Consider the following 55642-nt stretch of genomic DNA (forward strand, 5'->3'; position numbering starts at 1 on the left):
TAGTAGAAAATTTTAATTGATGGCACGACTCAGGGCGTGTCATCAATTGACCGCGACAACCCCGCACCGTCATTTCCGCGCAGGCGGGAATCCAAGTCAAAGCACAACAAACCCTGATACAACATCGCTTGCCAAACATCCGGCGGTGGATTCCCGCCTGCGCGGGAATAACGGCATTTTTGTATCATGCTGATTTTCAGCATAAAAGTTTAAATAATGACACGCCCGATTAGAGCGTGGCGGCAGATTGCCCAAACGGCTCAAAACGGACAGCCACCGCCGCGCCCGTAAGCAATCAGGAAAACCATCATGCTTCCGACCGAGATTTAATAAGGTGTTCGCGAAGGAAGGGAACATTTAATTTCCCCATGAATATAACAATTTTTTGCTCCAGCATTTGTACATGTTTGCAATGCCTGAGACTTTGCCCGCCACTTTGACTGTCCGTGGAAACCCGGAAAAACTTTTGGCACACCTGAAGACATCTGTCCTGCTGATAACGCCAAACAGCCATTATGGTAATCGAAAAGAATTCTGCATTGCAAACCCGCGCTTTGGCAACCAGTCATGGCGACATTTGCTGCTATGTCGTTTGAAGAGTAGCCGTCAGCACGAAAAATCTTGCTACTGTCATTTCTGCTATCAAAACCATCTACAACAACGCCATAACGGGTATAGTAACTTGGAGTAGAGTAGCCTCGGTTATATTGCCCCTGAATCCGTTGGGTTTCCTGCAGGTGCATCTGATAATTCATGTCGCGCTGTTGTTGGCGCTGCATTCTTTGGCACACCGCATCGCATGCCGATGCCAGTACGGGCATCATCAGCAGGGCGGCAATCAGATATGACGGTTTGTTTGTCATGATTTGTCCTTTGGAAAGTGGGTTGGAAAAGGCGTGCTTCATGCGCCATTATAGCCGATGGCTGGTGTTGGTGGGGTGATTATTTAAATTTTCCTACTGAAAATCAGTGCAATAAAAAAACACCGTCATGCCCGCACTGGCGGGAATCCATCTCCCGATGCTTGGCAAGCGATGTTTTATCAAGGTTTGCTGTACTTCGATGTGGATTCCCGCATTCGCGGGCATGACGGTGCAGGGTTTTCAGGGTTTTTCGGCTAATTGATGACACGCTTTAGGCACGGCGCAGCAAAACAAAGCGGCTTTGTCCCGCCCTGCTTTCGCGGTGGGGCAGCAGCCATTCGGGAAAGTCGGGCAGTTGCGCGGCTTCGGCATACACCCGTGCGCCGTCTGCCAGATGCGGGCGCAGTGCGTCAAACAGGGCTTGCCAGCCCCGCCACGCAAACGGCGGGTCGAGCAAAACCAAGTCGAAGCGTTGGCGGTTGGTGTGCAGGAAGGCAAGGGCTTCGCTGTGGACGGCGTGCGCTTGCGCCAGTCCGAGCCGGCGGATGTTGTCGTGGAGTGCGGCAACGGTGCGGCGGTTGTGGTCGCACAGGCACACGCGGGCAGCGTGGCGCGATGCGGCTTCCAAGCCCAATGCGCCGCTTCCGGCAAACAAATCCAGTACGTTTTGTCCGTGCAGCTCCTGCCCCAGCCAGTTAAACAGTTTTTGGCGCACCATGTCGGGGGTGGGGCGCAAGCCGTCCGCGTCGTCAAAGGTGAGTATGCTGCCGCGATGGCTGCCGCCACTGATGCGGACGCGGTTGCGGTGTCGGGCGTGGTGTTTCATCGGTGTTCCTTGCTGCGGTGCGGGTGGTGTGCCAAGCAGGTTTGCAGGGCGGTAAATACGCTGCGGGCATCGGGCATTTGCCCCACGCCGCCGAGATTGACGGCATCGGGCGCGGTTTGTACGCCGGTTTTGGCGGGGTCGCTGTCGGTGAAGATGCCCACAGTCGGCACGGCAAGGGCGTTGGCAAGGTGCAGCAAGCCCGTGTCCACGCCGATGACGGCTTCTGCACCCGCCAGCAGCCGTGCCGCTTCACGCAAACCCATTTTGCCGCACACGCGCACAAAGGGCAAATCCGATGCCATCTGTTCGGCACGGGCGCGTTCGTTGGCGTTGCCCCAAGGCAGCAGCACCGTCCAGCCGTGTGTGTCGTGCAGGGCTTGGAACAGGTTTGCCCAGTGTTGCGGCAGCCATAATTTGCTGTCGCGGCTGCTGGCGTGCAGGGCAAGGGCGTAGGGTGCGGGGGCATCGGGCAGGGGGGTGATGGCGGCGCGGATGCCGAAATCGGGTGCGCCTGTGGCTTGGTAGCCGAATATTTGTGCCAACAGGCAACGGTTGCGCCACACGGCATCGCGGTGGCGCGGTACGGGAAAGCGTGCTTGGTACAGGCGCGATGCCAACGGTTCGCGCGCGCTGTTGCCGTCCAAGCCGTACACGGGGGCGTTTGCCCAGCGTGCGGGCAGGGCGCTTTTGATTAAGCCCTGTGCTTCCGCCACTTTGCTGAAGCCTTGCGCCCGCAAGCTGTGTTTGAGTGCCGCGATTTCGCGCCACGTTTGCGGGCTGGCAAGCCGTTTGCGCCAGTGCCGCCAGCGCATTTCGTGTACCTGCGCCACAAAGGGGTGCAGGCGGGCGATGTCGGCAAACGCGGCTTCGCACAGCCAGTGCAGGGACAAGTCGGGACGGTGGCGTGCCAAGTCGCTGACGGCGGGCAGGGTGTGAATCAGGTCGCCCATGCTCGACAGGCGCACCAGTAAAACGTTTTCCATCGGGTGTTCTCTGTTGTGTTCGGCGCTGCCGTCCGAACAAAACCCCGCACGGGGCGGGGTTTGGGTGTGGCGGCGCACGGGGCGCGCCCTGCATCGGATGTTATTCGTCCGCGCCGGTGTGGGGGCGTACGCTGACGGTTTTGCGGTTCAAACGGCCTTTGACGGCGAATTCCACATAGCCGTCCACTTTGGCAAACAGGGTGTGGTCTTTGCCCATGCCCACGTTGTCGCCGGCGTGGAATTTGGTGCCGCGCTGGCGCACGATGATGGAGCCGGCGGGAATGAGTTCGTTGCCGAAGGCTTTTACGCCCAAGCGTTTGGCTTCGGAATCGCGGCCGTTTTTGGAACTGCCGCCTGCTTTTTTGGTTGCCATGTCGGATACTCCTTAAATGGTTGAAAAATCAGGCGATTGCCAAGATTTCGATTTGGGTGAAGTTTTGGCGGTGGCCTTGACGTTTCTGATAGTGCTTGCGGCGGCGCATTTTGAAAATGCGGATTTTTTCGCCGCGACCGTGTGCCACCACTTTGGCGGTAACTTTGGCGCCTTCGATAAAGGGCGCACCCACTTTTACCGCGTCGCCGTCAGCAATCATCAGAACTTCGTTCAGTTCGATTTGGCTGTCGAGTTCGGCAGGTATCTGTTCTACTTTCAATTTTTCGCCGACGCGCACTTTGTACTGCTTGCCGCCGGTTTTTATGACCGCATACATACTCAACTCCGTAAAATTTACGATGGAAATGGAAAACGCCGCGCACAACATGCGGGCGCGACAACAAAACGGCGCATTATAATCCGTGCCGGCAGGGCTGTCAAAATGTGTTTCCGCCGCAAGCGCGGTATAATGGCGCTTTTGACGTGCAAGGATATGCGGGTGATTGGCAGGATAGACGGTATTTTGGCGGAAAAACACGCGCCTCAGGTATTGGTGGACGTGGGCGGCATCGGCTACGAATTGGACGTGTCGATGCAGACTTTCTGTCTGCTGCCGCCGCTTGGCGAAGCGGTGCGGCTGTACACGCAATTGGTGGTGCGCGAAGACGCGCATCTGCTCTACGGCTTTGCGGCGCGGGAAGAACGTGCCGCGTTCCGCCAATTGGTCAAAATCGGCGGCATCGGCGCGAAAACCGCTTTGGGCATTTTGTCGGCGATGAGTGCCGACGAGCTGGCACAGACCATCGCGCAGGAAGACGTCAAACGCCTGTCGTCCGTGCCCGGCATCGGCAAAAAAACCGCCGAACGCATGGTATTGGAATTGCGCGGCAAGCTTGCGCCCGTTGCTTCCGTTGCTGCCGCAGCAGGCGGCAACGAAGACGTTTTCCACACCCTGATTGCGCTCGGCTACAGCGAACGCGAAGCACAAAATGCCGTCAAGCACCTTCCGCCCACAGGCGATGTCGGCGAAGGCGTGCGTTTGGCATTGAAAACCTTACTGAAATAACCATGCCCCGAAAAAAAGACCCAACTTTTGAAGCCGCTTTGGCGCGGCTGGACACGCTGACCCACATTCTGCAAAGCCCCGACACCCCTTTGGCGGACGCGCTTGCCGCGTATGAAGAAAGCTGCCGTCTGCTGGATTTTTGCGAAACGGCTTTGCACGATGCCGAACAAAAACTGTCGGTATGGGAAAACGGCAGACTGAACGCGCTCGTGTTGGACGAAACGGGCGCACACACCAACGATTGAGGAATCCCGATGAATACCGACACCGCTTTCCAACAATGGCAAACGCAAACCCGCGCCCGCACCGAAGAATTGCTCGAACGGCTGCTGCCCGCCGGTAACGTCTGCCCCGAAATCCTGCATCAGGCAATGCGCTACAGCGTATTGGGCGGGGGCAAACGGCTGCGTCCGCTCTTGGTTGCCGCCGCCGCCGAATTGGGCAACCGCGACCGCCAAGCCTGCGAACACGCGATGGCGGCGGTGGAGTGCGTGCACGTTTATTCGCTGGTGCATGACGACATGCCCGCCATGGACAACGACGATTTGCGGCGCGGCAAACCCACCTGCCACATCCGTTTTGGCGAGGCCTTTGCGCTGCTGGCGGGCGATGCCCTGCAAACTTTGGCGTTTGAACTGCTGTCGCTGCCCAACGGCTTGCCCGCGCCGCGCCATCTGCGCATGTTGCAAACGCTCGCCCGCGCAACGGGCAGCACGGGCATGGCGGGCGGGCAGGCGATTGATTCGGCAAATGTCGGCAACACGCTCGACCAACACGCGCTTGCCCGCATGCACGAACGCAAAACGGGCGCCTTGATTGGCGCATCGGTGGCGTTGGGCGCACTGTGTTGCCCCGAGCTGGACGATGCCGATTTGTCGCGCCTGAACGTTTTTGCCGCCAAAACCGGACTGGCGTTCCAAGTCATCGATGACGTGTTGGACTGCGAAGCCGACACCGCCACGCTGGGCAAAACCGCCGGCAAGGATTCGCAGCAGAACAAACCCACTTATGTTGCCCTGCTCGGTTTGGCACCTGCCCGCCGCTATGCCGAGCAACTGCTTGCCGAAGCGTTGTCGGCGCTTGCGCCCTACGGCGGCAGGGCCGATTATTTGCGCGGTTTGGCGGAATTCAGCGTCAAGCGCGGCTATTGATGCCGTTTGCCCGCAAATAATCGCCGATGGCGGCGGCGTGGTCAAACAGCAATGCTCCCGCTTGTGCCATTTCGCGCAGGGCGGCGGCTTCGGTGTCGGCGGCGATGGCGCGGCAGGCGGCGCGGTTGAGTAGCACCTGCCAAGCCTTTCCGGCGTTGAGCAATTGCAGCACCGTTGTTTTCACGCAATAATCGGTTGCCAAGCCGCCCACAATCACCACCCGCACCCCTTTGCTGTCCAGCCACTCAATCAAACCGGTGCTGCGCCGTTCGCGCAAATCGTGAAAACACGCGCCGTAGGGGTGCAGTTCGGGCGATGTGCCTTTCCACACGCAAAAATCGTATTCGTGTTCGGCGGGCAAACCGTCCAACAGCTCGAAGCCGTAGCTGCCGACCATCGCGTGTGCCACCCAAGTGCGGTCGGCATCGGGCAAACCGGTGGGCTGTCCCATTTCGGCACGGGAGGCGCACAGCCATTTGGCGGCGGGGGTGTGTGCGTCTTTGGTCATCACCCGCAATCCGGCAAACGCCGCTTGCGCATTCAGCTCGTCCGCAATTTCGTCGCCGCCGGCAACGGGCAGCTCATCGGGGCAGAGCGGGGTGAAGGTTTTTTGGGCATCAACATCAATGGCGGCAATCATGTTTGGTTTCCTGTATTTGCTCGGTTCGGAAGGTGCATAAGAACACGCGCCTTGTTTCCGATAAGTGGGACAAGGCGCGTATTCGCTTGGGGGAAAGCTTATTTTTTAACCAATTTCCAATTGTTCTTGCCCAAGTCCACCAAACGGATTTTGCCGTCTGACGAAATGTATCCGCCTTTGGCAGCCGTTAAAATAATGCCTTTGGGCAAAGTGGCGGAGAAAATTTCCGCCTGTTTTCGGTCTTTGGTGAAAATGGCATACGCCGCCAAAGCGGGATTGTCGGGGTCGACCATGCGGATGTTGGCGACATTGAATAACTGCACGCACTGCTGCAGCAGCACCGACCAAGTCGCGCCTGTGGCGGTTTGACAACCGTACAGGTCGGTTACCGTGGTGGCAACGGCGGTGGTGGCGGGCGGCGGCGTTTGCACCTGTACCTGCACGGGCGGCTGCGGCTGTACCGGTGCCGGCGGCGGCGTGATGACGGTGGTTTGCGGCACCATAGACGGCACCTGCACCAAGCCCGGATACACCGGATAGGGCTGGTAGGACTGATAGGGCTGGTTGGCGCATGCAGCCAGCAAAACCGATGCGGCGGCAGCCGTCAGAAGATAATGTTTCATGGTTGAATGCCTTTCAAATGAGTGAATCATGCTTGTTGGAAACGATACGGTGCGATTGTATGCCAATCGGCGGCGGCGCACATCTGCCTCAGGCGTACCGTGCGGGGCAGAATGTGTACTTTTGTAAAGAAAACCGATGGGCGCAAACATTTCTTTACACGGCGGCGGCAAGCACACTTGCGGCGGAATGCGCCTTTGCCGCTTGGCAAGTGTAAATCGGCTTAAAATTATGTCAAAAAACCCCCACCGACCGCAAAATCCGCTTTTTGGGATTATTTTGACACAATATCCGCAGCTTGCCGCACGCGGCGGGGCTAAATCGCCATCAAATCTTCTTCTTTGGTGGCGAGCATCTTGTCGGCTTCGGCGATGTATTTGTCGGTGAGTTTTTGCACCGCTTCTTCGCCGCGCCGTGCATCGTCTTCGGTGATTTCTTTGTCTTTGAGCAGCTTTTTGATGTGGTCGTTGGCATCGCGGCGCACATTGCGTACCGCCACGCGTCCGTCTTCCACTTCGCCGCGCACCACTTTAATCAGGTCTTTGCGGCGCTCTTCGGTGAGCATGGGCATCGGTACGCGAATCACGTCGCCCATGGCGGCGGGGTTCAAGCCCAAATTGGAGTCGCGAATGGCTTTTTCCACCGCCGATGCCATATTGCTTTCGTACACTTTCACCCCGATGGTGCGCGCGTCCAGCAGGGTAACGTTGGCAACTTGGCTGACCGGCACGGGGCTGCCGTAATATTCCACTTCCACTTGGTCGAGCAGCCCCGTGTGGGCGCGTCCGGTGCGTACTTTGGCAAGGTTCTCGCGCAGCACTTCCAGCGAACGCTGCATTTTGGTTTCGGCGGTTTTTTGAATGTCGTTAATCATATTGATGTTTTCCAAGAACAAAAAGACTGGTGGCGAATATTAGCGCGTTTTGTCGGCAGCAACAAGTTTGGACGCGGGGTGCGGGTCAGTTGTGTACCAATGTGCCTTCGTCTGCGCCCAAAATCACGTTTTTCAATGCGCCTGTTTTGTGAATGTCGAACACGACGATGTTCAGGCGGCGTTCGCGGCACAGGGCAAAGGCGGTGGCGTCCATTACTTTCAGGTTTTTAATCAGGGCTTCGTCAAACGTGAGGCTTTGGTAGCGGGTGGCGGACGGGTCTGTTTTCGGGTCGGCGCTGTACACGCCGTCCACGTTGGTGGCCTTCATCATGATGTCGCAGTTCATTTCCGCGCCGCGCAGGGCGGCGGCGGTGTCGGTGGTGAAGAAGGGGTTGCCCGTGCCGGCGGCGAAAATCACCACTTTGCCTTCTTCCAAATACTGAATGGCTTTGGGGCGGGCGTAGGTTTCGGCAATCTGCTGCATGCTCAATGCCGACTGCACCCGCGCTTTCGTGCCCAAGCTTTCAAATGCGTCTTTGAGTGCCAGCGCGTTCATCACGGTGGCCATCATGCCCATGTAGTCGGCGGTGGCGCGGTCCATGCTTTGCGCCTGACCCGACACGCCGCGAAAAATATTGCCGCCGCCGACCACGATGCCGACCTGTACGCCCAAATCGGCGATTTCTTTTACTTGCGAGACAATCCGCATAATCGTTTCGCGGTTGATGCCGAAAGGGTCGTTGCCCATCAGCGATTCGCCGGAAAGTTTGAGCAGAATGCGTTGGTATTTTACAGCCATGTGAAGCACCTTATTGTGTGATGAAAAATTACGCAAATGCGGCACATTATACGCGTTTTTTACCGATTTTTACTTTTCTTGCGGCAAAAAACCCACACGGCGGCGGCGCAAAAAACGCGCTTTGGCGGATTTTTTACTAAAAACTTTAAATTAAAATTTTGATATTGATGGAAATCATCGGCTTTGGCGCGGCAGGGTACACCGTTTGCGCTTTTTTTGGTGTACACTTGACCCATTGGTTCCGGCACGCCGCCGCCAAAGGCAGACGGCAAACAGAAAAAGGAATTTTGATGAATCTACTGGGCGTTTTGTTCAAAGTCAGCAGCATGACCATGCTGTCGCGGATTTTGGGCTTCGTGCGCGATGCGGTACTGGCGCGGATTTTTGGTGCGGGCGCGGCGATGGACGCGTTTGTGGTGGCGTTCCGTCTGCCCAACCTGCTGCGGCGGGTGTTTGCCGAAGGGGCGTTTTCGCAGGCGTTTATTCCCGTGCTGGCAGAATACCGCCAAAACCGCGATGAACGCACCACGCGGCTTTTCGTGCAGTATGTGGCGGGCATGTTGCTGTTTGCCCTGTGCATCGTTACCGCCATCGGCATTGTGGCGGCACCTTTGATTATCCGGATAACGGCGGGCGGGTTTTCCACAGACGGCACGCGGTTTGAATTGGCGGTATCGCTGCTGCAAATCGTGTTTCCCTATATTTTGTTTATTTCGCTGTCGTCTTTTGTCGGCAGTATTTTGAACACCTACGGCAAATTTGTGATTCCCGCGTTTACGCCCGTGCTGTTGAACGTGTCGTTTATTGTGTTTGCGGTGTTTTTCGTGCCGTATTTCGACCCGCCGGTTACCGCTTTGGCGTGGGCGGTGTTTGTCGGCGGGATTTTGCAGTTGGCGTTCCAACTGCCGTGGCTGTGGCGTTTGGGGTTTTTGAAGCGTCCGAAATTGAGCTTCCGCAGCCCTGCGGTCAATTATGTGATGCGGCAGATGGTGCCTTCGGTGTTCGCATCGTCTGCGGCGCAGGTGTCGCTGCTGATTAATACGGCGTTCGCATCGTTTCTGGTGGCGGGCAGCGTGTCGTGGATGTACTACGCCGACCGTTTGATGGAGTTGCCCGCAGGGGTCATCGGGGCGGCGTTGGGAACGGTGCTGCTGCCGAATTTGTCGCGCCACGCCGCCGCCGGCAGCACCGAAGAATTTTCGGCACTGCTCGATTGGGGTTTGCGCCTGTGCCTGCTGCTGGTGTTGCCCGCCGCTTTGGGCTTGGCGGTATTGGGCTTTCCTTTGGTGGCGACGCTGTTCATGTACCGCCAATTCAGTCTGCACGACGCGCAAATGACCCATTGGGCATTGATGGCGTATTCGGTGGGCTTGCCGGCGATGATTATGGTGAAGATTTTGGCGGCGGGTTTTTATGCCCGCAAAAATGTGAAAACGCCGACCCGTGTCGCCATTGTGTCGATTGTCGCCACGCAGGTGTTTAATGTGCTGCTGGTGTGGAAGTTCAAGCATGTGGGCTTGTCGCTCGCCATCGGCTTGGGGGCGTTGGTGAATGCGTCTTTGCTGCTGATGCTGCTGAAAATGCGGAAAATTTATGTGCCCAAACCGGGCTGGAAGGGCTTTTTGCTGCGGATTGCGGCGGCGGTGGCGGTGATGGGGGCGGGTTTGGCGGCGGCGCAGCACTGGCTGCCTTTGCAGTGGGCGGAGGTGGGCGGTTGGCACCGTGCCGTGCAATTGATGTGTTTGCTGCTGCTGGGGGTGATTTTGTATTTCGGTACGCTGATTGTGTTGGGTGCGCGTCCGCGCCGTGCAGGGCAGGCGTTGTGATGTGGAAGCCTTTGGCGGGTTTGGCGGCGGGCTTGCTGGTGGCGGGCATGGTGTTTTGGCGTTGGCAGGCGGTGGATTACCCCGCTTATCCGCACAGCCGCCAATACCGCAACGGCGCGTTTGCCAACGACCCGCCCACCCGCCCCGTTGCGTTTGGCGGTGCGGTGTATTCCTTGTGGCGGCTGCTGACAGCATCGCGGCAGTTCGCCCCGCCGCAGCCCCTGCCTGCGGTGCGCCCCGATTGGCAGGCGTTTTTGGCAGACGGCGGCAAAATCAAAATGCTGTGGTTCGGGCATTCCAGCACCCTGATGCGGGTGGGCGGGCAAACCGTGTTTTTCGACCCCGTGTTTGCCGCTTCGGTGTCGCCTGTGCCGTTGATGATGCGCCGTTTCCAGCCGCCGCCCGCCACCTTGCACGACCTGCCGCCGGTGGACGTGGTGGTGTACACCCACAACCACTACGACCATCTCGACAAAACCGCGCTCCGGCATTTTGCGGCGGGCGACACCCGCTTCATCGTGCCTTTGGGCATGGGCGCATTATTGCAGTCGTGGGGCGTGGCGGCAGAACGCATACGCGAAGCCGATTGGTGGGACAAGCTGGATTTGGGCGCATGGCAACTGCATGCCGTACCCGCACGCCACAATAGCGGGCGCGGCGGCGGCGACCGCAACCGCAGCCTGTGGTGCGGTTGGGTGGTGCAAACGGCACACGAGCAAATCTATTACTCGGGCGATTCCGCCTACGGCGCACACTTTGCCGAAATCGGACGGCGCTTCGGCGGATTCGATTTGGCGCTGCTGGAAAACGGGCAATACAACCCCGCTTGGGCAGACAACCACATGTTTCCTGAACAAACCGCCCAAGCCGCGCAAGACGTCCGCGCCAAACGGGTGATGCCCGTGCATTGGGGCGCGTATGCCTTGAGCATACACGCGTGGGACGAACCCGTGCGCCGTCTGCTGCCTTTGCTGCAACAGTCCGACACCGCCGCCCTGACACCCGTGCAGGGGCAGGTGTTCGACCGCGAAACACCAACGGAAAAATGGTGGGAACAGGAAAAATAATCAGGCCGTTTCAGCCGTGTTGTGTGGGACGGACGAAGCGTATTTCGCGTTCGTTGTCTGCCAACACGGCTTTTTTGACGGCATGCCCGAACACGGTTTCCAAATTCAGGCGGCGCAGTGCGCCCGTGTCCCATGCTTGGTCGAGCAGGGCGCGGGCGCGTTCTTGTTCGGATTCGGGGCATTGCAGTGCCTGCCACAGCCCCAAAGTTTGCCAGTCTTGCCACAGGGCTGTGCGGCTTTGGTAGGTGAGTACCAGCTTTTCGGTGTCGGTTACGGGGTCGCAAAAGCCGTGATGGAACATCATGTCGCCCAAGTCGTGCATGTCGCGCAGGGTGGGGGCAGGGCAGGGGCAGCCGTTTTCGGTGAGCAGGGCGCGGACGTCTTGCAGGCTGTCGATGCCCAAGTGGCTGAAAAACAATAATCCGCCCGTTTGCAGGGCGTTTGCCCAGTTGTCGAATACGGCAACGGGGTCGGCGGCGGTGTGCAGGCTCAGGTTGGCCCAAAGCATGTCGGCGGGCAAGCCCAAGGTTTGGTGGACGGCTTGGCAGGTTTGGGCAACGGTTTTGCCGGTGAGTTTGGCAAGCAGTCCGTGGTTGCGGGCTTGGGCGGCGTCGTGCAAAAATTCGGGGCGCGGGTCGTATTCGCGAAAACGCGCGTGCGGAAAACGGGCGGCAAGCAGGCTGCGTCCGCAGTCGCCGTCCGCACCGGCGAGAATAATCTGTTTGGGCGGGTGTTTGAGCAGTGCCAGCCGTTCGTTCATGGTGTGTGCCAAATGGCGGTGGACGGCGTAGGTGTCGGGATTCATGGTTTGGGGCTTTCGTGGGGGCGGACGGTGGAAACGGTGCGGTGTTTGCGCCGCAACAGTTTGGCAATGATGCCGCTTTGCACGCCGAACAACACCGAAAACAAATAAAACCCGCCGCAAAACAAAATAATCGCCGGGCCCGAAGGAATGTTCACATAATAGGAAAACAGCAGCCCCGCCGCCCCGCAGCACAGCGCAATCGCCGCCGCCGCCGCCATCATCGCGCCGATGCCGCGCACCCACAGCCGCGCCGTTACCGCCGGCAGCATCATCAGTCCCACCGACATCAGCGTGCCCAAAGCCTGAAAACCCGCCACCAAATTCATCACCACCAACACCAAAAACGCCACATGCCACACGCCGCCGCGTCCGCCGACCGCGCGTAAAAACAAAGGGTCGATGCTTTCCAGCAGCAGGGGACGGAACATCACCGCCAATGCCAGCAGCGTAACGCTCGCCACACATGCCATCAGCAGCAGCGATGCGCCGTCCACCGCCAGCACCGAGCCGAACAGCAGATGCAGCAGTTCCACGCTGTTGCCGCCCAAACTCACCAGCGTAACGCCCACCGCCAAGCTGCTCAAATAAAAAGCGGCGAAGTTGGCGTCTTCCTTGACATCGGTGAAACGGCTTGCCAAGCCTGCCAGCAATGCCATTAGCATACCTGCGGCAAAGCCGCCGATGCTCATCGCGGGCAGGCTCAAACCCGCCAACATATAGCCCGCCGCCGCGCCGGGCAGCACCGCATGGCTGAGCGCGTCCCCAATCAGGCTCATGCGCCGCATCACCAAAAACACGCCCACCGGCGCGGCAGACAAGGCGAGCATCACCACCGATGCCAATGCGCCGCGCATAAATCCGAATTCAACAAAGGGTTGGATAAGCAGTTCGTGCATGGTTATTCTTGCAATTCGTAATAGCGCAGCAGTCCGGCGGCACGTTGGCGGTAGGCGGTACAAAAGCTCGGCGACCGTGCTTGCGATTGTGCGGCGGCGATGGCGCGTTCAATCTCGGCATCGCTGTTTGGTTTCAGGCAGCTTTGCCGTTTGAACAGGGTTTCGCCGACAAAATAAGTGGCGCTGTCGTAACGTCCGATATCGTCATGGTTTTTGTCCACACAGGCATCGCGGTACGCACCCAAAAAGGCGGAATGTTCCAGCAGGGTGGTGCAGCTTGCGGCGGTGGGCACGTTGGGAACGGCGCAGGCGTTGAGCAGGCAAACGGTGGTTAAGATGCTTAATTTTTTCATCAAAATTCCTTTTCGGTTTGAAACTCCGCCGTTCACGGCGGTAAAATGGCTTTTTTATTCGGGCGGGGCGTAAGCCCGTCCGAATCAGGGCAAGGCATAGGGCTGCGCTTTGCTTTAATGTCCAGCCCTGTGCGTTGAAACATGATATTAAAAATTTGTTTGCAAATCAGTTGTCGGGACACCAAGCGCCGTCTTCGCCCGCTTGCGCCAGCGCGTTGGCGCGTTGCAGCAGGGCATCGCACAACACGTCCCGCGTGTTGCCTTCGCCGACTTTTTCCCGTGCAATCAGCAGGGTGTGCGGAAAATGGGCGCGGACTTGTTCGTAATCGTGCAAAACGGCAATCACGGCGCGGCCGTTGCGGTGTTCTTCCTGCAACACGTTCAGCAGGGCGCGGGTGGTTTTGGCGTCCACAGCGTTAAACGGTTCGTCCAGCAGCAGAAATTTAGCGTTTTGTACCAGCATCCGCGCCAGCAGCACGCGCTGGAATTGTCCGTTGGACAAATCGCCAATCATATTGGCGGCAAAATCCGCCATGTTCACCCGCGTCAGGGCTGCCTGCACGCGCTCACGTTGCGCTGCCGACACGCCGCCGAAAAAGCCGGTTTCGTACCACAAACCCAATGCCGCCAGCTCAAACACGCTCATCGGCTGGCTGCGGTCGATGTCGGACTGCTGCGGCAGATAAGCGATGTCGGCGCGGCACAGCCCGTGCCAGCGCACTTCGCCGGTTTGACAGCGCTGCAGCCGCATCACCGCTTTGAGCAGGGTGGATTTGCCCGCACCGTTGGGGCCGCACAGGGCATACATGCCGCCGCCGTCAAAACGGGTGTTGAGGTGGTGGACGGCGGTGCGTTGGCGGTAGGCAACGGTGAGGTTGCACACTTCAATCGCGGGCGTACTCATGCCGCCGCCCAAAAATACACGCCCCAAATCAGGGCAAGGGCGCACGCCGCCAGCAACAGGCGTTGCCACACGCCCGACAACAACAGGGAATAGCGCATTTCAGCCGTCCTGCAAGGAAAAAGCGTTATTGTATAACATTCGGGCGGGGCGGGGAAATGTGCCTTGACGTATGTCTGGGGCGTGTCATCAATTGACCGAAAAATCTCTGCACCGTCATTCCCGCGCAGGTGTCGGTTGGGTTGGAGCGAAGCGCAAACCCAACAAAATCCATAAATTTTCGGAAAAATGTTGGGTTTTCACTTCAACCCAAGCTACGCTTGCTTCACAAACATCAGGCAGTGGATTCCCGCCTGCGCGGGAATGACGGCAGTTTTTTATTGTGCTGATTTCCGGTAAAAATTTAAATGATGGCACGCCTTAGTGTGTTTTCAAATCGTCGTATGCGCCCAAATTGCGGACGTTGCGGTAGCCCATGTTGTGCAGGGTTTGCTGTGCCAAGCCCGAACGCCGTCCGCTACGGCAGTAGAGCAGGATTTCGGTGTCGCGGTTGTCGGTGAGGGCGGCGATGTGTCGGGCGATTTGGTCGTGGGGAATGTTTACCGCATGGTTCAAATGCCCTGCGGCAAATTCTTCGGCAGAGCGCACGTCAATCAAAATACCCGTGCGGGCGGGGACGGCTGCGGCAGATGCGGGCACGGCGGACGGTTCGGCGGCACCGCAAGCGGCGGCAAGCAGGGTCAGTAAAACGCATAGACAATGTTTCATCGGAAATACCTTTCTGTGTGGGGATAACGGGCGGGGATTTTTGGGTTTATGGTGCGCCGTCCTGCGGCTTGGCAAATTCCGTGTACCAATTGAAAAAGCCGTCCGACCAATTGATTCTGCCGATTTCGCACTTGTCAATGTAAAAGCCGTCAGGATAATCCCGAAAGCCCGGTTTGTCGGATAATTGCGCTTGGGCGTGTCGGGCGTCTGCCAACGTGGCAAAAACGCCGATGTGCTTGATGTCGTCGTGGTAGGGACTTCGTTGGCGGACGTGTCCCAACAGGAAAACGTATTTCATTACAATGCCTTTTCGGTTGGAAACCCCGCCGTTTGCGGCGGGAAAATCCGCTTTTGTGCGGGTGGGGCATGGGGTGGTGCCTGATGTGCCGCCCCTGCGCCTTGAACATCATGGGCGGGAAAAGTCTGCCGGTTTGGGTTACAATGCGCCCGTTTTCCCACCACCCCCCAGTATAAGGACAAAATATGTTTTCCAAAAGTGTTACCATCGCCCAATACGACCCCGAACTGGCCGCCGCCATCGCCGCCGAAACCGCGCGCCAGCAAGACCACATTGAACTGATTGCCTCCGAAAACTACGTAAGCTGCGCCGTGATGGAAGCGCAGGGCAGCCAACTGACCAACAAATACGCCGAAGGCTATCCCGCCAAACGCTATTACGGCGGCTGCGAACACGTTGATGTGGCGGAACAACTGGCGATTGACCGCGTGAAACAACTGTTCGGCGCGGCGTATGCCAACGTGCAGCCGCACTCCGGTTCGCAAGCCAATCAAGCCGTTTACGCCGCCGTTTTGAAACCGGGCGACACCATTTTGGGCATGAGCTTGGCGCACGGCGGTCATCTCACGCACGGCGCGTCCGTCAATATTTCCGGCAAACTCTACAACGCCGTTACCTACGGCTTGGACGAAAACGAAGTGTTGGACTATGCCGAAGTGGAACGCCTTGCGCTGGAACACAAACCGAAAATGATTGTGGCGGGCGCGTCCGCCTACGCCTTGCAGATTGACTGGGCGCGTTTCCGCGAAATCGCCGACAAAGTGGGCGCGTATTTGTTTGTGGACATGGCGCACTATGCCGGTTTGGTGGCGGGCGGCGAGTATCCCAATCCCGTCCCCCACGCCGATTTCGTAACCACCACCACGCATAAAACCTTGCGCGGGCCGCGCGGCGGCGTGATTTTGTGCCGCGACACCACCCACGAAAAAGCCTTGAATTCCAGCATTTTCCCCAGCTTGCAGGGCGGGCCTCTGATGCACGTTATCGCCGCCAAAGCGGTGGCGTTCAAAGAAGCCCTTGAACCGGAATTCAAAACCTACGCCAAACAAGTGAAAACCAATGCGGCGGCCATGGCGGAAGAATTGGTGAAACGCGGTTTGCGGATTATTTCCGGCCGCACCGAAAGCCATGTTTTCCTGGTGGATTTGCGTGCCAAAAACATTACCGGCAAAGCCGCCGAAGAAGCACTCGGCAAGGCGCACATCACCATCAACAAAAACGCCATTCCCAACGACCCGGAAAAACCGTTTGTAACAAGCGGTATCCGTGTCGGCACGGCGGCGATTACCACACGCGGTTTTGACGAAGCCGATTCACGCGTGTTGGCGAACTTGGTGGCGGACGTGCTGGAAGCGCCCGAAGACGAAGCGGCTTTGGCGCAAGTGGCAGACAAAGTGAAAGCCCTGTGCGACAAATACCCCGTTTACGGCGCGTAAACCCGCCCGTTTGCCGCAAAGCCGCCAAAGACTTGGCGGCTTTGTTCTGATGAATTTCAAACGCTTGCGAAAAAACAGCCCAATCGGGTTTGACAGCGCCGCCAAAGCCCGTATAATGCACAGCTTCAACACCAGCCCAGGTGGCGAAATTGGTAGACGCAGGGGACTCAAAATCCCCCGCCGAAAGGTGTGTCGGTTCGAGTCCGACCCTGGGCACCAAATAGAATTGATGTTTAAAATGCCCAGATGGCGGAATTGGTAGACGCGCCAGCTTCAGGTGCTGGTATCCGCAAGGGTGTGGAAGTTCGAGTCTTCTTCTGGGCACCAAACAAACAAAAAACAGCCTTTTTACAGGCTGTTTTTTGTTTTTGCATCATCAATTTCCTCAACCTGAAAAACACGCCCGCCGCCAAAGCACAAAAGTGCTACGATGGCGGCGGATGCTGGGGCGTGTCGTCATTTAGATGTTCCTACTGAAAATCAGTGAAATATAAAAAATTCCGTCATTCCCGCGCAAAGTTTTTTCGGTTAATTGATGATACTAGGGGCAAATTCCTTTGGTGTTTGCCCTGATGTTAATAATCAATCTTTGAAGACAAAACCTTGCCGGTTTTCGCATCAATTTTCACATCGTATTCGCGTCCGTCTTTGCCGCGCACTTCCACTTCAAAATAAGTTCCTTTGCGCACGCTGTGTTCAAAATCCACATCGGTGGCAACGCCGCCGCCGACATGGGCAACCGCCGTTTGTGCCGCTTTTTCATAAGTGATGAATTGGGCGCGGTTTTGTTCGTAATAACGCTCATCGTCACCCGCAAAAGAAGGCGCGGCCGCGCCAAAGGCAAACGCAGCGAACAAAGCGGCAAGAACGGTTTTGGATTTCAGCATGATGTGTAACTCTCTTCAATATGTGTGAATGGAAAATATTTATTATAAAGGATTTTTTATGTTTTTATTTTAAGCGGGCGACAAAAAAGGTAAACCGCCGTTTACACAAAAACCGCCCGTATGCACACGGCACACAGGCGGTTGTTTTTTTACATCAAATCAGATGATTATTTACCGGCAGGTTTCAACAAACCGGGGTTGCCCATCGCCGGGTCGCTGTCGTAAGCGGCAATCGCATCTGCCACAGTCATGCCCAGAGCTTTGGCAACGCCTTCGCCGTAAGCGGGGTCGCAAGCGTAGCAGTTGCGGATATGGCGGTATTTGATGAAGTCCAAAGCATCGCCCATACCGGCGGCGGTGTTGTTGAACAGGGTTTGCTTCTGTTCGTCGCTCATATTGTTGAACAACACGCGCGGCTGGCTGAAGTAGTCGGCATCATCGTTGCGGAAATCCCAATGCGCGGCATAACCGTCAATTTTCAACGGCGGCTCGGCGAAATCGGGCTGTTGCTGCCACTGCTGGAAGCTGTTGGGTTCGTAGTGGATATTGCTGCCGTAGTTGCCGTCCACCCGACCGTAACCGTCCCGTGCATTGCTGTGAACGGGGCAACGCGGCGCGTTTACCGGAATTTGCTTGTGGTTCACGCCCAAACGGTAGCGTTGCGCATCGGCATAGTTGAACAAACGCGCTTGCAGCATACGGTCGGGAGAAGCGCCGATACCGGGAACCAAGTTGCTCGGTGCGAAAGCGGATTGCTCCACATCGGCAAAGAAGTTTTCGGGGTTTTTGTTCAGTTCAAACTCGCCCACTTCAATCAGGGGATAATCGCCTTTCGGCCAAACTTTGGTCAGGTCAAACGGGTGGTAGGGCACTTTTTCCGCATCGGCTTCGGGCATCACTTGAACGTACATCGTCCATTTCGGGAAGTCGCCTTTTTCAATGCTTTCATACAGGTCGCGCTGATGGCTTTCGCGGTCGTTGGCGATGATGGCGGCGGCTTCTTCGTTGGACAGGTTTTTGATGCCTTGTTGGGTGCGGAAGTGGAATTTCACCCAGAAACGCTCGCCGTCTTTGTTCCAGAAGCTGTAGGTGTGGCTGCCGAAACCGTGCATGTGGCGGTAGCTGGCGGGAATGCCGCGCTCGGACATCACGATGGTAACTTGGTGGAAGGCTTCAGGCAGCAGCGTCCAGAAATCCCAGTTGTTGGTGGCGGAACGCATATTGGTGCGCGGGTCGCGTTTTACCGCTTTGTTCAAATCGGGGAATTTGCGCGGGTCACGCAGGAAGAACACGGGGGTGTTGTTGCCCACCATGTCCCAGTTGCCTTCTTCGGTGTAGAACTTCAAGGCGAAACCGCGAATGTCGCGCTCGGCATCGGCGGCGCCGCGCTCACCGGCAACGGTGGTAAAACGCGCAAACATTTCGGTTTTTTTGCCCACTTCGCTGAAAATGGCGGCGCGGGTGTATTTGGTGATGTCGTTGGTAACGGTAAACGTGCCGAACGCGCCCGAACCTTTGGCGTGCATGCGGCGCTCCGGAATCACTTCGCGGGCAAAGTCGGCGAGCTTCTCATTCAGCCACAAATCCTGCGCCAGCAAAGGGCCGCGCGGGCCGGCGGTGAGGCTGTTTTGGTTGTCGGCAACGGGTGCGCCGTTGCTGCGGGTCAGATGGGTAACAGGGCATTTGGACATGGTTGGTGTTCCTTTAAATATAAGCTATCGAAATACACATTTTAATTGCTTGATGCAATGTGCCGAACTATACGCGCAAACGCCCGCCATTAAAACTATGGCAGCGATAGCGCAACGTGCGGCACCGCGACATTATAGCCGATAACGCGCCCAAACTGCCCATTTGCGCCCATATCGGGCGGATAAGCCGGATTTTGGCAGGCGCACAAACATATTTTTCCGTTTTCTCTTGACAAAAACTGACAAATTACGTTAATCTTAGCTGGTTAATTACATTTGTGATGAGAAGCAAAACGGTAGTGTGCACAGCCTTTTGTTTTCAAAACAGCAACTTGGAAGAGATTTTGATTGTTGTTGGGCAAAACGGGCATGTATGCTGCTTTCTTTTCCACAAGACCAACGGCAAGCCCGTGTAATGCGAAACCCGATACTACTCGGCGAACCGTTGTTTTACAACTTTTCATTTTGACAAAACAGGAGTCTGTTATGAAAGCTCTGCAAAAAGGTTTCACCCTGATTGAATTGATGATTGTAATCGCAATTATCGGTATCTTGGCTGCCATCGCTCTGCCGATGTACCAAGATTACATTTCCAAGTCCCAAACCACCCGCGTGGTAGGTGAGCTGGCTGCTGCAAAAACTGCTGTTGATGCTGCAATTTTTGATGGCAAAACGCCTGTTGCAGGTACTGATGTTGCGGCAGGCAGTACTTCTGCCAAAGCACCTGTTGGGTTGAAAACAGGTATGGGTAGTGGTAGTAAGGTGCGTTCCAATCTGTTGTCGGCAGCTAGTGTAGCTGTAGCAGATAACGTTACTACTATTAAGGGTGTATTGGGTGGTAATGCAAACAAGGACATTCACGGCGCGGAAATTTCACAAGTACGCGATGCACAAGGCGTGTGGAAGTGTCTTGTGGATAAGAAAAACGCTCCAGGTTGGAAAGATAAATTTATTCCTTCTGGCTGTTCAGCTCCTGAAACTGCTCCTAAGACTTAAGTAGACATTTAACATTTTAAGGTTTTAACAAGCCGTACCTGATAAGCTCCCTATTGGTTTTAATAGGGAGCTTTTTGCTTGAACAATTTTGGCTTGACTTGGTGTGTAGGTCTGCTAGAATAAAGCTGTCTTTCCCCGATAGCTCAGTCGGTAGAGCGACGGACTGTTAATCCGCAGGTCGCTGGTTCGAGCCCAGCTCGGGGAGCCAGTTGCAAAAGCCCAAACTTTGGTTTGGGCTTTTTCTTATGCCGTCCGCACGGACATGCCACAATCGGTGTGGCAGGTGAAATTTTTTAGGGTGGGATTTTCGGCTATAATCCGCCTACCCGCAATGTCCCCGATTTTGATGATGCAGATTTTTTATGAAGAGGGCGGTCAGTTTAAAACCGCCGCAGTCGTACAGAAAAACGACAGCACCTATCAGGCAGATACGCCGCACGGCAAGCGTGTGAAAATCAAAGCCGCCAATGTGTTTTTGGAGTTTGAGGGCTCGGGTGAGGCGTTTTTGGCATCTGCCCGTGCCGAAGCGGAAGGCATTGATGCCGCTTTGTTGTGGGAAGTGTCGGGCAGCGATGAATTTACCGCCGCCGATGCGGCCGCCGAATATTTCGGTGCCAATCCGGGCAAAATCCAAACCGCCGCCACCTTGATGGCACTCTACGCTGCGCCGCTTTATTTCCACAAAAAAGCCAAAGGCGTGTTCAAAGCCGCGCCCGCCGATATTTTGCAACAGGCATTGGCGGCGGCGGAACGCAAAAAACAGCTCGAAGCGCAAATCAACGCATGGTGTGCCGATTTGACGGCAGGCAAACTGCCCGAAGCCGTTGCCGCCGAAATCCGCACCATTCTGCATCAGCCCGACAAGCAAAGCCCCGCTTACAAAGCCTTTGCCAAAGCCGCAGACGAATTGAAAACCGGTTTGTACGAGCTGGCGAAACACACGGGCGCGGTATCGGGTTTGCCTGAATATTTGCAACAACGCTTCGAATACCGCTATTTTCCGCACGGCACGGGCTTTGCCGCGGACATCGCCGCGCCGTCCGTTCCCGACCTGCCCGATGCGCCCGATGCGGTACGCGCCTTTTCCATCGATGATGCTTCCACCACCGAAATCGACGATGCCTTCAGCCTGCGCGACTTGGGCAACGGCATCATGCGCGTGGGCGTACACATTGCCGCGCCCGCTTTGGCAGTGGCGGCAGACAGCCCCATCGAGCAGGTGATTATGAACCGCTTGAGTACCGTATATTTTCCGGCGGGCAAAATCACCATGTTGCCGGAAAGCTGGATTGGCGCGTTCAGCTTGGACGAGGGCGCGGCACGTCCCGCCTTCAGTGCGTATTTTGATTTTGATGCGGATTTCAAGCTGTTGGCTGCCGAACACCGCATCGAGCGCGTGTTTGTCGAGCGCAATCTGCGTATTCACGCCATCGAGCCGCATTTCAACAGCGACACGGGCACCGGCACGCCCGATGCGCCGCAGTTTCCGTTTCATGCGGAAATGATTTGGCTGCACCGTTTGGCAACCGCCCTGCAAAAACAGCGCGACCGCTACGAAGAAAACACCGTCAAAAAATACGATTACGGCATCGAATTTGACGAAGCGGGCAAGGTACGCATCAGCCGCCGCGAACGCGGTTCGCCGATTGACACGCTGGTGAGCGAAATGATGATTCTCGCCAACAGCACATGGGCGAAAATGCTGGACGAGCATCAATTGGGCGGATTGTTCCGCGTCCAGCCTGCGGGCAGGGTGCGCATGGCGACACGCTGCGAAGCGCACATCGGCATGAACTTGAGCCACTACGGTTGGTTTACCTCGCCCCTGCGCCGCGCTGCCGACTACATCAACCAAAAACAACTGCAAAGCCTGCTGATGCCCGATTGCCCGCCGCGCTTCGGCGCGAACGACAGCATGCTGTTTGCCGCCGTCAGCAATTTCGACAGTACCTACACCGCCTACCGCGATTTTCAAAACCAAATGGAAGGCTATTGGGCGATGGTGTATTTGCAGCAGGAACACATCGGCGAAATCCGCGCACAGATTTTGAAAGAAGATTTGGTGCGGCTCGAAGGCGTGCCTTTGGTGGCGCGGGCAACGGGCATTCCCGCCGAAATCCCCCCGAAAAGCACGGTGCGGCTGAGCATTACCGAAGTTGCGCCCGAACAACAATTTGTCGGCTTGCGCTATCTTGCGCCCGTTGCGGCTGCCGATACGGATTCACCCACTTAAACACATAAGGATTGGATATTATGGAACTGGTACTCATCAGACACGGACAAAGCGAATGGAATGCCAAAAACCTGTTTACCGGTTGGCGTGATGTGCCTTTGAGCGGGCAGGGCATTGCCGAAGCCCAAGCGGCAGGACGCAAATTGGCACAGCACGGTTACCAATTTGACGTGGCGTTTACCTCCGTGCTCACCCGCGCCATCAAAACCTGCAACATCGTTTTGGAAGAAAGCGGGCAACTGTGGGTGCCGCAAATCAAATCGTGGCGTTTGAACGAACGCCATTACGGCAAGCTGCAAGGCTTGGACAAAAAACAAACCGCCGAACAATACGGCGACGAACAGGTGCGCATTTGGCGCAGAAGCTACGACACCCTGCCGCCCCTGCTCGACCCCGCCGATGAATTTTCCGCGCACAACGACCGCCGCTACGCCGCTTTGCCCGCCGATGTGGTGCCGGACGGCGAAAACTTGAAAGTTACCTTGGCGCGGGTGCTGCCGTTTTGGCACGATTGCATCGCCCCCGAAATTTTGGCGGGCAAACGCGTGCTGGTGGCGGCGCACGGCAATTCGCTGCGGGCGTTGGCAAAACACATCGAAAACATTTCCGACGACGACATCATGGGCTTGGAAATCCCCACCGGACAGCCCTTGGTGTACCGCTTGGACGACCGTCTCAACGCTGTGGAAAAATTTTACCTGTGATGATGCGCGAAGAAACCCGTTCACCCAATGTTGATGCTGCCGAAATCGACAAATTCGCCCGTTTGGCACAAAACTGGTGGGACACACAGGGCGAGCTCAAATCCTTGCACGACATCAACCCTTTGCGCTTGGACTACATTGTCCGCACCGCAGGGGTGCAGGGCAAAACGGTGTTGGATGTGGGCTGCGGCGGCGGGATTTTGTCGGAAAGCTTGGCTCGGGCGGGGGCGGCGCGGGTGGTGGGCATCGACATGGCGGAGCAGTCGCTTGCCGTTGCCCGCAGCCATGCCGCGCAGCAGGGCGTTGCCAATGCGGAATACCGTTGCATCAGCGTGGAAGACTTGGCAGCCGCCGAGCCGCAGCAATACGATGTGGTTACTTGCATGGAAATGTTGGAACACGTTCCCGACCCGTCTTCGGTGATTCGCGCCTGTGCCAAGCTCGCCAAGCCGGAAGGTTATGTGTTTTTTTCCACGCTCAACCGCAACCGCAAGTCTTATGCTTATGCGATTGTGGCGGCGGAGTATGTGCTGAACATCGTGCCCAAAGGCACGCACGATTGGCAAAAGTTCATCACGCCGGCAGAGTTGGCGCGGATGGCGCGGGGGGCGGGCTTGTCGCCCGAATCGATGTGCGGCTTGACTTATCACCCCGTGTTCGGGCGTTATGCTTTGAATGATGATGTGTCGGTCAATTATATGGCGGCGTATCGGGCGTGAAAAACAATGCGCCGTCATGCCTGAAGGTGCGGGCATGACGGCGCGTTTCAAATGAGGTCGTATTGTTAATTGGCTGAAAAATCTTTGCATCGTCATTCCCGCGAATGCGGGAATCCAAGTCGAAGCACGACAAACCTTGATAAGACATGGCTTGCCAAGCATCGGGAGGTGGATTCCCGACTGCGCGGGAATGACGGCGCTGTGTTTTTTCGGCTAATTGATGACGCATCCTAGAGAACCTGAAGCAGCAGACAGGCGGTGTAGGCAAGATAGGCGGCAAACAGGATTGCGCCTTTGATGCGCCCGATGCTGCCGTTCAAGCACAGCAGGGGCAGCAGCAGGGTTAGGGCGCCCATCACGGGCAGGTCGCGATGTAGGATTTCCGCCGCTACGGGCATGGGGTGAATCGTTGCCGCCAAGCCGACCACTGCCAGTGTGTTGAACAGGTTTGAGCCGATGACGTTGCCGACGGCGATGTCGTGTTCGCCTTTTTTCGCTGCCATCACCGATGATGCCAGTTCGGGCAGGGAGGTGCCGATGGCAACCACCGTCAAGCCAATCAGCAGGTCGCTTACGCCCAAGTTTTGGGCAATGCCGGTTGCGCCCCACACCAGCAGCCGCGAGCTGGCAACCAGTAATGCCAAGCCCGCCAGCAGCCATGCGATGCCTTGTTTTAAGGGGAGCAGTTCGCCGTGGTCGTTTGCTTCGGCGGGGGCGGTGTTGCCGCGCCATGCCTGCCACACGCTGTGGGTCATGTAGCCTGCCAGTACGGCGAGCATCAGCCAGCCGTCTGTGCGGGAGAGGTCTTTGTCCCACAGCAATATCGCGGTCAGCAGGGTAACTGCCAGCAAAACGGGCATTTCGCCGCGCAATATCTGTTTTTGGACGGCAATGGGGCTGATGAGGGCGGTGATGCCCAAAATCAGGGCGATGTTGGTGATGTTGGAGCCGTAGGCGTTGCCCAGCGCGATGCCCGGGCTGCCGTCTGTTGCCGACAATACGGACACCACCATTTCGGGGGCGGACGTGCCGAATCCGACAATGACCATGCCGACCAGAAGCGGCGGCATGCCGAAGTGTCGTGTGGTGGCGGCGGCGCCGTCGATGAAGCGGTCGGCGCTCCACACCAGCACCGCCAGTCCGAACAATACGGCAAGTGCGGCATACAGCATGTTTTGTTCCCCCAAACGGCAAAGGGCGCGATTATAGGGGAAAGCGGGGCGGCTTGCACAATTATCATTCGGAAAAACTTTCTGCGGCTGCCGCCTTATGGTATTGTTGGGTATTTTCACGCAAGCGAAAGGAAAGCCGGTGAACAAACCTTTGATGTGCTTGGGCATGGTGCTGCTGGCGGCGGGCTGCACGCCCAAAACGGTGGAACAGTTGCCGTATTACAAACTGCCTGTGGTTCAGGGCATGCCTTTGGACGCGGAAGCGGTGGCGGCGGTGCGCCCCGGCATGACCCGCGAACAAGTGCAGCTTTATATCGGCACGCCCCTGCTGCGCCCCCTGTTCCGCAACGACCGTTGGGATTATGTTTATGAGCGCACGCGCGGCGGCAAAGTGAAAGAAACCCGCACGCTGACCGTGTATTTTCAAGGCAATATGGTTTCGCGCGTTGAAGACGGCACACCGAAGCCCGCAAACGAAGGAGTACAACAACCATGACCCCACCTTTAAAAATCGCCATCGCCGGAGCGGGCGGACGCATGGGCAAAACCTTGATTGAAGCGGTGGTGCAGCGTGCGGACGTGTTGCTGTCGGGCGCATTGGAGCATGCCGCTTCGCTGGTATTGGGCAACAGCGTTGCCGCCAACGTCCGCATCAGTGCCGATGCCGGTGCGGTATTAAAAGGCTGCGACGTGCTGATTGACTTTACCCGTCCCGATGCGTCTTTGCCCCTGATTGGTGCCTGTGCCGAACACGGCGTAAAAATGGTCATCGGTACAACGGGCTACGATGAAGCGGGCAAAGCCGCGATTCGCGCTGCCGCCGAGCGCACCGCCATCGTGTTTGCCGCCAACTACAGCGTGGGCGTAAATCTGACTTTCCACATTTTGGACACCGTTGCCCGCGTGCTGAACGAAGGCTACGATGTGGAAATCATCGAAGCGCACCACCGCCACAAAATTGATGCCCCGAGCGGCACGGCATTGCGCATGGGTGAAGTGGTTGCCAACGCCTTGGGGCGCGATTTGCGCGAATGCGCCGTGTACGGGCGCGAAGGGCAGACGGGGGCGCGTAACGGGCAGACCATCGGCTTTGCCACCGTGCGCGGCGGCGACATTGTCGGCGACCACACCGTATTGTTTGCGGGCGAAGGCGAGCGCGTGGAAATCACCCACAAAGCCTCCGGACGCATGACCTTTGCGGCGGGCGCGGTGCGGGCGGCGGTGTGGCTGGCACAGCGCGACAAAGGCCTGTTCGACATGCAGGACGTATTGGGGTTGCGCCATGACACCGTTTGACACCGAAACCTGCCGCCGCTATGCCTTGCAGCACTTTCCCGACATCTGCCGCGCCCGTCCCGCCGACAGCCACAAAGGCACATTCGGCACGGCGGCGGTGCTGGGCGGCAGCAAAGGCATGAGCGGCGCGGCACTGCTGGCGGGCGAAGCCGCCATGTACGGCGGTTGCGGCAAAGTTTTGGTCGGCTTGGAACACTACCCCCCGCCGGCACACCGCGCCCGCTTGGAGCTGATGATTGACGATGCCGCCGCCGTTGCCGCCGCCGATGCCGATGTATGGATTGTCGGCTGCGGACTGGCGCAAACCGACAGCGCCGCCGCCCTGCTGCAACACGTCTGCCAACGGGCGCGCGTGCTGGTGTTGGACGCGGGCGCACTGCACCTGCTGCCCAAACACCCCCTGCCCGCCCCGTCTGCCGACACCGTGCGCGTACTCACCCCCCACCCCGGCGAAGCCGCCAAACTGCTCAAAAGCACCCCCGATGCCATCGTGCAAAACCGCGTTTGGGCGGCGCGCGAGCTGGCGACCCGCCATCAGGCTTGGGTGGTGTTGAAAGGACACGAAAGCGTGATTGCATCGGCATCGGGCTTTTTACGCATCAACCGCAACGGCAATGCCGGCTTGGCAACCGCCGGCAGTGGCGATGTATTGGCGGGACTGCTCGGCAGCCTGCTGGCACAAGGCATTGCCGTAGAACAAGCCGTTGCCGCCGCCGTCTGGCTGCACGGCGCGGCTGCCGAATGGCTGGCTGCCCGCCAAACCGGCCCCATCGGCTTGCTGGCGGGCGAACTGCCCGTTGCCGTCCGTTGGCTGCGCAACCGGCTCGTTACCGTGGCGGGCAACAATTGAATCGTGTCATCAATTGACCGGTAAAACACCGCGCCGTCATTCCCGCGCCTGCGGGAATCCAAGTCGAAGCACGACAAACCTTGATAAAACATGGCTTGCCAAGCATCGGGCAATGGATTCCCGCAATGTGCGGGCATGACGGCATTTGTATATAACTGATTTAATGTAAAAAATTCAAATGATGACACACCCTGAAAAACAGCCGAACCGCAGCACCCCTTACCAACGCCACGCTCCCCGCACAGGAATATCCCCATGACCCGCCTTGCCATCTTCGACCTTGACCACACCATGATTGCCACCGACAGCGACCATGCCTTTACCGAATTTCTCATCGAACAAGGGCTGCTGGACGCCGCCGAAGCCGCCGCACGCAACCAACAGTTTTACCAAGACTACTGCAACGGCTGCCTGAACATACACGAATACCTTGCCTTCCAACTCCGCGCCCTGCGCGACGTTTTGCCCGCAGAGCGCGACCGTCTGCACCGCCAATTCATGCGCGAAAAAATCACCCCGCACCTGCGCGACAAAGCACGGGCAACGGTCGAGCGCCACCGCCGCAACGGCGACGAACTGCTGGTGATTTCGTCCACCAACGAATTCATCATCACCCCCATTTGCGCGGCGTTCGGCATCGGCGAAGTCATCGGCACGGCTCTGGTTTGCGATGAACGCGGCTGCTTTAGCGGCGAAATCGACGGCGTGCCGAGCTTGGGCGAAGGCAAAATCGTGCGTCTGCAACAATGGCTGCACGCACGCGGCAAATCCCGCGCCGACTACGAAACCGTGTATTTCTACAGCGATTCCAAAAACGACCTGCCCCTGCTGCGCCATGCCGATGTGGCGGTTGCCGTCAATCCGGACGACACCCTGCGCCAAACGGCGCAAGCCGAAGGCTGGCAGATTGAAGACTGGCGCTGAATCCCGCCGTGCTGCGGAAACATTTGAACCGTTTTTCAAACAACTATACAATCCCCGTTTTTGATTTTGGGAAGCATCATCATGTTTTGCAATACGCTGTGCCGCGTTTACCGCCGTGTCGGATTGGTGTATCAGATTATTGCCGGATTGCTGGTTGGCGCGTTTATCGGCGAAATGCTGCCTGCTGCCGTGCCGGCGGTGGCGATTTTGGGCAAGCTGTTTGTCGGCGCGTTGAAAAGTGTCGCGCCGTTTTTGGTGTTTGTATTGGTTACGGCGGCGATTGCCCAACACAATACCGAAACCAAAACCCACATTCGTCCGATTTTGCTCATGTACCTGATTGGCACGTTCAGCGCGGCGGTGGCGGCGGTGGCGGCGAGCTTCGCCTTTCCCAGCACCATGACGCTGGTGCAAAGCGGCGACCACGCGCTCAATCCGCCTTCGGGCATTGCCCAAGTGATGTCCAATTTGCTGATGAATCTGGTTGCCAATCCGATTGGCGCCTTGAGCAGTGCCAACTACATCGGCATTTTGGCGTGGGCGTTGCTGCTCGGTTTCGCCCTGCGCCGCACCGCCGCCGCCAGCACCCTGACCGCCGTTGCCGATTTGTCCAAAGCCGTTTCGGCCATTGTCGGCTGGATTATCCGTTTTGCGCCTTTGGGGATTTTGGGGCTGATGGCGGAAACCGCCGCCGCCACCGAATTCAGCAGCATGATTCGGGAATACGGCAAATTGATTTTTGTGCTGGTCGGCTGCATGGCGTTTGTCGCTTTGGTGGTCAATCCCCTGCTGGTGTTTTGGAAAATCCGCAAAAACCCTTATCCTTTGGTATTTTTGTGCTTGCGCGAAAGCGGCATTCCCGCCTTTTTCACCCGCTCTTCCGCCGCCAACATTCCCGTGAATTTTGCTTTGGCAAAACGGCTGAACCTGCACGAAGACACTTATTCGGTGTCGCTGCCTTTGGGGGCGACCATCAATATGGCGGGCGCGGCGATTACCATTACCGTGCTGACTTTGGCGGCTGCCAACACGCAGGGCATTACGGTGGATTTTGCCACTGCTTTGCTGTTGAGCCTGATTGCCACCGTGAGCGCGTGCGGCGCATCGGGGGTGGCGGGCGGCTCGCTGCTGCTGATTCCTTTGGCGTGCAGCCTGTTCAATATTCCCAATGATGTGGCGATGAATGTGGTGGCTGTGGGTCTGATTATCGGCGTGATTCAGGATTCTGCCGAAACCGCGCTCAATTCGTCCACCGATGTGTTGTTTACCGCCGCCGCCGACATGGGCGCGGCTGCCCAAGCGGGCAAAACGCAATAAGCGGTGCCGCACCGTCATTCCCGCGCCGGCAGAAAGCCGGCAAGCATCGGGTGCGCGGGAAGGGCTGGATTTTTAACAGATTGATTGGAAAGGTGGCGCAATGACCCCGCAAACCGTATTGGATTTTTGGTTTTCCGAAGCCAACCGCCCGTTTTGGTTTCAAAAAAGCGATGAATTTGATGCACAAATCCGCACGCGTTTCGCCGCCGTGTGGCAACAGGCAGCGCAGGGAGAACTTTATGGCTGGCGCGACAGCCTGCACGGACGTTTGGCGGAAATCATCGTGCTGGACCAGTTTTCCCGCAATCTGCACCGCGACAGCCCGCTCGCTTTCGCGCAGGACGGCATGGCGGTGGTGCTGGCGCAGGAAGCGGTGCGGCAAGCGGGTTTCGCCGAGATGGACGTGTCCGAACGCCACATGATGCTGATGCCCCTGATGCACAGCGAAAGCCGCGCCGTGCATGTGCTGGCGGAAAAGCTGTTTGCCGAACACACCACGCCCCACGCGCTGGATTTTGAAATCAAACACAAGGTGATTATCGACCGTTTCGGGCGTTATCCGCACCGCAACGCGGTGTTGGGGCGCGAAAGCATGGCGGAAGAAACGGCGTTTTTGCAAACGCCGGGTTCGTCTTTTTAATCATGTTTCAGGGGCTGCACATAAAGTGCAGCCCCGTGTGTTGCCCCAATTGGGGCGTGTCATCAACTAACCGAAAAATCTTTGCACCGTCATTCCCGCGTAGGCGGGAATCCAACAATAAATTGCAACAAAACTTGATAAAACATCGTTTTCCAAGCATCGGGCAGTGGATTCCCACCTACGTGGGTATGACGGTATTTTCATATTCCACTGATTTTCAGCAGAAATTTAAATGATGACACGCCTTGGGTCGGGGATTCAAACCGAATCAGCGTTTGCCGTACGCGGCTTCAAAAATGCCGATGATTTCGTCCAAATCCGCTTTGCGCGGATTGGTGAAGCCGCACACGTCTTTGAGCGAGTTTTCCGCCAGCACGGTAAAGTCTTCGCGCTTGACGCCCAATTCTTCCAGCGATTTGGGAATGCCCACGATGTCTGCCAGCTTTTTGATGGCATCAATCACGCCCAAGCCCTGCAAATCGGCGTTGTTGGCGCTTAAAATTTCGCCGACGTGGTTCAAACGCGCTTCGGCGGCGGGCATGTTGAAGGCTTCTACGTGCGGCAGCAGCAGTGCGTTGCACACGCCGTGCGGCAGGTCGTAAAAACCGCCCAATTGGTGCGCCATCGCATGCACATAGCCCAAAGAGGCGTTGTTGAACGCCATGCCCGCCAAAAATTGTGCGTAAGCCATTTTTTCGCGGGCTTCTTTGTTGTCCGGCTCGCGCACGGCGGTGGGCAGATACGCGGCAATCAGCTCGACGGCTTTGACGGCACAGGCATCGGTCAGGGGGTTGGCGATGGTGGAAACATAGGCTTCTACCGCGTGGGTGAGTGCGTCCATGCCGGTGGCGGCGGTGAGCGCGGCGGGCATGCCCGCCATCAGCCCCGAATCGTTGATGGAAAGGGTGGGGGTAACGTGGCTGTCCACAATCGCCATTTTCACGTGGCGCGCTTCATCGGTAATGATGGTAAAACGCGTCATTTCCGAAGCGGTGCCGGCGGTGGTGTTGATGGCAACCAAAGTCAGTTGCGGTTTTTTGGATTTGTTCAAGCCTTCGTAGTCGGCGATGTTGCCGCCGTTTGCCGCCACCAGTGCCACCGCTTTGGCGCAATCGTGGGACGAGCCGCCGCCCAGAGAAATCACAAAATCCGCGCCGCTTTCGCGCAGTTTTGCCAAGCCCGCTTCCACATTGCCCACCGTGGGGTTGGGCTGTACGCCGTCAAACACCGCCGCTTCCACGCCTTTTGCCGCCAATTTGTCGGCAACGGTTTGCGCGATGCCCAGTTTTGCCAATGCGCCGTCGGTAACAATCAGGGCTTTTTTGAAGCCCAAGCCCGCAACTTGCGCCAAACCTTCGTCCAGTGCGCCCGCACCCAAAATATTTTGTGAGGGCATGAAAAATTGTGATGTTGCCATGGTGTGTTTCCTTAAATATCGGATTTGCCCCGTTGTCCGGCGGCTTGGGGCATGAAAAGAATCGGGTGCTGCCGGACCATTTTTATATCGGATTGGCAAACATATTAGATAGAGCACCAACACTTGTCCAGCCTGTGCGCTTGCGTTTTGGTTTTTGTGATGCGTGCCATTTTTTTTCAAGATGCCGCACCGTCCGCGCCAACGCAAAACGCGCCGTTATGCCCCTGCGGACATGACGGCGCGGTGTTGTTCCGGCTGATTGGCGATGCGCCCTAACGCACCATTTCTTGGGCAAGGGCTTTGATGTTCAGTTCGCGGTCTTTGATGATGCCGTTGAGCCTGCTGACTTGTCCGGCATTGCCCTTTTTTTTGGCGGAAACCAATTGGGCTTGTGCGGCGCGCAGTGCGGCGCGTTCGCGGTTGATTTCGCGCTCCAAGATTTGGCGGCGCGTCAATACGGGCTCTTTGGGCGGGGCTTTGACCGTTGCCGTTTTAACGGCGGCGGGCGCGGGGGTTTTGGCGGCGGTTTTGCTTTTGCCGCGTGGTGCGGGCGGCGGGTTACGCAACCGCACTTTCACCTTCGGCTTGACGGTTTTGACCGGCGCGGCGGGGGATTTTTCCGTTTTTTCGGGTTGGTTGCCAGCAACGGGCGGCGGCGGCAAAACGGTGATGTCGTCGTCCTGCCGTACCGTGTCCCAAATGCGGCGCAATTCTTCCGAAGCCTTTAATGTGCTTTTGGGCGCTGCCGTTTCGCCGGTGTCGGCACCGGCAAGCACGACAACGTCCGCAACGGCTTGGTCGGGCGTGTCCGAAGCGGCGGGGGCAGACGCTTCTGCCTGTACGGCGGCAGGTGCGGCAACCGTTTGCGCCGTTTCAAGCGGTGCGGCAGTCATGGGCGCGGCGCACGCGGCGGTGGCGGACAAAACAAACAAAACGGCAAAAAAACGGAACAATTTTTTCATACAACTTCAAATTTAGGTGTTTCGCACGAAACATTGTAAACCATCTCGGGCAAAATTCAACCGTTTTTGCCGTTCGTGCAGGGTGGCGATGTTTGTACCATGATGATGACGCGCCGCACGGATGGTTATTGCTTCATCGCCGCCGCCATCGTGCGGACATTGTGGCGGAACATATCCGCATAGCTGCGCGCGCCCGCGTCTTTGCTCAAGGCATCGGAATAAAGTTTGCCGCCGATTTTCACCCCCGTTTCTTGGGCGATGCGTGCCACCATGCGCCCGTCTTTGATGTTTTCGGTAAACACGGCTTTGAGTCCCTGTTGTTTGATTTGGCGGATAATCGCGGCAACGGTGCGGGCAGACGGCTCGGCTTCGGTGCTGACCCCTTGCGGCGCGAGAAACACCACGCCGTAGCGTTTGCCCAAATAGCCGAAAGAATGGTGTCCGGTCAATACCTTGCGTTGCGCTGCGGGAATAGCGGCGAATTGTTGGCGGGCGAATTGGTCGAGCTGTTGCAACTGTGCGTGGTAGCGCTGCAAACGGGCGGCGTAATGCGCCTTGCCGGCGGGGTCGGCTTTGCCCAGTGCGGCGGCAACATTGGCGGCATATTGGCGCATCAGCACGGGGTCGTGCCAAACGTGCGGGTCAAATTCGCCGTGGTGGTGGTCGTGCCCGTCTCCGTGATGGTGGTGGTGTCCGCCCGCTTCGGCTTTTATCGGCTTGATGCCCGCCGCCGCTTCGGCATAAGCGGTTTTGCTTTGTTTGACGGCACGGACGATGTCGGCTTTTTCCAAGCCCAAGCCGTTGAGCAGCACCAATTTGGCGTTGCCGATGGTTTGAATGTCGCGGGCAGTGAGGCGGTAGGCATGGGCATCGGCATCGGCACCGACCAAGTTGGTTACGCGGACGCGCTCGCCGCCGATTTGTGCGGCAACGTCGCCCAAAATACTGAAGCTGGCAACCACCGGCAGGGGTTCGGCAAACGCGCCCGCCGCCCACAGCAGCGCAAGTACGAAAACAGATTGGATTTTGCGTAACATCATCATGCCCTTAATTATCGTGCGTGAAAAAAGGAACATTGTACACGATTTGATGTTATGGTGTAACATTCGGCGCGGATTTTGGTGCATGGACAAGCCAAAGGGGTGATTATGCCGAGCATGGCAGCCAAAATTGTGATGGAATGTGCCGTGCCGATGAGTAAAGTCATTTTCAATTTCAAACAGGAGCAATAAATATGCACACCCTTCCACAGGAAATCATCAATAATCTGAAAACAAGACGGATGACCGATGATGATTTCGCTTTTTTAAAAAGTTTGCCGGATTTTCATGAAATTGATGAAATCTATTTTTTTGATGACTATTTTATCCAATCGGGTCGTAATATGGTGGAAATATCCGACACGGAAAAATTGTTTGAACTGGGAGACATTCCCGGATTAACCGTTACTTCTAGATACGTTTATGTAAACGGAACCGATATATGCATTATTATTGATGCATTTGTAGATTACTCAATTTATTTTTGCTCGCAGAAATTACGCAACAATCTTGATGATATCAAAAAAATATTCAGTTATTTAATTGTGAAATTTGGGCATGATTTAGATAAAAATTATGAAGTTACGGATGAAAAATTAGAAAATTGCACTTTTATTGAAAGTCGAAATCAATATTTTGATTATTAACCAATAAACCATTTGCATGAGGGCATGATGATGTTTGATTTAAATACCGCATTACAAAAAATTGAAACCGCTCAATTTAATAGGCACAATAAAAAAGGAATTTAATGAGTCATCTAATTTTCAAACAGATGTGGGTAAATTAGCGTAGGAGCAATAAATATGCACACCCTTCCACAGGAAACCATCAATAATCTGAAAGCAAGACGGATAACTGATGATGATTGGGCTTTTTTAAAAAGTTTGCCGGATTATCCCGAAATCAAAGAAATCTATTTTTTTGATGACTATTTTGCAAAATCAGGTCATCACATTGTAGAAATATCTGATACGGAAAAAATATTCTCATTAGGAGATATTTTGGGATTAACGAGCAGTTACAGGTTTGTTTATGTAAAAAATCAAAGTATATGCATACTAATTGATACATTAGAATGTGGTTTTTCAATTTATTTTTGCTCACCTAAGTTGTTGAACAATATTGAATATGTAAAAACAGTTTTTAATTATTCGATTATGAGATTTGGGTGGGATTTTATTGATAATCTTGATGTTAGTGAAATATTTAATTTTGGCTTTATTGAAAGTAAAAACAAATATTTTGACTGATATTTAATTAACTATTTCCTAGAGTAGGATATAATTATGTTTGATTTAAATACTGCGTTGCAAAAAATCGACATCGCTCAAACAATATAAAGCAATCGCAGTTTGGGTTTGCGTTGCGCTTTAGGGGGTGTCGTCAATCAGCCGAAAAGTCTTTGCGCCGTCATTCCCGCGCAGGCGGAAATCCAAAACAAATTTCAAAAAGCATTGATAAAACATCGCTTCACAAACATCAGGTAGTGGATTCCCGCCTGCGCGGGAATGACGGCGTTTTTGTATGGTTGATTAAAATCGCAACGATGCGGCGTTGCCAACGCCCTGATGTACTTACCCGTACGCGGCGGGCGTTGCTGCCTTGTCTCGTTTTGATTTTTATCAACTATATTATGCTGATTTTTTGTATAAAAATTTAAATGATGGCACGCTCTGACCCAAGCGGTGATGGCTGTGTTGCCAGTCTGTTGGTCGTGCGTTTTAACGCCGTTCCACTTGGCTGACATCGCGCACCGCGCCCGTGTCCGCCGAAGTGGTCATCGCGGCGTAGGCACGCAGGGCGGCGGAAACGTGGCGGTCGCGGTTTTCGGGCTGCCACGCTTGGGCACCGCGACTTTCCATCTCGGCGCGGCGTTGCGCCAGTTCGTCATCGCCAATTGCCAAATGAATGCGCCGTTGCGGAATGTCGATTTCCACCGTGTCGCCCTCGCGCACCAAACCGATTGCGCCGCCTTCCGCCGCTTCGGGGGAAACGTGTCCGATGCTCAAGCCCGATGTGCCGCCTGAAAAACGCCCGTCCGTGAGCAGGGCGCAGGCTTTGCCCAAGCCTTTGGATTTCAGGTAGCTGGTGGGATAGAGCATTTCCTGCATACCGGGCCCGCCTTTCGGGCCTTCGTAACGAATGATGACGATGTCGCCCGCTACGATTTGATTATCCAAAATTGCGGACACGGCGGCATCTTGGCTTTCAAACACGCGCGCGCGTCCGGTGAATTGCAAAATGCTGTCGTCCACGCCCGCCGTTTTCACCACGCAGCCGCGCTCGGCGATGTTGCCGAACAGCACCGCCAAGCCGCCGTCTTGCGAATAGGCGTGCTGCTTGCTGCGGATACAGCCGTTTTCGCGGTCAAGGTCAAGCGTGTCCCATTGGCGGTTTTGCGAAAAGGCTTGGGTGGTGCGCACGCCGCCCGGCGCGGCTTTGTAACGGGCGTGTGCGGCGGTGTTGGCGGGGTTGCTTACGTCCCACTTTGCCAGCGCGTCTTTCAAAGTTTTTTCGTGAACGGTGGAAACATCGGTTTTCAGGCAGCCTGCGCGGTCAAGTTCGGCAAGAATGCCCATCACGCCGCCCGCGCGGTGTACGTCTTCCATGTGGTATTTCTGCGTGGCGGGCGCGACTTTGCACAGGCACGGCACTTGGCGGCTGATGCGGTCGATGTCTGCCATTTTGAAATCCACTTGCGCTTCGTTGGCGGCGGCGAGCAGGTGCAACACGGTGTTGGTGCTGCCGCCCATTGCCACGTCCAAACTCATGGCGTTTTCAAACGCGGCTTTGGTGGCGATGCTGCGCGGCAATACGCTGGCATCGTTTTGTTCGTAATAGCGTTTGGTAATCTCCACAATCAAACGCCCTGCCTGCAAAAACAGTTCTTTGCGCTCGGCGTGGGTGGCGAGCAGCGAGCCGTTACCCGGCAGCGACAGGCCGAGTGCTTCGGTGAGGCAGTTCATCGAGTTGGCGGTAAACATGCCCGAACACGAGCCGCAGGTGGGGCAGGCGGAACGTTCCACTTGCGCCACTTCGGCATCGGAAACGGCATCGTTGGCGGCATCGACCATCGCGTCCACCAAATCCAGTTTGCGCGTGTCGGTGATATTTGCCACGCCGATGACTTTGCCCGCTTCCATCGGCCCGCCGGAAACAAAGACGGTGGGAATGTTCAGGCGCATCGCCGCCATCAGCATGCCGGGGGTGATTTTGTCGCAGTTGGAAATGCACACCAGCGCATCGGCGCAGTGGGCATTGACCATGTACTCCACGCTGTCGGCAATCAAATCGCGGCTGGGCAGGGAATACAGCATGCCGCCGTGTCCCATGGCGATGCCGTCATCTACGGCGATGGTATTGAATTCTTTTGCCAATCCGCCTGCTTTTTCAATTTCGCGGGCGACCAGTTGTCCCAAATCGTGCAGGTGGACGTGTCCGGGAACGAATTGGGTAAATGAGTTGGCAATGGCGATAATCGGTTTGCCGAAGTCGGCATCTTGTACGCCGGTGGCGCGCCACAGGGCGCGTGCGCCCGCCATATTGCGGCCGTGCGTGGAGGTTTTGGAACGGTAATCGGGCATGGTTGTGTGTCCTTTGGTTTGGTGTGGTTTGGGGCGGGATTATAGGGGAGATGTGCGTTGTTGCCCACAATGGGGGTGGGGCGTGTCGTCAATTGACCGAAAAACACGGCACCGTCATGCCCGCAAATGCGGGAATCCACTGCCCGATGTTTGGCAAAGGTGTGTCGTGCTTTGATATGGATTCACGCATTTGCGGGCATGACGGTGTTTTTTATTGCACGGATTTCCGGTAGAAAAATTTAAATGGTGATGTGCCTTACGGTGCGGTTTGCGCCATTTCGCGGGAGCGGTGGGCGGCGGCGTGTGCGGCACGGGTTACGGCTTGGGCAACGTCATCGCGGCGCAGGCTTGCCAATGCGGCGTGGGTGGTGCCGCCTTTGGAGGTAACCTGCTGTTGCAACACGGCAAAATCGTCAGACGACTGCGCCGCCAAGTCCACCGCGCCGCGAAAAGTCGCCAGCGACAGCATTTTGGCGTGTTCTGGTGAAAAACCGAGCGTTTGGGCAGCCTGTTGCAGCGCATTGAGCAGGTAAAACACATAAGCGGGGCCGCTTCCGCTCACGGCGGTGATGGCGTGCATCTGTTCTTCCGTGTCCAGCCAAACGCATTCGCCGCAACTGCGCATCACGGCATCGGCGCGTTCGCGGTCGTGTGCGCTTGCGCCTTCGGCGGCATACAAACCCGATACGCCCGATGCCACGGCGGCAGGGGTGTTGGGCATGATGCGGACGATGCGCCGCGTGCCGCCGAGCATTTGCGACAACGCCGATACGGGCAAACCCGCCGCAATCGACAACACCAACGCTCCGCCCGTGTCCACGCCCGCGCACGCTTCTGCCATGTCTTGCGGCTTTACCGCCAACACCAGCACATCGTCGCCGTGCAATTGCGGCGGCAGCGATTCAAGGGTTTGCACGCCGAATTGCGCGTGCAGACGGGCGCGTTTGTCGGCACAGCGTTCCGCCACCGCCACCGCGTGCGGGTAGGCGGCGCGGCGCAGCCCCGCAATGATGGCGGCAGCCATATTGCCGCCGCCGAGAAAATAAAGCGTCATGATTCCACTCCGAAAAAGGGTTTGGCAAAAACAGGGTTTTGCTTATATTATCACGCCCGACCATTTTACAGAATGCAAGCCGTGTTTCAGCGCACAGGGCAAAGCACAATCTCCATGCCTTGCCCCGATTCGGACGGGCTTGCGCCCCGCCCGAACGGAATTTATTTTACCGCCGTAAACGGTGGGGTTTCAAACCAAAGGAATTTTGATGAAAACACTCTCCACCCAATCCCCCGACTTTTCCGCACAACTGGACGCGCTGCTGGCGTTTGAAACCGCGCAAGACCCCGCCACCGACCGCGCCGTTGCCGACATCTGCCAAGACGTGCAAACGCGCGGCGATGCCGCCGTGCTGGAATACACCGCCCGTTTTGACGGGCTGGACGCGCCCGACATGGCGGCTTTGACCCTGCACGCGGGCGACTTGGCGGCGGCGTTTGCGCGGCTGCCCGACCACGTCCGCAGCGCACTGGAAACCGCCGCCGCCCGCATCCGCCGTTACCACGAAAAACAAAAACTGCAATCTTGGCAGTATCTTGACGAAGACGGCACCCTGCTCGGACAGCAAATCACCGCGCTCGACCGCGTGGGGATTTACGTGCCGGGCGGCAAGGCTGCTTATCCCAGCTCGGTGCTGATGAACGCGCTGCCCGCGCAAGTGGCGGGCGTGGGCGAAATCATCATGGTCGTGCCTACGCCAAAAGGCGAGCGCAACGACATCGTGTTGGCGGCGGCGCATCTGGCGGGGGTGAAGCGCGTGTTTACCATCGGCGGAGCGCAAGCCGTTGCCGCGCTCGCCTACGGCACGCAAACCGTGCCGCAAGTGGATAAAATCACCGGGCCGGGCAACGCCTACGTTGCCGCCGCCAAACGGCGCGTGTTCGGCACGGTGGGCATCGACATGGTGGCGGGGCCATCGGAAATCTTGGTGATTGCCGATGGCAGCGTCCCCGCCGACTGGGTGGCGATGGACTTGTTCAGCCAAGCCGAGCATGATGAAATCGCCCAAGCCATTTTGATTGCCCCGTCCCAACGCTATCTGAACGACGTGCAAAACGCCATTGCCCGCCTGATTGAAGACATGCCCCGTCGCGACATCATCCGCGCCGCCCTGAACAATCGCGGCGCCATGATTTTGGTGCGCGACTTGGACGAAGCCTGCGCCGTTGCCAACCGCATCGCCCCCGAGCATTTGGAACTGTGCGTGAACAACCCCGAACAATGGGCGGCGAAAATCCGTCATGCGGGCGCGATTTTCATGGGCGGCCACACCAGCGAAAGCTTGGGCGACTACTGCGCCGGCCCAAACCACGTTTTGCCCACCAGCCGCAGCGCGCGTTTTTCATCGCCTTTAGGCACATACGATTTCCAAAAACGCAGCAGCCTGATTCGCGTGTCGCCCGAAGGCGCACAAAAATTGGGGCAAACCGCTTCCGTATTGGCGCACGGCGAAGGCTTGACCGCACACGCCCGCGCCGCCGAAATGCGTATGGTTCAGCACGTCATCATCTAGGGCGTGCCGTGTGTTTGTGCGCGCGCAAAACTTGCCCGAGCACCGTTATTTTGGCGGACGCGCCCAAGGCAAAGCCTGCCGCAACGCCCGTCCGAACGGCATGGCGGGCATGCTCCGCATCCGCAGCAGCAGCCACACGCAGCCGCCCATCAACAAATGCATGGGCAACAATCCCGCCAAAAACGGAATTTTGCCGTCTTCCACCATGTCGCGCAGCAGGGTCAGCCCGTTTTGGTACACCAGAAAAAACAGCGATGCGATGATGACGTGATAGGATTGTCCACTGCGCGTATCAACATACGACAAGGGCAGTGCCAACCAGCCCAACAGCAGCAGCGATATGGGCAGCGACACGCGCCACATCAGTTCGGCGCGGTATTGCGGGGCGGGATTACGCAGCAGCTCGGCAGTGGGCAAGGTGCGGCGGTGGGCGGTTTCGGCGGGCTTGTGCGGGCTGTTCAGGGCGAGGCGCAGTTGGTCGAAAGAGATTTGTTCGAAATCGCCCCTGCCTGCCGCGCCCGTGTAGCGGTAGCCTTGTTCCAGCACCAGTGTGCGGACGTTGTCGCGCAGGTCGAAATGCCCCGAACGGGCGAAAATCACGCTGTCGCCGCCGTCGGGACGGCTTTCGCGCAAAAACAGCCTTTGCATTTTGCCTGCTTCGGCATCGAAGTGTTCGACAAAATACACGCGCCCGTTTTTTTTGCCCAATTCGCGGAACACGCCCGATTCGACCAGGGAAAGGTTTTGTTTGTGTTTGAGTATGTCGGCGTATTCGCGGCTGTGGCGTTCGGCTTGCGGCAAAACGGCAAGCTGCAGCACCGCCGCCAGCACCGCCAAGGGCAGGGTAAAGGCGCTAATCGGGCGCAGCCATTGGCGCAAGCCCAAACCGCACGCCAGCCACACCGCCATTTCGCTGTCGCGCCAATAGCGGGTCAAGACGGTGAGAATGCTGATGTAGGCGGTCAGCACCAGCAAAAGCGGGGTCATGCCCAGCGTCCAAAAGCCGATGAGGGCGGCGACGGCTTCGGCGGCAACGCGCCCGTCTGCGGCGCGTCCGAGCAGGTTGATGCCCTGTGTGAACACCAACACCGCCAGCAAAACGCAAAAAATGCCCGCAGCCGTTATGGTGGTGTCTTTGAGAAACTGTTTGCGGTAAATCATCGGGCGGATTGTACGGCAAAACCGTGCGGCAAAAAACCCGAAAACCGTGCTGCGGTTTTCGGGTTTGGGCGGTGCTGCCAAATGTTTCAGCGTTTGGCTTTGGGCTTGGCTGCCGTTTTGGGTGCGGCTTTTTTAAGCGGTGCGGGCTTGTCTTTTGCGGCCGCTTTTGCCGGAACGCGGGGACGGGACGGCTTGGCGGCGGGCTTGGACGTTTGGGGCTTGACGGCAGACGGCGCGGGTTTGGCTTTCGCTTTGGCATCGCGCTGCTTCAGGCTGGTGCCGATGACTTTTGCCAGCTTGCCCGCGATGGCGCGGCGTTGGCGTTTGTCGGCGAGCTTTTTCAAATCCGCCTTATTGCTCATGAAATACATTTCCAACTGCACGCTGGGGCAAGTGGTGTTTTGCAGCGTAACAAAACGGGCGCGGCGCACTTCGGGACGCTTGGGGTTGAAGGCTTTTTGCACGTTGCGGGCGATTTGCAGGCTTTTTTTGCCCACTGCGGTGGCATCGTTGCCCTGCAAAACGTAGGTATGCACGCCGTTGGCGCGGGGGTTGTTTTTCGCGGCATTGACGTGTACCGAGGCAAACAGTTTGCGGCAGTGTTTGCGCCCGTATGCCAAGCGTTGCCCAAGCGGGCGGAAGGTGTCGTCCGTGCGGGTCATCGCCACGCTGAAGCCTTGTTGCCGCAAGTGTTTGCGAAGCTGTAACGACATATCGAGGGCAAAATCTTTTTCCATGTATTGGTGTTTGCCCAAAGTGCCGAGTGCGCCGTGGTCTTTGCCGCCGTGTCCGGCGTCGATGACCACGTCGGCGGCGGCGGCGCTGCCCAAATGCAGGGCGCACACGGCGGCAAACGCGGCGCGTTTGAACCATTTTTTCATCGGTTGTTTCCTTTATTTGTCTCTTTCTTTAAAGACCGGCAAGCCTGTTTTGCCTTTGTCGGGCAAATGCGGAGCCGGTCGGGACGGGCAGGACGGCGGCAAAAAACCGTTCTGCAAATTGGCACACCGTTTGGCAAACGGGTGTGGCGGGATTGGCAGAACCCTCCTTTTTGGTGCGGTGGAGAAGGTTAAGGATTATACGTTGTTTTGCCAAAAACGCGGCAAACGGGTGCTTGATGCGCCTTGCGGCGGGGCATGTTTGCCACAGACGTACGCACCGATTGGCGGTATAATCGGCAAATACAAATGATTTCGGGGAACAATCATGCTCAAACAACGGATTTTGACCGCGCTGGTGCTGCTGCCTTTGATGCTGGCGATGCTGTTTGGTGCGGGTGAGGGCTTGTGGGCGGCGTTTGCCGCGCTGATGGTGTTGGCGGCGTTGTGGGAGTTTTCGCGCATATGCGGCTTCAACGGCAAGCAGCAAACCGTTTATACCGCATCGGCAGGCGTTTTTTTATTGCTGGCGTATTGCGGCAATTGGCAGTTGCCCGCTTTGGCATGGGCGGGCGTTTTGCTGTTTTGGCTGGTGTGCGTGCCGTTTTGGCTGTACCGCAAATGGGCATGGCGCGGCGTGCGTGTGCGTACCGCATCGGCGGGGCTGCTGATGCTGCTGCCTTTATGGTTCGCCCTGCGCCAGCTCCGCCAAGACGAAGGCGCGTGGCTGCTGCTGGCGGTGATGGGCGTGGTGTGGGTTGCCGACGTGGCGGCGTATTTTGCCGGCAAACGCTGGGGACGGCGCAAACTCGCCCCTGCCGTCAGTCCGGGCAAAACATGGGAAGGTGCGGCGGGCGGCTTGGCGGCGGTGGCGGCATATGCCCTGTTGGTGCGCGGCGCATGGCAGGAAACCGGCATGGCGGGTATTTGGCTCATGCCGTTGCTGCTTGCCGCCCTGAGCATTGTCGGCGACCTGTTTGAAAGCTGGCTCAAGCGCACCGCAAACATGAAAGACAGCAGCAATCTGCTGCCCGGACACGGCGGCGTACTCGACCGCATCGACGGTTTGACCGCAGTGGTCTGCGTGTACGCCGCATTACGCGCCCTGCTCCAACCGGCAGGCATGTAACCCGCATATTTTTTACCATTGGGAGTACAACACCATGACACAAACACAACAACGCGCCGAATTGCACCGCCGCATTTGGCAAATCGCCAACGACGTACGCGGCAGCGTAGACGGCTGGGATTTCAAACAATATGTTTTAGGCACCCTGTTTTACCGCTTTATCAGCGAAAACTTCGCCCGCTTTGTCGAAGCCGAAGACGACAACTTTACTTACGCCCAAATCGCAGACGAAACCATCAGCGCAGAAATCAAAGACGACTTAACCAAAACCAAAGGCTACTTTATCTACCCCAGCCAACTGTTTGAAAACATCTTAAAAACCGCCCACCAAAACGACAACCTGAATACCGATTTAAAACAGATTTTCGACAGCATCGAACAATCCGCACAAGGCTACCCCTCCGAACACGACATCAAAGGACTGTTTGCCGACTTCGACACCACCTCCAGCCGCTTGGGCAACACCGTAGCCGACAAAAACAAACGCCTTGCCGCCGTACTCAAAGGCGTGGCAGAACTCGACTTCGGCGGCTTTGGCGACAACCAAATCGACCTATTCGGCGATGCCTACGAATTTCTCATTTCCAACTACGCCGCCAACGCAGGCAAATCCGGCGGCGAATTTTTCACCCCGCAAACCGTTTCCAAACTCATTGCCAAACTCGCCCTGCACGGACAAAACAGCGTCAATAAAATCTACGACCCCGCTTGCGGCTCGGGCAGCCTGCTGCTGCAAGCCAAAAAACAATTTGACGAACACATCATCGAAGAAGGCTTTTTCGGGCAGGAAATCAACCACACCACCTACAATCTCGCCCGCATGAACATGTTCTTGCACAACATCAACTACGACAAATTCCACATCGAATTGGGCGACACCCTGATTAACCCCAAACTCAAAGACGAAAAACCCTTTGATGCCATCGTTTCCAATCCCCCTTACTCCGTCAAATGGACAGGCGCGGACGACCCCACATTGATTAACGATGAACGCTTTGCCCCCGCAGGCGTACTCGCGCCCAAATCCAAAGCCGATTTTGCCTTTATCCTGCACGCATTAAGCTACCTTTCGTCCAAAGGGCGTGCCGCGATTGTTACCTTTCCGGGCATTTTCTATCGCGGTGGCGCGGAACGAAAAATCCGCCAATACCTGATTGACCACAACCATATCGAAACCGTCATCGCCCTTGCCCCCAATCTGTTTTACGGCACATCGATTGCCGTAAACATCTTGGTATTGGCAAAAAACAAAACCGACACCAAAGTCCAATTTATCGACGCGGGCAAATTGTTCAAAAAAGAAACCAACAACAACGTACTTACCGAAGAACACATCGACAGCATCGTGCAACTGTTTGCCGACAAAACCGATGTTGCCCATACCGCCAAAATGGTGGAACAGGCACAAATCAAAGCCAACGACTATAATTTATCGGTCAGCAGCTATGTGGAAGCCGAAGACACCCGCGAAATCATCGACATCGCCGCACTCAACAGAGAGATTGCTGAAACCGTTGCCAAAATTGACGGCTTGCGGGCACAGATTGATGGGATTGTGGCAGAAATTGGGGGAACAAAATGAATATTTTACAGATGATTGAAACGGCGGAAGTAGAATGGAAGGCGTTGGGAGAGGTTGTTCAATTACAAAGAGGGAAAATAATCACGGCTAAAAGTGCCAGTGTTGGTAATATTCCTGTGATTAGTGGCGGACAAAAGCCAGCGTATTTTACAGGTGAATACAATAGAGACGGCGAAACCATTACTATTGCAGGTAGTGGAGCATATGCAGGTTTTGTCATGTATTGGAATGAGCCGATTTTTGTTGGCGATGCTTTTTCGGTAAAACCAAACGAGAATTTATTATTAACAAAATATGTTTATTATTTTCTATTAAGTAATCAAACAAAAATTTTCGGCATGAAAAAAGGTTCAGGTGTGCCGCACGTTTATCCCAAAGACGTGGCTAATTTAATTATTCCTATCCCATCATTATCTTTACAAAAAGAAATTGTAAAAATACTTGACAAAATGACCGAGCTGGAAGCTACGCTGGAAGCAGAATTAGCCCTGCGTGCCAAACAATATCAATATTACCGCGATTTATTATTAGACTGTGAAAACCCGCAAAATCCCTTTTCAGGTAGCCTGAAAGTAGAATGGAAGACATTAGATAAAATTGCAAAAAATTTTAATTCAATGCGTAAACCGATTAGAAGTGGATTGCGGGAAAAAGGCAATATACCTTATTATGGTGCTTCTGGTGTTGTTGATTATATAAAAGATTATATTTTTGATGGAGATTTCTTACTGATTTCGGAAGATGGGGCGAATTTATTAGCTAGGAATACACCAATCGCTTTTAGTATTAGTGGCAAAAGTTGGGTAAATAATCATGCTCACGTATTGCAATTTAATTCTTATGCAGAACGTAGATTTATTGAATCTTATTTAAATAACATTGACTTAACTCCTTATATTTCTGGTGCTGCACAGCCAAAACTAAATAAACAAAATCTCAATAGTATAAAAATCCCCGTCCCACCACCAGAAATCCAAGCCAAAATTGTGGAAATTCTGGATAAATTTGACACTTTAACCCATTCCCTTACCGAAGGTTTGCCGCGTGAAATCGCCTTGCGCCGCAAGCAATACGAATATTATCGGGCACAATTATTGAATTTTCAGGTAACCTGAAAAAGCGGGTCAATCAAAAAAGTTTGGTGAGCAATAAAACTTGTTGTTGCTCACCCATGATTGTCAAAGTGGTTTGTTCATCACAATTTATTATTTATGATTGACAAGCTTGCTTGTGCATCGGCAATGAGCGACAATGCTGCTTCTTCATCAAAAAATGGGAAAAATGAGTAACAACATGACGGCATCCTTTCAACTCAATGACGCCGTAGCGTATCATGACGGTCAGTTTCCACCCGAAAATCTTGATTTGGCAAAAATCATGCCTGCTTTGCTTGCTGCGGCTTCTGCCATCGCCCGCTATGATCAAATGCTGAAAAATATGCACAATAATGAGATTTTGCTTGCGCCGTTGCGCAATCAGGAAGCGGTGATTTCTTCGCGTATGGAAGGCACCATCAGCACGATGGATGAGATTATGCAGTATGAAGCGGACTATGCCGCTGATGAATATGCTGAACATGTGCGCACGGATATTATCGAAACTTTGCTTTATCAGCGCACCTTGAAAAATGTGCAACAGGCAATGAAGGGAGGGTATCCATTAAGCGCTTCTTTGCTCAAAACTATGCATCAACAACTGCTTTCCTACGGGCGCGGCGCAACGAAGTCGCCGGGGCAGTTTAAAACCGAGCAGAATTATTTGGCCGATACGTTCAGCCGCAAAATTTTGTTTGTGCCGATTGCACCCGAAAAATTAGCCGATGGCTTGCAGCGTTTGTTTGATTACATCAATCTGCATAGCGACCCGATTTTATTGAAAACGGCCGTCAGCCATTTGGAGTTTGAAGCCCTGCATCCCTTTCAAGATGGCAACGGAAGGATTGGCAGAATGTTGATTACTTTGATGTTGTGGCAGAGCCAAACCATTTCCGAACCGCATTTTTATATTAGCGGATATTTTGAAGAACACAAAAACCGTTATGTGGATTTGATGCGGCAAGTCTCGCAAACAGGAGATTGGAACGAATGGATTATTTTCTTTTTAAATGCGGTAGAAAGCCAATCGATACGCAATTTGCAAATTTCGGAAAATATCCGCAACCTTTACGAAGAGATGAAACAACGGTTTAGCCAAGTATTATCCAGCAAACATGCGCTGACGGTTTTGGATTTTGTGTTTACCTATCCTGTATTCCGCAACAGCAGTTTGGCTGAGAAAACCGCTTTATCTCCCGCCACTGCCAACCGCTTTACCAAAGCGCTGCATGAACAAGGGCTTTTAACAGTTATCGAAGAAGGCAGCGGTCGAAAATCAACGCGGTATTCTTTTGAACACCTGATGAATTTGGTGCGGGTATAAGCGCCATGAACGATTTGATTATCTACAACAGCGAAGATGGCAAGGTTCAGGTAGCGTTATTGCTTGCCGATGGCGAAGCGTGGCTGACGCAGAGCCAGCTTGCCGAACTTTTTGACACCTCGGTTCAAAATATTGCCCTACATATCAAAAATATATTACAAGATAATGAATTGGATGAAAATTCAGTTATCAAGGATTACTTGATAACTGCCCAAGACGGCAAAAATTACCAAGTCAAACATTATGCGTTGGCAATGATTCTTGCCATCGGCTTCCGTGTTCGCAGTCCGCGCGGGGTGCAGTTTCGCAAATGGGCGAACGGTACGCTGCAAAGCTATCTGGAAAAAGGCTTTTTAATTGACAGCGAACGCCTGAAAAATCCACAAGGTCGCTTGGATTATTTTGATGAGTTGCTGGAACAAATCCGAGAAATCCGAGCTAGTGAAATGCGCTTTTATCAGAAAGTGCGGGAGCTGTTCAGCCTATCCAGCGATTACGACAAAAGCGATAAGGCGACTCAAATGTTTTTTGCCGAAACGCAAAACAAGCTGATTTATGCCGTTACCCGAAAAACGGCGGCGGAACTGGTTATCAGCCGCGCCGATGCCGCTTTGCCGAATATGGGTTTGACCGCGTGGAAAGGAAAAGTCGTCCGTAAGGGAGATGTGATTGTAGCCAAAAATTATCTCAATAGTGATGAATTGGATTCTTTAAACCGTTTGGTCATGATTTTTTTGGAAAGCGCGGAACTACGAGTCAAAAAACAGCAAGATTTAACGCTGAATTTCTGGCGGAACAATGTAGATGGTTTGTTGGAGTTTAACGGTTTTCCCGTTCTTGACGGAGCAGGCAGCCGTTCGCACAAACAAATGGAATTACTTGCTTATCAAGAATACGATAAATTTGATGATGCACGAAAACAGTTAAGAAAAATGCTTGCCGATGATGAGGACTTAAAAGAATTGACAGCATGGGAAGCACAGATAAAACAAGACCTGACGAGCAAAAAACATTGCATCCGACCTAAGGAGAAAAAATGACCGAAACCACAGCCCTTGCCGAAACCAACCACTTTATTGTTCTGGACGAATACACGCCGATTGAACAACCTGCACATTATCAAAGCGAAGCCGATTTAGAACGGGAATTTATCGCCGATTTGGTGCAGCAGGGCTACGAATACCGTCAGGATTTGAATACCCCCGCCAAGCTGTTGGCAAATGTGCGCGACAAACTGCAAAGTTTGAACGGTGTGGTGTTTTCCGATACGGAATGGGCGCGTTTTGTGGCGGAGTATTTGGACAAGCAGTCTGAAGCCCAAATCGGGAAAACCCGCAAAATCCATGACGATTATGTTTATGATTTTGCCTTTGATAACGGTGTTGTCAAAAATATTTACCTGCTCGACAAACACGATATCGGGCGCAATCATGTGCAGCTTATCAATCAGTTTGCACAAACAGGCAAGCACGCCAACCGTTATGATGTAACGGTGTTGGTAAACGGTTTGCCTTTGGTGCATATTGAGTTGAAAAAACGCGGTATTGCCATTCGGGAAGCGTTTAATCAGGTGCATCGTTATGGCAGGGAAAGTTTTAATGCGGAACATTCTCTGTTTCAATACGTGCAGATTTTTGTGATTTCCAACGGTACGGACACCCGTTATTTTGCCAATACCACCAAGCGCGATAAAAACAGTTTTGATTTTACGATGAATTGGGCAAAATCAGACAACAGCCCGATTAAAGATTTGAAAGATTTTACGGCAACGTTTTTTCAGAAAAATACGCTGTTGAGTGTTTTGTTGAAATATTCGGTGTTTGATGTCAATGACAATCTGCTCATCATGCGCCCGTATCAAATTGCGGCGGCGGAGCGGATTTTGTGGCGCATCAATATTGCCGAGCAGTCCAAAAGATGGGGCAGTGGCGATGCGGGCGGGTTTGTGTGGCACACCACAGGCTCGGGCAAAACCCTGACCAGTTTTAAGGCAGCACGTTTGGCAACGCAGCTTTCTTTTGTGGATAAAGTCTTTTTTGTGGTGGACAGAAAAGATTTGGATTATCAGACCATGAAAGAATATCAGCGTTTTTCGCCCGACAGCGTAAACGGCTCGCACAGTACGGCGGGTTTGAAACGCAATTTGGATAAAGACGACAATAAAATCATTGTTACCACCATTCAAAAACTCAACAATCTGATGAAAGGCGAAGTGTCTTTGCCCGTGTATCAGCAAAATGTGGTGTTTATTTTTGACGAATGCCACCGCAGCCAGTTTGGTGAGGCGCAAAAAAATTTAAAAAGAAAATTCAAACGGTTTTGCCAATTCGGATTTACCGGCACGCCGATTTTTCCGGAAAATGCGCTGGGTGCGGAAACCACGGCGGGCGTGTTTGGCAGCGAGTTGCACGCTTATGTGATTACCGATGCGATTCGCGATGAAAAAGTGTTGAAATTCAAGGTGGATTATAATGACGTGCGCCCAAAGTTCAAGGAAATGGAGTGCGAACGGGACGATGGCAAGTTGTCTGCATTGGAAAGCAGGCTGGCTTTGCTGCACCCCGAACGGATTCGGGAAATTACGCAATATGTTTTGAAACATTTCCATCAAAAAACGCACAGGCTTTATGGTAATCGGGGTTTTAATGCTTTGTTTGCCGTCAGCAGTGTGGAAGCGGCGAAACTGTATTACGAATGCTTCAGGCAGCTTCAATCCGGCTGCGACAAGCCTTTGAGAGTGGCAACGATTTTTTCTTATGCTGCCAATGAGGCACATGATGCGGCGGGCGATATTGCAGACGAGGGCTTTGAGCCGTCTGCGCTTGATTGTACCGCCAAAGATTTTTTGCAAACGGCGATTGATGACTACAACGCTTATTTCGGTACCAACTACCGTGTGGATGGCGAGCAATTTCAAAACTATTATCGGGATTTGGCAAAGCGGGTGCGCGAACAGGAAGTGGATTTGTTGATTGTGGTGGGCATGTTTCTGACCGGTTTTGACGCACCCAAGCTCAATACGTTGTTTGTAGATAAGAATTTACGTTATCACGGTTTGATACAGGCATATTCGCGAACCAACCGTATTTTTGACGCCACCAAAACGTTCGGCAACATCGTTACGTTCCGCGATTTGGAGCAGGCAACGATTGATGCGATTCGTTTGTTCGGCAATGCCAAAACCAAAAATGTCATACTGGAAAAAAGTTATGGCGAATATATGCAAGGCCATACCGATGTATTGACGGGTGAGGTCAAACGGGGTTATCGGGAAGTGGCTGCCGAGTTGTTGGCACGGTTTCCCAAGCCCGACCACATTGAAACCGAGCAGGACAAACGGGATTTCACCAAGTTGTTTGGCGAATATTTGCGTTTGGAGAATGTGTTGCGCAACTATGATGAGTTTGCCGCACTTCAGGTCCTGCAGGTATTGGACACGGACGATGCCGGTGCGGTAGCCGCATTTAAAGCCGCGCATTATCTTGATGATGAATGTTTTGATGAGATGCGCCGTGTGGCGATGCCGTCCGAACGGGCATTACAGGATTACCGTTCCGCTTATCATGATATTCGGGAGTGGTTGCGCCGCCAACAGCACGGCAGGGACAATCCTGAAACCCTCTTGGATTGGGACGATATTGTTTTTGAAGTGGATTTGCTAAAATCACAAGAAATCAATCTGGATTATATCTTGGCACTGATTTTTGAGAAAAACCGGCAGACAAAAGACAAAAATGCCTTGATTGAAGACATTCGCCGGACGATTCGCGCCAGCATCGGCAACCGTGCGAAGGAAAGTTTGGTGGTGGATTTTATCCGCACTACCGATTTGGATACTTTGGACAGTACGGCGAATGTGATTGAAGCCTTTTTTATGTTTGCCCAAAAGGTGCAACGGTATGAAGCAGCGGCTTTAATTGCAGATGCGCAATTGAACGAAGCGGCTGCCAAACGTTATTTGACGGCATCGCTCAAACGCGAATATGCCAGCGAAAACGGCACGGAGCTGACCGAATTGCTGCCGAAAATTAATAAGCTCAATCCCCAATATCTGACTTTGAAACAGAGTGTGTTCCAAAAAATCAGTGCTTTTGTGGAGAAGTTTAAGGGTGTGGGCGGTACGATTTAAATTGTGTTTAGGGTATGTCATCATTTAAATTTTCCTACTGAAAATCATTGTGATGCAAAATACTGTCGTTCCCGTGAATGCGGGAATCTGCTGCCCGGTGTTGGGTAGCTGTCCTGGATTTAAGCCATGAGCATTGCCGATATTCCCGCGTCCTATTTGTTTTTGTATGTGTTTTTTATCGTATTGGGCGTGTGCATCGGTGCCGATGTGCGCTTTGAATTGGATTGGTCGTGGCGGAAAATGTTGGCGGTGGCGGCTGCGGCGGGCGCGGGCATCATGTTGTTGCGCCTGTTGGGGCTGATTTAGGCTACAATAGCGGTTTTCAGGCTGTCTGAAAGCCGACTTATGGGGCTGCGCTTTAGGGCGTGTCATCATTTACTTATGCGGCGGTGTTTTCAGCTAAAAACCGCTACGCAAAGCAATTGATAACACGCCCTGGATGCAACCCCGTGCGTTGAACCCCCCACTACGGAGAACAAACCATGAGCAACATTCCCGCCGATTTGAAATACGTTGCCAGCCACGAATGGCTGCGCCCCGAAGCCGACGGTACGGTAACGGTCGGCATCACCGAACACGCCCAAGAACTGTTGGGCGACATCGTGTTTGTCGAGCTGCCTGAAGTCGGCGCGAACTTGGCCGCCGAAGAGCAGGCAGGCGTGGTCGAGTCGGTGAAAGCCGCTTCCGATGTATACGCGCCGATTGCGGGCGAAATCGTGGAAATCAACCAAGCCCTGATTGACGCGCCCGAAACCGCCAACAGCGACCCCTACGGCGAAGGCTGGTTCTTCAAAATCAAACCCGCCGATGCCGCCGCTTTGGACGGCTTGTTGAGCGCGGAGCAATACGCCGCCGAAATCGGTTGATGTGCTTGATTCAGGACAGAACACGCCCGTAGGGCGTGTCATCATTTAAATTTTTATACTGAAAATCAGCATAATGTAGAAATGCCGTCATTCCCGCGCAGGCGGGAATCCACTGCCCGATGCTTGGCAAGTCATGTTTTATCAAGGTTTGTTGTGCTTTGACTTGGATTCCCGCCTGCACGGGAATGACGGCGTGGTTTTTCGGTTAATTGATGACACGCCCCAGCGTGTGTGAAGCGAACCGCGCAATAAGCTTGTCAGCAACACGAACCCGTCGCAGCAATCCCCGCATTTGTGCAGGGGAATACGTCAATTTTCACATTAAAACAACGTCCTCCGAATGCCGAACCGAACGGCTTTCGGGGTTTTTATTTGTTTTATCAGATAATTTTGCCAACTTCGCCGCTCGTTGGCACCAAATGCAGCGCCGTGCAATCAGATTTTTTGCGCCAAAGGGCAATAATCGGATAAAAGCTCTGATAAAATCCCGACTTTCTGTTTTCACCATTTTCACACAATTAAGGAATATGTTATGACCGCGCCCGTACTGCCTGTTGAGGCAAAAGACATTCAAAAACTGATTCCCCACCGCTATCCGTTTATGCTGCTCGACCGCATCACTGCGTTTGAGCAGGGCAAGAAATTAAGCGCAATCAAAAACATCAGCATGAATGAGCCGCAGTTTCAAGGGCATTTTCCCGACTTTCCCGTGATGCCCGGCGTGCTGTTGATTGAAGCGATGGCACAGGCTTGCGGCGCATTGGCGATTTTGAGCGAAGGCGGACGCAATCCCGATGAAATTTACTTTTTTGCAGGCATCGACCACGCCCGTTTCAAACGCCAAGTGATTCCGGGCGACCGTGTGGTCTTTGAAATCGAAATGCTGCAAAGCAAACGCGGCATCGGCAAATTCAAAGCCACCGCTTCGGTAGAGGGCGAATTGGCGGTGGAAGCGGAAATCATGTGCGCCAAACGCACGGTATGAAGCTGCTGACCCGTTATGTGGTGCTGCGCTTGGGCAAGGCATCACTGTTGGCACTCATGGCATTGGTGTCGCTGTACGGTTTTTTTGATTTGCTCGGCGAAGCGGGCAACATCGGCAAAGGCACCTACACCACGGCGACGGCGTTTCAATATGTGCTGCTGCAAATGCCGGCACGGGCGTATTTGCTGATGCCTTTGGCGGTGCTGACGGGGGCATTGTTCGCGTTCGGGCGTTTGGCGGCGGATTGCGAATGGGCGGTGGTGAAAACCAGTGGGGTGGACACTTGGGGCATTGTCCGCATGGTTTTGGTGTTTGGCGGGGCGTTTGCCGTGGCGACGGCGCTGCTGGGGGAATGGGCGGCGCCGGAAATGAGCAGGCGTGCCGATGCCTTGAAAGCGGCGGCGAAATCGGGGCAGGTTTTGGCGGCACAAGACGGTATTTGGATTAAGGAAAACGGCAGTATGGTGTATGTGGCTTCGGTGTTGCCCGACAACGGTTTGACGGGGGTGAAGATTTGGCGTTACGGCGACGATTTTCGCTTGCAGGAGGCGATATCCGCGCCCCGCGCCCGTGTGGGTGAGGGGCAGTGGCTGCTGTTCGACAGCCGCAGCAGCCGCATCACGCCCGAACGGGTGGAAACGGTCGTGCAGCCGCAACGGGTGTGGGCAAGCGGGGTGGGCAGGGCGTTGCTGGCGACTTTGCAAGTGAAGCCGGAGCAGATGTCTTGGACGGCACTGGGGCGTTATATCCGCCATTTGGAACACAACCGCCAGCAAACGCAGATGTACCGTGTGGCATGGTGGAACAAATTGGTATACCCTGCGGCGGTGGTGGTGATGGCGTTGTTGGCATTGGCGTTTACGCCCGTGTCGGGGCGGCACGCCAATATGGGGCTGAAGCTGTTTGGCGGGGTGTGCTTGGGGTTGCTGTTTTATTTTTCCGGACGTTTGTTCGGGTTTACCAGCCGTTTGTACGGCGTACCGGCATGGGTGGCGGCGCTGTTGCCGACTGCGGCGTTTGCCGTGTGGGCGCTGGTGCTGATTCGGCGGCAGGAGCGGCGTTGATGGGTCATTATGATGATGTGCAAACCATGTGCTTGACACGGCGGCGTTTGTTGCTGTCTGCCGCCGCTTTGGCGTTGGGGGCGTGCGGCGGCAAGCCTTATGCCCCACTGCCCGCCGGAAGCAGGGTGCTGGCACTGGGCGACTCGCTGACCTTCGGCTACGGCGCACCGCCCGAAGCGGCTTATCCGGCGCAATTGGCACAAATCAGCCGTTGGCAGGTGCATAACGGCGGGGTTTCCGGCGACACCGCCGCACAAGCCCTTGCCCGTTTGCCTGCCTTGCTGCACGCGCAACCGCAGTTGATTTTGCTCGGCATCGGCGGCAATGATTTTTTGCGGCGCGTGCCTGAAGCGCAAACCCGCGACCACATCAGCCGCATCATCGCCGCAAGCGCGGGCATTCCGCTTGTGTTGATTGCCCAGCCCAAGCCTTCTTTAAGCGCGGTTTTCGGGCATTTGGACGACCACCCTTTGTATGCCGAACTGGCAAAGCAGCACGACATTCCCCTGTTTGCCGGCGGGTGGAGTGCCGTTTTGGCAAATCGGGATTTGAAATCCGATGCCATTCACGCCAATGCCGCAGGTTACCGCCGCTTTGCCGAACGCTTGGCAGCGTTTTTGAAAAAGCAGGGGTTTTTGTCGTGATGCGTGTGTTGCGCTTGATAAAAAAACAGCCTTAAATGGCTGTTTTTTTAAATGAATGCCCCGCCGACAGGACTCGAACCTGTATTACACGCTTAGGAGGCATGTGTTCTATCCCTTGAACTACGGCGGGAAAACAAAAACTTTAAGACAAACGGCTTACCGACAGCCGCGCCAAATCGCGCATGGCGGCGCTTACCTCGTTTTCAGGCAGCCCGTTCAAACTGTCGCAGGCGCGGGCAACGGCGTGTTGCGCCTGTTCGGTGCAGTAGGCCAGCGCGTCCGAAGCGGCCACATGGCGGTAAATCGCGTCAAAACGGCTGCGGTCGGCGTTTTGCAGGGCGGCGCGGACTTCGTCGGCGGCTTCGGCGCTGCCTTGCCGCATCAGGTAAATCAGGGGCAAAGTCGGTTTGCCTTCCGCCAAATCGTCGCCGACATTTTTGCCGATTTGTTCGGGGCTGCCCGAATAATCCAGCACATCGTCAATAATTTGGAACGCCGTGCCGACATACATGCCGTAATCTTTCAAAGCCTGTTCCTGCGCCTCGTCCGCGCCCGCCAGTACCGCGCCCACCTGCGCCGCCGCTTCAAACAGCTTGGCGGTTTTGTATTGAATCACGCGCAGGTATTCGCTTTCGCTGATGTCGGTGTTGCCGATGTTCATCAACTGCATCACTTCGCCTTCGGCGATGATGTTGGTGGCTTCCGCCATAATGTCCAGAATTTTCAGGCTGCCCGAACCGACCATCAGTTGAAACGCGCGCGTGTAGAGAAAATCGCCCACCAGCACCGCCGCCGCGTTGCCGAACAGATTGTTGGCGGTGGCGCGGCCGCGCCGCAACGCGCTTTCGTCCACCACGTCATCGTGCAGCAGCGTGGAGGTGTGGATAAACTCCACCATCGCCGCCAGTTCATACAAACCGTCGCGGTCGCAGCCCAGCGACTTGCCCGCCAACAGGGTCATGACGGGGCGCAAACGCTTGCCGCCCGCGCTGATGATGTAGTTGCCGATTTGCGAAATCAATGCCACTTCCGACTGCACGGCACGGTTGATGACCGCGTCCACGCGGCGCAAATCGGTTTCCAGATTTTTTTGAAAATAAGGCAGTTGGCGCAACATGGGCGGGCTTTCCGGATAGGTGGTGCGGTTGGGGACAAAGGCGGCGATTATAACAGTTCGGATTGACGCTTTCCAAGTGTCGCGGCAATATTGCCGTTTGCTTTTTGCCGCTTGTTCCGCT

57 protein-coding genes and 4 tRNA genes are annotated in these 55642 nt (G+C 55.2%); 34 read left to right on the forward strand and 27 right to left on the reverse strand.

Annotated features, from left to right (window positions below; translation table 11 throughout):
* Nucleotides 1–326: 326 nt before the first annotated feature.
* The 5 genes from G392_RS13265 to rplU all read right to left on the reverse strand — a co-directional run bounded on the left by G392_RS13265 (nt 327) and on the right by rplU (nt 3382).
* On the reverse strand, nt 327–863 hold the full coding sequence (locus G392_RS13265) for a DUF4189 domain-containing protein (protein WP_169718745.1): 537 nt from the start codon (nt 861–863) through the stop codon (nt 327–329).
* A gap of 271 nt (nt 864–1134) precedes the next feature.
* Nucleotides 1135–1689, reverse strand: coding sequence for a 16S rRNA (guanine(966)-N(2))-methyltransferase RsmD (gene rsmD / locus G392_RS0105970; RefSeq protein WP_027009509.1), 555 nt, complete (start codon nt 1687–1689; stop codon nt 1135–1137).
* Complete coding sequence (gene waaC / locus G392_RS0105975; protein ID WP_027009510.1) at nt 1686–2672, reverse strand: lipopolysaccharide heptosyltransferase I; 987 nt, start codon at nt 2670–2672, stop codon at nt 1686–1688. Before waaC ends, rsmD begins: the two co-directional genes overlap by 4 nt.
* A gap of 100 nt (nt 2673–2772) precedes the next feature.
* A complete protein-coding gene (gene rpmA, locus G392_RS0105980; RefSeq protein WP_027009511.1) occupies nt 2773–3045 on the reverse strand; it encodes a 50S ribosomal protein L27 in 273 nt (90 codons plus the stop codon).
* Between the two features lie 28 nt (nt 3046–3073).
* On the reverse strand, nt 3074–3382 hold the full coding sequence (gene rplU, locus G392_RS0105985) for a 50S ribosomal protein L21 (protein ID WP_027009512.1): 309 nt from the start codon (nt 3380–3382) through the stop codon (nt 3074–3076).
* A gap of 162 nt (nt 3383–3544) precedes the next feature.
* On the opposite strand from rplU, the gene ruvA reads away from it, so the two are divergent.
* Genes ruvA through G392_RS0106005 form a run of 3 tightly spaced genes read left to right on the forward strand, consistent with a single transcriptional unit; the run spans nt 3545 to nt 5262 of the window.
* Complete coding sequence (ruvA, locus tag G392_RS0105995; RefSeq protein ID WP_027009513.1) at nt 3545–4111, forward strand: Holliday junction branch migration protein RuvA; 567 nt, start codon at nt 3545–3547, stop codon at nt 4109–4111.
* A 2-nt stretch (nt 4112–4113) separates the two neighbouring features.
* The gene (gene xseB, locus G392_RS0106000) at nt 4114–4356 is read left to right on the forward strand and encodes an exodeoxyribonuclease VII small subunit (RefSeq protein WP_027009514.1); all 243 of its coding nucleotides are present in this window, start codon (nt 4114–4116) and stop codon (nt 4354–4356) included.
* 9 nt (nt 4357–4365) lie between these two features.
* On the forward strand, nt 4366–5262 hold the full coding sequence (locus G392_RS0106005; RefSeq protein WP_027009515.1) for a polyprenyl synthetase family protein: 897 nt from the start codon (nt 4366–4368) through the stop codon (nt 5260–5262).
* Here the strand turns inward: G392_RS0106005 and G392_RS0106010 are convergent.
* The 4 genes from G392_RS0106010 to pyrH form a co-directional block, all read right to left on the reverse strand.
* On the reverse strand, nt 5246–5902 hold the full coding sequence (locus G392_RS0106010; RefSeq protein WP_027009516.1) for an isochorismatase family protein: 657 nt from the start codon (nt 5900–5902) through the stop codon (nt 5246–5248). The two genes, G392_RS0106005 and G392_RS0106010, sit on opposite strands and share 17 nt — an antisense overlap.
* Nucleotides 5903–6000: 98 nt before the next feature.
* Complete coding sequence (locus G392_RS14045) at nt 6001–6525, reverse strand: hypothetical protein (protein ID WP_051255611.1); 525 nt, start codon at nt 6523–6525, stop codon at nt 6001–6003.
* A 314-nt stretch (nt 6526–6839) separates the two neighbouring features.
* Complete coding sequence (gene frr, locus G392_RS0106020) at nt 6840–7397, reverse strand: ribosome recycling factor (RefSeq protein WP_027009517.1); 558 nt, start codon at nt 7395–7397, stop codon at nt 6840–6842.
* Nucleotides 7398–7482: 85 nt separating this feature from the next.
* Complete coding sequence (pyrH, locus tag G392_RS0106025; RefSeq protein ID WP_027009518.1) at nt 7483–8196, reverse strand: UMP kinase; 714 nt, start codon at nt 8194–8196, stop codon at nt 7483–7485.
* Nucleotides 8197–8486: 290 nt separating this feature from the next.
* Here pyrH and murJ point away from each other — a divergent pair, with 290 nt between their 5' ends.
* Together murJ and G392_RS0106040 are read left to right on the forward strand one after the other, a co-directional pair.
* Nucleotides 8487–10022: a murein biosynthesis integral membrane protein MurJ gene (gene murJ, locus G392_RS0106035; protein WP_027009519.1), complete on the forward strand. Its 1536-nt coding sequence runs from the start codon at nt 8487–8489 to the stop codon at nt 10020–10022.
* On the forward strand, nt 10022–11089 hold the full coding sequence (locus tag G392_RS0106040) for an MBL fold metallo-hydrolase (protein ID WP_156900828.1): 1068 nt from the start codon (nt 10022–10024) through the stop codon (nt 11087–11089). Before murJ ends, G392_RS0106040 begins: the two co-directional genes overlap by 1 nt.
* Before the next feature lie 10 nt (nt 11090–11099).
* Here the strand turns inward: G392_RS0106040 and G392_RS0106045 are convergent, their stop codons facing one another.
* From G392_RS0106045 to G392_RS12290, 6 genes are all read right to left on the reverse strand, one after another.
* The gene (locus G392_RS0106045) at nt 11100–11894 is read right to left on the reverse strand and encodes a class I SAM-dependent methyltransferase (protein ID WP_027009521.1); all 795 of its coding nucleotides are present in this window, start codon (nt 11892–11894) and stop codon (nt 11100–11102) included.
* Nucleotides 11891–12790 (reverse strand): metal ABC transporter permease, encoded by a 900-nt coding sequence (locus tag G392_RS0106050; protein WP_211224350.1) that lies wholly within the window; start codon nt 12788–12790, stop codon nt 11891–11893. The genes G392_RS0106045 and G392_RS0106050 overlap by 4 nt, the downstream gene beginning before the upstream one ends.
* Before the next feature lie 2 nt (nt 12791–12792).
* Nucleotides 12793–13143, reverse strand: coding sequence for a hypothetical protein (locus tag G392_RS0106055; RefSeq protein WP_027009523.1), 351 nt, complete (start codon nt 13141–13143; stop codon nt 12793–12795).
* 166 nt (nt 13144–13309) lie between these two features.
* Entirely contained in the window at nt 13310–14047 is a 738-nt protein-coding gene (locus tag G392_RS0106060) for a metal ABC transporter ATP-binding protein (protein ID WP_211224351.1), read from the reverse strand.
* A 417-nt stretch (nt 14048–14464) separates the two neighbouring features.
* A complete protein-coding gene (locus G392_RS0106070; protein ID WP_027009526.1) occupies nt 14465–14812 on the reverse strand; it encodes a rhodanese-like domain-containing protein in 348 nt (115 codons plus the stop codon).
* A 46-nt stretch (nt 14813–14858) separates the two neighbouring features.
* A complete protein-coding gene (locus G392_RS12290; protein ID WP_034334558.1) occupies nt 14859–15110 on the reverse strand; it encodes a DUF7336 domain-containing protein in 252 nt (83 codons plus the stop codon).
* Nucleotides 15111–15295: 185 nt separating this feature from the next.
* On the opposite strand from G392_RS12290, the gene glyA reads away from it, so the two are divergent.
* The 3 genes from glyA (at nt 15296) to G392_RS0106090 (ending at nt 16873) form a co-directional block, all read left to right on the forward strand.
* On the forward strand, nt 15296–16546 hold the full coding sequence (gene glyA / locus G392_RS0106080) for a serine hydroxymethyltransferase (RefSeq protein ID WP_027009527.1): 1251 nt from the start codon (nt 15296–15298) through the stop codon (nt 16544–16546).
* A 134-nt stretch (nt 16547–16680) separates the two neighbouring features.
* Nucleotides 16681–16765: transfer RNA gene (locus G392_RS0106085), tRNA-Leu, on the forward strand.
* A gap of 21 nt (nt 16766–16786) precedes the next feature.
* A tRNA-Leu gene (locus tag G392_RS0106090) sits at nt 16787–16873 on the forward strand.
* A gap of 248 nt (nt 16874–17121) precedes the next feature.
* On the opposite strand, the gene G392_RS0106095 is transcribed toward G392_RS0106090, so the two are convergent.
* Together G392_RS0106095 and G392_RS0106105 are read right to left on the reverse strand one after the other, a co-directional pair.
* Nucleotides 17122–17433 (reverse strand): PepSY domain-containing protein, encoded by a 312-nt coding sequence (locus G392_RS0106095; protein WP_027009528.1) that lies wholly within the window; start codon nt 17431–17433, stop codon nt 17122–17124.
* A 167-nt stretch (nt 17434–17600) separates the two neighbouring features.
* Entirely contained in the window at nt 17601–19124 is a 1524-nt protein-coding gene (locus G392_RS0106105) for a catalase (protein ID WP_027009529.1), read from the reverse strand.
* Between the two features lie 486 nt (nt 19125–19610).
* Between G392_RS0106105 and G392_RS12295 the strand changes: the two genes are divergently transcribed.
* The 5 genes from G392_RS12295 (at nt 19611) to ubiG (ending at nt 23776) form a co-directional block, all read left to right on the forward strand.
* Nucleotides 19611–20120, forward strand: coding sequence for a pilin (locus G392_RS12295; protein ID WP_034334559.1), 510 nt, complete (start codon nt 19611–19613; stop codon nt 20118–20120).
* A gap of 132 nt (nt 20121–20252) precedes the next feature.
* Nucleotides 20253–20328 (forward strand) — tRNA-Asn (locus G392_RS0106115).
* A gap of 141 nt (nt 20329–20469) precedes the next feature.
* Nucleotides 20470–22353 carry a ribonuclease catalytic domain-containing protein gene (locus G392_RS0106120; RefSeq protein ID WP_027009530.1) on the forward strand — a complete coding sequence of 628 codons (1884 nt, stop codon included), beginning with the start codon at nt 20470–20472 and terminating at the stop codon, nt 22351–22353.
* Nucleotides 22354–22373: 20 nt separating this feature from the next.
* Nucleotides 22374–23057, forward strand: a complete 684-nt coding sequence (locus G392_RS0106125; RefSeq protein ID WP_027009531.1) for a 2,3-diphosphoglycerate-dependent phosphoglycerate mutase — start codon at nt 22374–22376, stop codon at nt 23055–23057.
* A gap of 2 nt (nt 23058–23059) precedes the next feature.
* Nucleotides 23060–23776 carry a bifunctional 2-polyprenyl-6-hydroxyphenol methylase/3-demethylubiquinol 3-O-methyltransferase UbiG gene (gene ubiG / locus G392_RS0106130; RefSeq protein WP_027009532.1) on the forward strand — a complete coding sequence of 239 codons (717 nt, stop codon included), beginning with the start codon at nt 23060–23062 and terminating at the stop codon, nt 23774–23776.
* Between the two features lie 230 nt (nt 23777–24006).
* Here the strand turns inward: ubiG and G392_RS0106135 are convergent, their stop codons facing one another.
* A complete protein-coding gene (locus G392_RS0106135) occupies nt 24007–24948 on the reverse strand; it encodes a calcium/sodium antiporter (protein ID WP_027009533.1) in 942 nt (313 codons plus the stop codon).
* Nucleotides 24949–25087: 139 nt separating this feature from the next.
* On the opposite strand from G392_RS0106135, the gene G392_RS12300 reads away from it, so the two are divergent.
* The 6 genes from G392_RS12300 (at nt 25088) to G392_RS0106165 (ending at nt 29975) form a co-directional block, all read left to right on the forward strand.
* A complete protein-coding gene (locus G392_RS12300) occupies nt 25088–25444 on the forward strand; it encodes an outer membrane protein assembly factor BamE (RefSeq protein WP_245571938.1) in 357 nt (118 codons plus the stop codon).
* Nucleotides 25441–26244 (forward strand): 4-hydroxy-tetrahydrodipicolinate reductase, encoded by an 804-nt coding sequence (gene dapB, locus G392_RS0106145; RefSeq protein WP_027009535.1) that lies wholly within the window; start codon nt 25441–25443, stop codon nt 26242–26244. The genes G392_RS12300 and dapB overlap by 4 nt, the downstream gene beginning before the upstream one ends.
* Nucleotides 26231–27094: an NAD(P)H-hydrate dehydratase gene (locus G392_RS0106150; protein WP_027009536.1), complete on the forward strand. Its 864-nt coding sequence runs from the start codon at nt 26231–26233 to the stop codon at nt 27092–27094. Before dapB ends, G392_RS0106150 begins: the two co-directional genes overlap by 14 nt.
* Nucleotides 27095–27349: 255 nt before the next feature.
* Complete coding sequence (locus G392_RS0106155; protein ID WP_027009537.1) at nt 27350–28018, forward strand: HAD family hydrolase; 669 nt, start codon at nt 27350–27352, stop codon at nt 28016–28018.
* Between the two features lie 78 nt (nt 28019–28096).
* Nucleotides 28097–29335: a serine/threonine transporter SstT gene (gene sstT / locus G392_RS0106160; protein ID WP_376986859.1), complete on the forward strand. Its 1239-nt coding sequence runs from the start codon at nt 28097–28099 to the stop codon at nt 29333–29335.
* A 100-nt stretch (nt 29336–29435) separates the two neighbouring features.
* Nucleotides 29436–29975, forward strand: coding sequence for a DUF924 family protein (locus G392_RS0106165; protein ID WP_027009539.1), 540 nt, complete (start codon nt 29436–29438; stop codon nt 29973–29975).
* A 268-nt stretch (nt 29976–30243) separates the two neighbouring features.
* Here the strand turns inward: G392_RS0106165 and G392_RS0106170 are convergent, their stop codons facing one another.
* The 3 genes from G392_RS0106170 to G392_RS0106185 form a co-directional block, all read right to left on the reverse strand.
* Entirely contained in the window at nt 30244–31392 is a 1149-nt protein-coding gene (locus tag G392_RS0106170) for an iron-containing alcohol dehydrogenase (RefSeq protein ID WP_027009540.1), read from the reverse strand.
* Between the two features lie 272 nt (nt 31393–31664).
* Nucleotides 31665–32354: a hypothetical protein gene (locus G392_RS13040; RefSeq protein WP_051255613.1), complete on the reverse strand. Its 690-nt coding sequence runs from the start codon at nt 32352–32354 to the stop codon at nt 31665–31667.
* 125 nt (nt 32355–32479) lie between these two features.
* Nucleotides 32480–33394 (reverse strand): metal ABC transporter solute-binding protein, Zn/Mn family, encoded by a 915-nt coding sequence (locus G392_RS0106185; RefSeq protein ID WP_027009541.1) that lies wholly within the window; start codon nt 33392–33394, stop codon nt 32480–32482.
* Between the two features lie 194 nt (nt 33395–33588).
* On the opposite strand from G392_RS0106185, the gene G392_RS0106195 reads away from it, so the two are divergent.
* From G392_RS0106195 to G392_RS14050, 3 genes are all read left to right on the forward strand, one after another.
* Nucleotides 33589–34041, forward strand: a complete 453-nt coding sequence (locus G392_RS0106195) for a hypothetical protein (protein ID WP_027009542.1) — start codon at nt 33589–33591, stop codon at nt 34039–34041.
* A gap of 159 nt (nt 34042–34200) precedes the next feature.
* The gene (locus G392_RS0106200; protein ID WP_027009543.1) at nt 34201–34647 is read left to right on the forward strand and encodes a hypothetical protein; all 447 of its coding nucleotides are present in this window, start codon (nt 34201–34203) and stop codon (nt 34645–34647) included.
* Between the two features lie 152 nt (nt 34648–34799).
* Nucleotides 34800–35057 carry a hypothetical protein gene (locus G392_RS14050; protein ID WP_211224352.1) on the forward strand — a complete coding sequence of 86 codons (258 nt, stop codon included), beginning with the start codon at nt 34800–34802 and terminating at the stop codon, nt 35055–35057.
* A gap of 61 nt (nt 35058–35118) precedes the next feature.
* Here G392_RS14050 and ilvD read toward each other — a convergent pair whose 3' ends face one another.
* Both ilvD and proC read right to left on the reverse strand, forming a co-directional pair.
* On the reverse strand, nt 35119–36981 hold the full coding sequence (ilvD, locus tag G392_RS0106215; protein WP_027009544.1) for a dihydroxy-acid dehydratase: 1863 nt from the start codon (nt 36979–36981) through the stop codon (nt 35119–35121).
* Between the two features lie 256 nt (nt 36982–37237).
* The gene (gene proC, locus G392_RS0106220; protein ID WP_027009545.1) at nt 37238–38035 is read right to left on the reverse strand and encodes a pyrroline-5-carboxylate reductase; all 798 of its coding nucleotides are present in this window, start codon (nt 38033–38035) and stop codon (nt 37238–37240) included.
* Between the two features lie 208 nt (nt 38036–38243).
* Between proC and hisD the strand changes: the two genes are divergently transcribed.
* The gene (gene hisD, locus G392_RS0106225; RefSeq protein WP_027009546.1) at nt 38244–39548 is read left to right on the forward strand and encodes a histidinol dehydrogenase; all 1305 of its coding nucleotides are present in this window, start codon (nt 38244–38246) and stop codon (nt 39546–39548) included.
* Between the two features lie 45 nt (nt 39549–39593).
* On the opposite strand, the gene lptF is transcribed toward hisD, so the two are convergent.
* Both lptF and G392_RS0106235 read right to left on the reverse strand, forming a co-directional pair.
* Nucleotides 39594–40709 (reverse strand): LPS export ABC transporter permease LptF, encoded by a 1116-nt coding sequence (lptF, locus tag G392_RS0106230; RefSeq protein WP_027009547.1) that lies wholly within the window; start codon nt 40707–40709, stop codon nt 39594–39596.
* An 86-nt stretch (nt 40710–40795) separates the two neighbouring features.
* Entirely contained in the window at nt 40796–41590 is a 795-nt protein-coding gene (locus G392_RS0106235) for an N-acetylmuramoyl-L-alanine amidase (protein ID WP_027009548.1), read from the reverse strand.
* A gap of 325 nt (nt 41591–41915) precedes the next feature.
* Here G392_RS0106235 and G392_RS0106245 point away from each other — a divergent pair, with 325 nt between their 5' ends.
* The 11 genes from G392_RS0106245 to G392_RS0106295 all read left to right on the forward strand — a co-directional run bounded on the left by G392_RS0106245 (nt 41916) and on the right by G392_RS0106295 (nt 54404).
* Complete coding sequence (locus tag G392_RS0106245) at nt 41916–42716, forward strand: phosphatidate cytidylyltransferase (protein ID WP_027009550.1); 801 nt, start codon at nt 41916–41918, stop codon at nt 42714–42716.
* 34 nt (nt 42717–42750) lie between these two features.
* Nucleotides 42751–44298, forward strand: a complete 1548-nt coding sequence (locus G392_RS0106250) for a type I restriction-modification system subunit M (protein WP_027009551.1) — start codon at nt 42751–42753, stop codon at nt 44296–44298.
* The gene (locus G392_RS0106255; RefSeq protein ID WP_027009552.1) at nt 44295–45413 is read left to right on the forward strand and encodes a restriction endonuclease subunit S; all 1119 of its coding nucleotides are present in this window, start codon (nt 44295–44297) and stop codon (nt 45411–45413) included. The genes G392_RS0106250 and G392_RS0106255 overlap by 4 nt, the downstream gene beginning before the upstream one ends.
* Before the next feature lie 136 nt (nt 45414–45549).
* Nucleotides 45550–46716, forward strand: coding sequence for a Fic family protein (locus G392_RS0106260; protein ID WP_211224353.1), 1167 nt, complete (start codon nt 45550–45552; stop codon nt 46714–46716).
* 5 nt (nt 46717–46721) lie between these two features.
* A complete protein-coding gene (locus tag G392_RS0106265) occupies nt 46722–47756 on the forward strand; it encodes a virulence RhuM family protein (protein WP_027009554.1) in 1035 nt (344 codons plus the stop codon).
* A complete protein-coding gene (locus G392_RS0106270) occupies nt 47753–50845 on the forward strand; it encodes a type I restriction endonuclease subunit R (RefSeq protein WP_027009555.1) in 3093 nt (1030 codons plus the stop codon). The genes G392_RS0106265 and G392_RS0106270 overlap by 4 nt, the downstream gene beginning before the upstream one ends.
* A gap of 126 nt (nt 50846–50971) precedes the next feature.
* Entirely contained in the window at nt 50972–51151 is a 180-nt protein-coding gene (locus tag G392_RS0106275) for a hypothetical protein (RefSeq protein WP_027009556.1), read from the forward strand.
* Between the two features lie 176 nt (nt 51152–51327).
* Entirely contained in the window at nt 51328–51711 is a 384-nt protein-coding gene (gcvH, locus tag G392_RS0106280; protein WP_027009557.1) for a glycine cleavage system protein GcvH, read from the forward strand.
* A 532-nt stretch (nt 51712–52243) separates the two neighbouring features.
* The gene (fabZ, locus tag G392_RS0106285; RefSeq protein ID WP_027009558.1) at nt 52244–52696 is read left to right on the forward strand and encodes a 3-hydroxyacyl-ACP dehydratase FabZ; all 453 of its coding nucleotides are present in this window, start codon (nt 52244–52246) and stop codon (nt 52694–52696) included.
* Nucleotides 52675–53760: an LPS export ABC transporter permease LptG gene (gene lptG / locus G392_RS0106290; protein WP_342663304.1), complete on the forward strand. Its 1086-nt coding sequence runs from the start codon at nt 52675–52677 to the stop codon at nt 53758–53760. Before fabZ ends, lptG begins: the two co-directional genes overlap by 22 nt.
* 26 nt (nt 53761–53786) lie before the next feature.
* Nucleotides 53787–54404, forward strand: a complete 618-nt coding sequence (locus G392_RS0106295) for a GDSL-type esterase/lipase family protein (RefSeq protein ID WP_034334582.1) — start codon at nt 53787–53789, stop codon at nt 54402–54404.
* 58 nt (nt 54405–54462) lie between these two features.
* Here the strand turns inward: G392_RS0106295 and G392_RS0106300 are convergent.
* Nucleotides 54463–54534 (reverse strand) — tRNA-Arg (locus tag G392_RS0106300).
* Nucleotides 54535–54546: 12 nt separating this feature from the next.
* On the reverse strand, nt 54547–55521 hold the full coding sequence (locus G392_RS0106305) for a polyprenyl synthetase family protein (RefSeq protein ID WP_027009561.1): 975 nt from the start codon (nt 55519–55521) through the stop codon (nt 54547–54549).
* Nucleotides 55522–55642: the final 121 nt, after the last annotated feature.

The organism is Conchiformibius kuhniae DSM 17694 (assembly GCF_000428785.1).
Classification (GTDB): domain Bacteria; phylum Pseudomonadota; class Gammaproteobacteria; order Burkholderiales; family Neisseriaceae; genus Conchiformibius; species Conchiformibius kuhniae.

What these genes read in the sequence shown, in the direction of transcription:
- G392_RS13265 (WP_169718745.1), bottom strand. Translation starts at nt 863, where the DNA reads ATGACAAACAAACCGTCATATCTGATTGCCGCCCTGCTGATGATGCCC.
- rsmD (WP_027009509.1), bottom strand. Translation starts at nt 1,689, where the DNA reads ATGAAACACCACGCCCGACACCGCAACCGCGTCCGCATCAGTGGCGGC.
- waaC (WP_027009510.1), bottom strand. Translation starts at nt 2,672, where the DNA reads ATGGAAAACGTTTTACTGGTGCGCCTGTCGAGCATGGGCGACCTGATT.
- rpmA (WP_027009511.1), bottom strand. Translation starts at nt 3,045, where the DNA reads ATGGCAACCAAAAAAGCAGGCGGCAGTTCCAAAAACGGCCGCGATTCC.
- rplU (WP_027009512.1), bottom strand. Translation starts at nt 3,382, where the DNA reads ATGTATGCGGTCATAAAAACCGGCGGCAAGCAGTACAAAGTGCGCGTC.
- xseB (WP_027009514.1), top strand. Translation starts at nt 4,114, where the DNA reads ATGCCCCGAAAAAAAGACCCAACTTTTGAAGCCGCTTTGGCGCGGCTG.
- G392_RS0106005 (WP_027009515.1), top strand. Translation starts at nt 4,366, where the DNA reads ATGAATACCGACACCGCTTTCCAACAATGGCAAACGCAAACCCGCGCC.
- G392_RS0106010 (WP_027009516.1), bottom strand. Translation starts at nt 5,902, where the DNA reads ATGATTGCCGCCATTGATGTTGATGCCCAAAAAACCTTCACCCCGCTC.
- G392_RS14045 (WP_051255611.1), bottom strand. Translation starts at nt 6,525, where the DNA reads ATGAAACATTATCTTCTGACGGCTGCCGCCGCATCGGTTTTGCTGGCT.
- frr (WP_027009517.1), bottom strand. Translation starts at nt 7,397, where the DNA reads ATGATTAACGACATTCAAAAAACCGCCGAAACCAAAATGCAGCGTTCG.
- pyrH (WP_027009518.1), bottom strand. Translation starts at nt 8,196, where the DNA reads ATGGCTGTAAAATACCAACGCATTCTGCTCAAACTTTCCGGCGAATCG.
- murJ (WP_027009519.1), top strand. Translation starts at nt 8,487, where the DNA reads ATGAATCTACTGGGCGTTTTGTTCAAAGTCAGCAGCATGACCATGCTG.
- G392_RS0106040 (WP_156900828.1), top strand. Translation starts at nt 10,022, where the DNA reads ATGTGGAAGCCTTTGGCGGGTTTGGCGGCGGGCTTGCTGGTGGCGGGC.
- G392_RS0106045 (WP_027009521.1), bottom strand. Translation starts at nt 11,894, where the DNA reads ATGAATCCCGACACCTACGCCGTCCACCGCCATTTGGCACACACCATG.
- G392_RS0106050 (WP_211224350.1), bottom strand. Translation starts at nt 12,790, where the DNA reads ATGCACGAACTGCTTATCCAACCCTTTGTTGAATTCGGATTTATGCGC.
- G392_RS0106055 (WP_027009523.1), bottom strand. Translation starts at nt 13,143, where the DNA reads ATGAAAAAATTAAGCATCTTAACCACCGTTTGCCTGCTCAACGCCTGC.
- G392_RS0106060 (WP_211224351.1), bottom strand. Translation starts at nt 14,047, where the DNA reads ATGAGTACGCCCGCGATTGAAGTGTGCAACCTCACCGTTGCCTACCGC.
- G392_RS0106070 (WP_027009526.1), bottom strand. Translation starts at nt 14,812, where the DNA reads ATGAAACATTGTCTATGCGTTTTACTGACCCTGCTTGCCGCCGCTTGC.
- G392_RS12290 (WP_034334558.1), bottom strand. Translation starts at nt 15,110, where the DNA reads ATGAAATACGTTTTCCTGTTGGGACACGTCCGCCAACGAAGTCCCTAC.
- glyA (WP_027009527.1), top strand. Translation starts at nt 15,296, where the DNA reads ATGTTTTCCAAAAGTGTTACCATCGCCCAATACGACCCCGAACTGGCC.
- G392_RS0106095 (WP_027009528.1), bottom strand. Translation starts at nt 17,433, where the DNA reads ATGCTGAAATCCAAAACCGTTCTTGCCGCTTTGTTCGCTGCGTTTGCC.
- G392_RS0106105 (WP_027009529.1), bottom strand. Translation starts at nt 19,124, where the DNA reads ATGTCCAAATGCCCTGTTACCCATCTGACCCGCAGCAACGGCGCACCC.
- G392_RS12295 (WP_034334559.1), top strand. Translation starts at nt 19,611, where the DNA reads ATGAAAGCTCTGCAAAAAGGTTTCACCCTGATTGAATTGATGATTGTA.
- G392_RS0106120 (WP_027009530.1), top strand. Translation starts at nt 20,470, where the DNA reads ATGCAGATTTTTTATGAAGAGGGCGGTCAGTTTAAAACCGCCGCAGTC.
- G392_RS0106125 (WP_027009531.1), top strand. Translation starts at nt 22,374, where the DNA reads ATGGAACTGGTACTCATCAGACACGGACAAAGCGAATGGAATGCCAAA.
- ubiG (WP_027009532.1), top strand. Translation starts at nt 23,060, where the DNA reads ATGCGCGAAGAAACCCGTTCACCCAATGTTGATGCTGCCGAAATCGAC.
- G392_RS0106135 (WP_027009533.1), bottom strand. Translation starts at nt 24,948, where the DNA reads ATGCTGTATGCCGCACTTGCCGTATTGTTCGGACTGGCGGTGCTGGTG.
- dapB (WP_027009535.1), top strand. Translation starts at nt 25,441, where the DNA reads ATGACCCCACCTTTAAAAATCGCCATCGCCGGAGCGGGCGGACGCATG.
- G392_RS0106150 (WP_027009536.1), top strand. Translation starts at nt 26,231, where the DNA reads ATGACACCGTTTGACACCGAAACCTGCCGCCGCTATGCCTTGCAGCAC.
- G392_RS0106155 (WP_027009537.1), top strand. Translation starts at nt 27,350, where the DNA reads ATGACCCGCCTTGCCATCTTCGACCTTGACCACACCATGATTGCCACC.
- G392_RS0106165 (WP_027009539.1), top strand. Translation starts at nt 29,436, where the DNA reads ATGACCCCGCAAACCGTATTGGATTTTTGGTTTTCCGAAGCCAACCGC.
- G392_RS0106170 (WP_027009540.1), bottom strand. Translation starts at nt 31,392, where the DNA reads ATGGCAACATCACAATTTTTCATGCCCTCACAAAATATTTTGGGTGCG.
- G392_RS13040 (WP_051255613.1), bottom strand. Translation starts at nt 32,354, where the DNA reads ATGAAAAAATTGTTCCGTTTTTTTGCCGTTTTGTTTGTTTTGTCCGCC.
- G392_RS0106185 (WP_027009541.1), bottom strand. Translation starts at nt 33,394, where the DNA reads ATGATGTTACGCAAAATCCAATCTGTTTTCGTACTTGCGCTGCTGTGG.
- G392_RS0106195 (WP_027009542.1), top strand. Translation starts at nt 33,589, where the DNA reads ATGCACACCCTTCCACAGGAAATCATCAATAATCTGAAAACAAGACGG.
- G392_RS0106200 (WP_027009543.1), top strand. Translation starts at nt 34,201, where the DNA reads ATGCACACCCTTCCACAGGAAACCATCAATAATCTGAAAGCAAGACGG.
- ilvD (WP_027009544.1), bottom strand. Translation starts at nt 36,981, where the DNA reads ATGCCCGATTACCGTTCCAAAACCTCCACGCACGGCCGCAATATGGCG.
- proC (WP_027009545.1), bottom strand. Translation starts at nt 38,035, where the DNA reads ATGACGCTTTATTTTCTCGGCGGCGGCAATATGGCTGCCGCCATCATT.
- hisD (WP_027009546.1), top strand. Translation starts at nt 38,244, where the DNA reads ATGAAAACACTCTCCACCCAATCCCCCGACTTTTCCGCACAACTGGAC.
- lptF (WP_027009547.1), bottom strand. Translation starts at nt 40,709, where the DNA reads ATGATTTACCGCAAACAGTTTCTCAAAGACACCACCATAACGGCTGCG.
- G392_RS0106235 (WP_027009548.1), bottom strand. Translation starts at nt 41,590, where the DNA reads ATGAAAAAATGGTTCAAACGCGCCGCGTTTGCCGCCGTGTGCGCCCTG.
- G392_RS0106245 (WP_027009550.1), top strand. Translation starts at nt 41,916, where the DNA reads ATGCTCAAACAACGGATTTTGACCGCGCTGGTGCTGCTGCCTTTGATG.
- G392_RS0106250 (WP_027009551.1), top strand. Translation starts at nt 42,751, where the DNA reads ATGACACAAACACAACAACGCGCCGAATTGCACCGCCGCATTTGGCAA.
- G392_RS0106255 (WP_027009552.1), top strand. Translation starts at nt 44,295, where the DNA reads ATGAATATTTTACAGATGATTGAAACGGCGGAAGTAGAATGGAAGGCG.
- G392_RS0106260 (WP_211224353.1), top strand. Translation starts at nt 45,550, where the DNA reads ATGCTGCTTCTTCATCAAAAAATGGGAAAAATGAGTAACAACATGACG.
- G392_RS0106265 (WP_027009554.1), top strand. Translation starts at nt 46,722, where the DNA reads ATGAACGATTTGATTATCTACAACAGCGAAGATGGCAAGGTTCAGGTA.
- G392_RS0106270 (WP_027009555.1), top strand. Translation starts at nt 47,753, where the DNA reads ATGACCGAAACCACAGCCCTTGCCGAAACCAACCACTTTATTGTTCTG.
- G392_RS0106275 (WP_027009556.1), top strand. Translation starts at nt 50,972, where the DNA reads ATGAGCATTGCCGATATTCCCGCGTCCTATTTGTTTTTGTATGTGTTT.
- gcvH (WP_027009557.1), top strand. Translation starts at nt 51,328, where the DNA reads ATGAGCAACATTCCCGCCGATTTGAAATACGTTGCCAGCCACGAATGG.
- fabZ (WP_027009558.1), top strand. Translation starts at nt 52,244, where the DNA reads ATGACCGCGCCCGTACTGCCTGTTGAGGCAAAAGACATTCAAAAACTG.
- G392_RS0106295 (WP_034334582.1), top strand. Translation starts at nt 53,787, where the DNA reads ATGTGCTTGACACGGCGGCGTTTGTTGCTGTCTGCCGCCGCTTTGGCG.
- G392_RS0106305 (WP_027009561.1), bottom strand. Translation starts at nt 55,521, where the DNA reads ATGTTGCGCCAACTGCCTTATTTTCAAAAAAATCTGGAAACCGATTTG.